This is a genomic window from Actinomadura barringtoniae, from assembly GCF_017573505.1.
Classification (GTDB): Bacteria; Actinomycetota; Actinomycetes; order Streptosporangiales; family Streptosporangiaceae; genus Spirillospora; species Spirillospora barringtoniae.
Genome location: NZ_JAGEOJ010000006.1, coordinates 345,711 through 401,728, shown reverse-complemented (window position 1 = coordinate 401,728; position 56,018 = coordinate 345,711). Strand labels below are relative to the sequence as shown.

53 protein-coding genes and 1 pseudogene (2 of these 54 cut by a window edge) are annotated in these 56,018 nt (G+C 69.7%); 23 read left to right on the top strand and 31 right to left on the bottom strand.

The annotated features are described in order from the left end of the window. A protein-coding gene (locus J4573_RS17170) for a glycoside hydrolase family 3 N-terminal domain-containing protein (RefSeq protein WP_208256493.1) crosses the window boundary here: on the bottom strand, window positions 1-25 show its 5' end (the start). The gene continues 2,294 nt to the left of window position 1, outside the view; 25 of the gene's 2,319 nt are visible here — the first part of the coding sequence; it begins with the start codon at window positions 23-25; its stop codon lies off the left edge, out of view. Continuing rightward, window positions 22-1,053: a LacI family DNA-binding transcriptional regulator gene (locus J4573_RS17165; protein ID WP_208256492.1), complete on the bottom strand. Its 1,032-nt coding sequence runs from the start codon at window positions 1,051-1,053 to the stop codon at window positions 22-24. Before J4573_RS17165 ends, J4573_RS17170 begins: the two co-directional genes overlap by 4 nt. A 180-nt stretch (window positions 1,054-1,233) precedes the next feature. On the opposite strand from J4573_RS17165, the gene J4573_RS17160 reads away from it, so the two are divergent. The 5 genes from J4573_RS17160 to J4573_RS17140 all read left to right on the top strand — a co-directional run bounded on the left by J4573_RS17160 (window position 1,234) and on the right by J4573_RS17140 (window position 6,782). Continuing rightward, complete coding sequence (locus tag J4573_RS17160; protein WP_208256491.1) at window positions 1,234-2,556, top strand: extracellular solute-binding protein; 1,323 nt, start codon at window positions 1,234-1,236, stop codon at window positions 2,554-2,556. Between the two features lie 2 nt (window positions 2,557-2,558). Next, window positions 2,559-3,617, top strand: coding sequence for a carbohydrate ABC transporter permease (locus tag J4573_RS17155; protein ID WP_208256490.1), 1,059 nt, complete (start codon window positions 2,559-2,561; stop codon window positions 3,615-3,617). Continuing rightward, window positions 3,617-4,432, top strand: coding sequence for a carbohydrate ABC transporter permease (locus J4573_RS17150; RefSeq protein ID WP_208256489.1), 816 nt, complete (start codon window positions 3,617-3,619; stop codon window positions 4,430-4,432). The genes J4573_RS17155 and J4573_RS17150 overlap by 1 nt, the downstream gene beginning before the upstream one ends. A 3-nt stretch (window positions 4,433-4,435) precedes the next feature. Continuing rightward, entirely contained in the window at window positions 4,436-5,818 is a 1,383-nt protein-coding gene (locus J4573_RS17145; RefSeq protein WP_208256488.1) for a glycoside hydrolase family 10 protein, read from the top strand. 142 nt (window positions 5,819-5,960) lie between these two features. Further along, window positions 5,961-6,782: an SGNH/GDSL hydrolase family protein gene (locus tag J4573_RS17140; RefSeq protein ID WP_208256487.1), complete on the top strand. Its 822-nt coding sequence runs from the start codon at window positions 5,961-5,963 to the stop codon at window positions 6,780-6,782. 82 nt (window positions 6,783-6,864) lie between these two features. Here J4573_RS17140 and J4573_RS17135 read toward each other — a convergent pair whose 3' ends face one another. The 7 genes from J4573_RS17135 to J4573_RS17105 all read right to left on the bottom strand — a co-directional run bounded on the left by J4573_RS17135 (window position 6,865) and on the right by J4573_RS17105 (window position 14,759). Then, window positions 6,865-7,743, bottom strand: coding sequence for an SAM-dependent methyltransferase (locus J4573_RS17135; protein ID WP_208256486.1), 879 nt, complete (start codon window positions 7,741-7,743; stop codon window positions 6,865-6,867). An 80-nt stretch (window positions 7,744-7,823) separates the two neighbouring features. Beyond that, window positions 7,824-8,756, bottom strand: coding sequence for an anti-sigma factor RsbA family regulatory protein (locus J4573_RS17130; RefSeq protein ID WP_208256485.1), 933 nt, complete (start codon window positions 8,754-8,756; stop codon window positions 7,824-7,826). 202 nt (window positions 8,757-8,958) lie between these two features. Beyond that, window positions 8,959-9,966, bottom strand: coding sequence for a LacI family DNA-binding transcriptional regulator (locus tag J4573_RS17125; RefSeq protein ID WP_208256484.1), 1,008 nt, complete (start codon window positions 9,964-9,966; stop codon window positions 8,959-8,961). Next, window positions 9,963-11,390 (bottom strand): GH1 family beta-glucosidase, encoded by a 1,428-nt coding sequence (locus J4573_RS17120; protein ID WP_307796676.1) that lies wholly within the window; start codon window positions 11,388-11,390, stop codon window positions 9,963-9,965. Before J4573_RS17120 ends, J4573_RS17125 begins: the two co-directional genes overlap by 4 nt. An 80-nt stretch (window positions 11,391-11,470) precedes the next feature. Then, the gene (locus J4573_RS17115; protein ID WP_307796675.1) at window positions 11,471-12,358 is read right to left on the bottom strand and encodes a carbohydrate ABC transporter permease; all 888 of its coding nucleotides are present in this window, start codon (window positions 12,356-12,358) and stop codon (window positions 11,471-11,473) included. A gap of 5 nt (window positions 12,359-12,363) precedes the next feature. Then, window positions 12,364-13,338 (bottom strand): carbohydrate ABC transporter permease, encoded by a 975-nt coding sequence (locus tag J4573_RS17110; RefSeq protein ID WP_208256482.1) that lies wholly within the window; start codon window positions 13,336-13,338, stop codon window positions 12,364-12,366. A 137-nt stretch (window positions 13,339-13,475) separates the two neighbouring features. Further along, entirely contained in the window at window positions 13,476-14,759 is a 1,284-nt protein-coding gene (locus J4573_RS17105; protein WP_208256481.1) for an ABC transporter substrate-binding protein, read from the bottom strand. Window positions 14,760-14,883: 124 nt separating this feature from the next. Between J4573_RS17105 and J4573_RS56685 the strand changes: the two are divergent. Continuing rightward, window positions 14,884-15,204, top strand: a pseudogene (locus J4573_RS56685) (Uma2 family endonuclease); the annotation flags it as partial. Window positions 15,205-15,475: 271 nt separating this feature from the next. Then, window positions 15,476-16,336 (top strand): alpha/beta fold hydrolase, encoded by an 861-nt coding sequence (locus J4573_RS17100; protein WP_208256480.1) that lies wholly within the window; start codon window positions 15,476-15,478, stop codon window positions 16,334-16,336. Here the strand turns inward: J4573_RS17100 and J4573_RS17095 are convergent. The 7 genes from J4573_RS17095 to J4573_RS17065 all read right to left on the bottom strand — a co-directional run bounded on the left by J4573_RS17095 (window position 16,333) and on the right by J4573_RS17065 (window position 24,286). After that, complete coding sequence (locus tag J4573_RS17095; RefSeq protein ID WP_208256479.1) at window positions 16,333-17,151, bottom strand: phosphatase PAP2 family protein; 819 nt, start codon at window positions 17,149-17,151, stop codon at window positions 16,333-16,335. The genes J4573_RS17100 and J4573_RS17095 overlap by 4 nt on opposite strands. A 130-nt stretch (window positions 17,152-17,281) precedes the next feature. Then, window positions 17,282-18,292 carry an agmatinase gene (gene speB / locus J4573_RS17090; RefSeq protein WP_208256478.1) on the bottom strand — a complete coding sequence of 337 codons (1,011 nt, stop codon included), beginning with the start codon at window positions 18,290-18,292 and terminating at the stop codon, window positions 17,282-17,284. Between the two features lie 29 nt (window positions 18,293-18,321). Continuing rightward, window positions 18,322-19,332 (bottom strand): LacI family DNA-binding transcriptional regulator, encoded by a 1,011-nt coding sequence (locus J4573_RS17085; protein WP_307796662.1) that lies wholly within the window; start codon window positions 19,330-19,332, stop codon window positions 18,322-18,324. Between the two features lie 10 nt (window positions 19,333-19,342). After that, the gene (locus J4573_RS17080) at window positions 19,343-21,085 is read right to left on the bottom strand and encodes a glycoside hydrolase family 13 protein (protein ID WP_208256476.1); all 1,743 of its coding nucleotides are present in this window, start codon (window positions 21,083-21,085) and stop codon (window positions 19,343-19,345) included. A 19-nt stretch (window positions 21,086-21,104) separates the two neighbouring features. Then, a complete protein-coding gene (locus J4573_RS17075) occupies window positions 21,105-21,947 on the bottom strand; it encodes a carbohydrate ABC transporter permease (RefSeq protein WP_208256475.1) in 843 nt (280 codons plus the stop codon). Next, the gene (locus J4573_RS17070; protein WP_208256474.1) at window positions 21,944-22,972 is read right to left on the bottom strand and encodes a carbohydrate ABC transporter permease; all 1,029 of its coding nucleotides are present in this window, start codon (window positions 22,970-22,972) and stop codon (window positions 21,944-21,946) included. Before J4573_RS17070 ends, J4573_RS17075 begins: the two co-directional genes overlap by 4 nt. A 3-nt stretch (window positions 22,973-22,975) precedes the next feature. Further along, window positions 22,976-24,286, bottom strand: coding sequence for an ABC transporter substrate-binding protein (locus J4573_RS17065; RefSeq protein WP_208256473.1), 1,311 nt, complete (start codon window positions 24,284-24,286; stop codon window positions 22,976-22,978). Between the two features lie 397 nt (window positions 24,287-24,683). Between J4573_RS17065 and J4573_RS17060 the strand changes: the two genes are divergently transcribed. Next, window positions 24,684-26,465 (top strand): alpha-amylase family glycosyl hydrolase, encoded by a 1,782-nt coding sequence (locus J4573_RS17060; protein WP_208256472.1) that lies wholly within the window; start codon window positions 24,684-24,686, stop codon window positions 26,463-26,465. Window positions 26,466-26,511: 46 nt separating this feature from the next. On the opposite strand, the gene J4573_RS17055 is transcribed toward J4573_RS17060, so the two are convergent. Beyond that, on the bottom strand, window positions 26,512-26,901 hold the full coding sequence (locus J4573_RS17055; protein ID WP_208256471.1) for an ATP-binding protein: 390 nt from the start codon (window positions 26,899-26,901) through the stop codon (window positions 26,512-26,514). Between the two features lie 99 nt (window positions 26,902-27,000). Between J4573_RS17055 and J4573_RS17050 the strand changes: the two genes are divergently transcribed. The 3 genes from J4573_RS17050 to J4573_RS17040 are packed head-to-tail and all read left to right on the top strand — an operon-like array spanning window position 27,001 to window position 28,818. Next, on the top strand, window positions 27,001-27,813 hold the full coding sequence (locus J4573_RS17050) for a helix-turn-helix domain-containing protein (protein WP_208256470.1): 813 nt from the start codon (window positions 27,001-27,003) through the stop codon (window positions 27,811-27,813). Then, on the top strand, window positions 27,810-27,998 hold the full coding sequence (locus J4573_RS17045) for a DUF397 domain-containing protein (RefSeq protein WP_208256469.1): 189 nt from the start codon (window positions 27,810-27,812) through the stop codon (window positions 27,996-27,998). The genes J4573_RS17050 and J4573_RS17045 overlap by 4 nt, the downstream gene beginning before the upstream one ends. Window positions 27,999-28,038: 40 nt before the next feature. Continuing rightward, complete coding sequence (locus tag J4573_RS17040; protein ID WP_243773109.1) at window positions 28,039-28,818, top strand: nucleotidyltransferase domain-containing protein; 780 nt, start codon at window positions 28,039-28,041, stop codon at window positions 28,816-28,818. Between the two features lie 84 nt (window positions 28,819-28,902). Here the strand turns inward: J4573_RS17040 and J4573_RS17035 are convergent, their stop codons facing one another. Then, window positions 28,903-29,481, bottom strand: a complete 579-nt coding sequence (locus J4573_RS17035) for a Uma2 family endonuclease (RefSeq protein WP_208256468.1) — start codon at window positions 29,479-29,481, stop codon at window positions 28,903-28,905. Between the two features lie 193 nt (window positions 29,482-29,674). Here J4573_RS17035 and J4573_RS17030 point away from each other — a divergent pair, with 193 nt between their 5' ends. Beyond that, window positions 29,675-30,184, top strand: coding sequence for a pyridoxamine 5'-phosphate oxidase family protein (locus J4573_RS17030; protein ID WP_208256467.1), 510 nt, complete (start codon window positions 29,675-29,677; stop codon window positions 30,182-30,184). Window positions 30,185-30,309: 125 nt separating this feature from the next. Here the strand turns inward: J4573_RS17030 and J4573_RS17025 are convergent, their stop codons facing one another. Beyond that, window positions 30,310-30,546 carry a hypothetical protein gene (locus J4573_RS17025; RefSeq protein WP_208256466.1) on the bottom strand — a complete coding sequence of 79 codons (237 nt, stop codon included), beginning with the start codon at window positions 30,544-30,546 and terminating at the stop codon, window positions 30,310-30,312. Window positions 30,547-30,615: 69 nt separating this feature from the next. On the opposite strand from J4573_RS17025, the gene J4573_RS17020 reads away from it, so the two are divergent. Further along, complete coding sequence (locus J4573_RS17020; RefSeq protein ID WP_208256465.1) at window positions 30,616-30,816, top strand: hypothetical protein; 201 nt, start codon at window positions 30,616-30,618, stop codon at window positions 30,814-30,816. A gap of 8 nt (window positions 30,817-30,824) precedes the next feature. Here J4573_RS17020 and J4573_RS17015 read toward each other — a convergent pair whose 3' ends face one another. Continuing rightward, window positions 30,825-31,931 carry an ROK family transcriptional regulator gene (locus tag J4573_RS17015; RefSeq protein WP_208256464.1) on the bottom strand — a complete coding sequence of 369 codons (1,107 nt, stop codon included), beginning with the start codon at window positions 31,929-31,931 and terminating at the stop codon, window positions 30,825-30,827. 120 nt (window positions 31,932-32,051) lie between these two features. On the opposite strand from J4573_RS17015, the gene J4573_RS17010 reads away from it, so the two are divergent. The 4 genes from J4573_RS17010 (at window position 32,052) to J4573_RS16995 (ending at window position 36,210) form a co-directional block, all read left to right on the top strand. After that, window positions 32,052-34,058 (top strand): dihydroxy-acid dehydratase domain-containing protein, encoded by a 2,007-nt coding sequence (locus tag J4573_RS17010; RefSeq protein WP_208256463.1) that lies wholly within the window; start codon window positions 32,052-32,054, stop codon window positions 34,056-34,058. Next, entirely contained in the window at window positions 34,055-35,044 is a 990-nt protein-coding gene (glk, locus tag J4573_RS17005) for a glucokinase (RefSeq protein ID WP_208256462.1), read from the top strand. Before J4573_RS17010 ends, glk begins: the two co-directional genes overlap by 4 nt. Then, window positions 35,041-35,664, top strand: coding sequence for a bifunctional 4-hydroxy-2-oxoglutarate aldolase/2-dehydro-3-deoxy-phosphogluconate aldolase (eda, locus tag J4573_RS17000; RefSeq protein WP_208256461.1), 624 nt, complete (start codon window positions 35,041-35,043; stop codon window positions 35,662-35,664). The genes glk and eda overlap by 4 nt, the downstream gene beginning before the upstream one ends. A 141-nt stretch (window positions 35,665-35,805) precedes the next feature. Further along, entirely contained in the window at window positions 35,806-36,210 is a 405-nt protein-coding gene (locus J4573_RS16995) for a PPOX class F420-dependent oxidoreductase (protein WP_208256460.1), read from the top strand. Here J4573_RS16995 and J4573_RS16990 read toward each other — a convergent pair. Further along, entirely contained in the window at window positions 36,183-36,344 is a 162-nt protein-coding gene (locus tag J4573_RS16990; RefSeq protein WP_208256459.1) for a hypothetical protein, read from the bottom strand. The two genes, J4573_RS16995 and J4573_RS16990, sit on opposite strands and share 28 nt — an antisense overlap. A gap of 73 nt (window positions 36,345-36,417) precedes the next feature. On the opposite strand from J4573_RS16990, the gene J4573_RS16985 reads away from it, so the two are divergent. Together J4573_RS16985 and J4573_RS16980 are read left to right on the top strand one after the other, a co-directional pair. After that, window positions 36,418-37,341, top strand: a complete 924-nt coding sequence (locus J4573_RS16985; RefSeq protein WP_243773108.1) for a LysR family transcriptional regulator — start codon at window positions 36,418-36,420, stop codon at window positions 37,339-37,341. Between the two features lie 53 nt (window positions 37,342-37,394). Beyond that, window positions 37,395-38,618 (top strand): amidohydrolase family protein, encoded by a 1,224-nt coding sequence (locus J4573_RS16980; protein ID WP_208256458.1) that lies wholly within the window; start codon window positions 37,395-37,397, stop codon window positions 38,616-38,618. A gap of 47 nt (window positions 38,619-38,665) precedes the next feature. On the opposite strand, the gene J4573_RS16975 is transcribed toward J4573_RS16980, so the two are convergent. Beyond that, complete coding sequence (locus tag J4573_RS16975) at window positions 38,666-40,273, bottom strand: amidase family protein (RefSeq protein WP_208256457.1); 1,608 nt, start codon at window positions 40,271-40,273, stop codon at window positions 38,666-38,668. Window positions 40,274-40,478: 205 nt separating this feature from the next. Then, entirely contained in the window at window positions 40,479-43,004 is a 2,526-nt protein-coding gene (locus J4573_RS16970) for an ABC transporter permease (protein ID WP_208256456.1), read from the bottom strand. Window positions 43,005-43,133: 129 nt separating this feature from the next. Between J4573_RS16970 and J4573_RS54055 the strand changes: the two genes are divergently transcribed. Then, on the top strand, window positions 43,134-44,498 hold the full coding sequence (locus tag J4573_RS54055) for a sensor histidine kinase (protein WP_208256455.1): 1,365 nt from the start codon (window positions 43,134-43,136) through the stop codon (window positions 44,496-44,498). Further along, window positions 44,495-45,142: a response regulator gene (locus tag J4573_RS16960; protein WP_208256454.1), complete on the top strand. Its 648-nt coding sequence runs from the start codon at window positions 44,495-44,497 to the stop codon at window positions 45,140-45,142. Before J4573_RS54055 ends, J4573_RS16960 begins: the two co-directional genes overlap by 4 nt. 316 nt (window positions 45,143-45,458) lie before the next feature. Here the strand turns inward: J4573_RS16960 and J4573_RS16955 are convergent, their stop codons facing one another. Together J4573_RS16955 and J4573_RS16950 are read right to left on the bottom strand one after the other, a co-directional pair. Next, on the bottom strand, window positions 45,459-45,959 hold the full coding sequence (locus J4573_RS16955; RefSeq protein WP_208256453.1) for a DUF1707 SHOCT-like domain-containing protein: 501 nt from the start codon (window positions 45,957-45,959) through the stop codon (window positions 45,459-45,461). Between the two features lie 2 nt (window positions 45,960-45,961). Beyond that, a complete protein-coding gene (locus tag J4573_RS16950) occupies window positions 45,962-46,696 on the bottom strand; it encodes a PadR family transcriptional regulator (protein WP_208256452.1) in 735 nt (244 codons plus the stop codon). A 254-nt stretch (window positions 46,697-46,950) separates the two neighbouring features. Here J4573_RS16950 and acnA point away from each other — a divergent pair, with 254 nt between their 5' ends. Further along, a complete protein-coding gene (acnA, locus tag J4573_RS16945; RefSeq protein ID WP_208256451.1) occupies window positions 46,951-49,668 on the top strand; it encodes an aconitate hydratase AcnA in 2,718 nt (905 codons plus the stop codon). A 75-nt stretch (window positions 49,669-49,743) separates the two neighbouring features. Here acnA and J4573_RS16940 read toward each other — a convergent pair whose 3' ends face one another. The 6 genes from J4573_RS16940 to J4573_RS16915 form a co-directional block, all read right to left on the bottom strand. After that, window positions 49,744-51,411, bottom strand: a complete 1,668-nt coding sequence (locus J4573_RS16940; RefSeq protein ID WP_208256450.1) for an MFS transporter — start codon at window positions 51,409-51,411, stop codon at window positions 49,744-49,746. Continuing rightward, entirely contained in the window at window positions 51,411-51,842 is a 432-nt protein-coding gene (locus J4573_RS16935) for a MarR family winged helix-turn-helix transcriptional regulator (RefSeq protein WP_243773107.1), read from the bottom strand. The genes J4573_RS16940 and J4573_RS16935 overlap by 1 nt, the downstream gene beginning before the upstream one ends. A 70-nt stretch (window positions 51,843-51,912) precedes the next feature. Then, a complete protein-coding gene (locus J4573_RS16930; RefSeq protein WP_208256449.1) occupies window positions 51,913-53,025 on the bottom strand; it encodes a WD40/YVTN/BNR-like repeat-containing protein in 1,113 nt (370 codons plus the stop codon). 252 nt (window positions 53,026-53,277) lie between these two features. Beyond that, window positions 53,278-53,937, bottom strand: coding sequence for a TMEM175 family protein (locus J4573_RS16925; protein ID WP_208256448.1), 660 nt, complete (start codon window positions 53,935-53,937; stop codon window positions 53,278-53,280). Window positions 53,938-53,996: 59 nt separating this feature from the next. Continuing rightward, on the bottom strand, window positions 53,997-54,611 hold the full coding sequence (locus J4573_RS16920) for a LysE family translocator (protein ID WP_208256447.1): 615 nt from the start codon (window positions 54,609-54,611) through the stop codon (window positions 53,997-53,999). Window positions 54,612-54,736: 125 nt separating this feature from the next. After that, window positions 54,737-55,792, bottom strand: a complete 1,056-nt coding sequence (locus J4573_RS16915; RefSeq protein ID WP_208256446.1) for a hypothetical protein — start codon at window positions 55,790-55,792, stop codon at window positions 54,737-54,739. Between the two features lie 199 nt (window positions 55,793-55,991). Between J4573_RS16915 and J4573_RS16910 the strand changes: the two genes are divergently transcribed. Further along, on the top strand, window positions 55,992-56,018 hold the beginning of the coding sequence (locus tag J4573_RS16910; protein WP_208256445.1) for an ester cyclase. 402 nt of this gene lie beyond the right edge of the window; 27 of the gene's 429 nt are visible here — the first part of the coding sequence; it begins with the start codon at window positions 55,992-55,994; the stop codon falls past the right edge of the window.

Sequence of the window (56,018 nt, the reverse complement as noted above, 5' to 3'; positions counted from 1 at the left end):
GGGGGTGGCGCCAGGCTTCGGTCATGGTCCCTCCGGTGGGGGCGGGGCGGTGGAATGGCGCACGCGCAACTGGGTGGAGAGCTCGATCCGGGGCGTGAGGAGGGGCTGGCCGTCCAGGAGCTGGAGAAGCGTGCGCGCGGCGATCCGGCCCATCTCCTCCAGCGGCTGGCGGACGGTGGTCAGCGGCGGTGACAGCCACTCGCACAGCGGCAGGTCGTCGAAGCCGACCACGCTGAGGTCCTCGGGCACGCGCAGGCCGGCCTGGCGGGCGGCCTCGTAGGCGCCCATGGCCTGCTGGTCGCTGCCCGCGAAGATCGCCGTCGGGCGGCGCCCGGCGGGCAGCGCCAGCAGCTCGCGTGCGCGGGCGAAGCCGCCCTCGTGGTGGAAGTCGCCGTAGCGGATCAGCTCCCGGTCGGCCTCGACGCCGGCGCGGTCCAGGGCGGTGCGGTAGCCGTCCACGCGCGCCTGGGTGCACAGGATGTCGGCGGGCCCGCCGATCATCGCGATCCGGCGGTGGCCGAGGGACAGCAGATGCTCGGTGGCCGCCATGCCGCCCGCCCAGTTGGTCGCGCCGACGCTGGCGATGCCCGAGTCGGGGAGGTTGACCGGGTCGATGAGCACCAGGGCCACGCCCGCGCGTTCGAGCTGCTCGCGCTGCCGCTCGGTCATCCGGGAGGTCACCAGGATCACGCCGTCGCTGTGGTGCAGGGCCGGGAGGTTCTGCCAGCTCGGCGGGCGGGCGTCGTCCTCGCGGACCTGGGAGACGACCGCGCCGATCCCGTGCAGCGTGCACTCGGCCTCCACGCCGCGCAGGATCTCCATCGCCCACGGGCTGTCGAGACCGGCCAGCACCAGGTCGACCAGGCCGGAGCGGCGGGCGCGCCGGCCGTGCCCGGGCCTGGGGTAGTTGTGCTCGTGGAGCAGCCCCTCGACCCGCTCGCGGGTCGACGGCGCGACGTCGGTCCGCCCGTTCAGCACCTTGGACACCGTGGCGGGGGAGACCCCCGCCTCCTCGGCGATCACCGCGAGGGTCGGGCGCGCCCGTTCGCTCATCGTCTCCCCCTGACCGATCTGGCTGATGAGAGCGAACAGTATCGCAACTTTTCGACGGCGCATATCAGGCCATGGCTGGACAGTATTGGAGTCTTGACCGATGGAGAGCGCTTTTCTAGAGTCCGGGCCACAACAAAGTTTCCGACAAGTTTCGAAATATTTTCGACGATCGGAGGCCCGATGGGCACCGAACCGCTCTCCCGCCGCTCGTTCCTCGCCGCCGCCGGGCTGACCGGCCTGTCCGTCCCCCTGCTCGGCGCCTGCGGCGGCGGCTCGGACGACTCGGACCCGGGTGGCTCAGGAGGCTCGGCCGGCTCATCGAAGAAGGTCACCCTCGAGTGGTGGAACATCGCCACCACCGAGCCGGGCAAGTCGCTCTTCCCGCAGATCGCCAGCGCGTTCATGGCCGCCAACCCGAACGTGACGATCAAGACCACCGTGCTGGAGAACGAGGCCTTCAAGGCCAAGATGACCGCGCAGACCTCCTCGGGGAAGCTGCCCGACATCTTCCACACCTGGGGCGGCGGCGTTCTCAAGCAGCAGATCGACGCGGGCCTGGTCCAGGACCTCACCGCGAAGGCGTCGTCGTGGGCCACCAGCACGCTGTCGGCCACCTCGCTCAACCCCTACCAGTTCGACGGCAAGCTCTACGCGATCCCGTTCGACATCGGGATGGTCGGCTTCTGGTACAACAAAAAGCTCTTCGCTAAGGCGGGCATCACCGCGCCTCCGGCCACCTGGTCGGCGTACATCGACGCCGTCAAGAAGCTCAAGGCCGCCGGTGTCACGCCGATCGCCCTGGCGGGCAAGGACAAGTGGCCCGGCATGTACTACTGGGCCTACCTGGCCCTGCGCGTCGGCGGCCTGCCCGCGCTCCAGCAGGCGCAGTCGAGCAACGACTTCACCGGGCCCGCGTTCGTCCAGGCGGGGCAGCACCTCAAGGAACTCTCCGACCTCGCCCCGTTCCAGCAGGGCTACCAGGGCGCCGCCTACGACGCGCCCGGGGGCCAAGCCGCCACCATGGGCAGCGGCAAGGCGGGCATGGAGCTCATGGGCCAATGGGGACCGGAGGTGGAGAAGGCCGCGGGTAAGGGCATCGGTTCCGACCTGGGCTTCTTCCCGTTCCCCGCGGTGGAGGGCGGCCAGGGCAAGGTGACCGAGGTGTTCGGCGGCGGAGGCGGCCACGCGCTCCGCAAGGGGGCGCCCGACGCGGCCATCGACTTCCTCAAGTTCTTCGTCAACGCCGAGAACGAGCACAAGCTCATCGCCTCCAACGGGTACCTGCCGGTCGTCAAGGGCACCGAGAGCCAGATCACCGACCCGAACCGCAAGATCGTGGCCAGTACGGTGGCGGGCGCGACCGGCTTCCAGCTCTTCCTCGACCAGGCCTTCCCTCCCGCCGTCGGGCAGGAGGTCAACGACAGCGTCATCGACCTCATCGCAGGCAAGAAGACACCCGAGCAGGTCACGCAGCAGATCACCAAGACGGCCAAGAGCCAGTGACGATGATCGCGTCCACCGCGTCCACCGCGTCCACCGCGTCCACCGCGTCCACCGCGTCCACCGCGTCCACCGCGTCCACCGCGTCCACCGCGTCCACGGGCAGGGCGGCCGCCGCTGCTCCGCCGGGGTACCGCCGCTCTCGGCCCGGCGTGCTCCGGCGGCTGCGCGGCTGGACGGCGATCACGTGGTTCCTGGTCCCGGCGCTGGTGCTGTTCGGCCTGTTCGTCCTGGTGCCGATCGTCGTCGCCGTCTACCTCAGCATGTTCCACTGGGGCGGGTTCGGCAGGCCCGAGGACTTCGTCGGCACCGACAACTTCCGGAAGGTGGCCGACGACCCGGTCTTCCGGGGCGACCTGTGGCGCGGCCTCGTCCTGATCGTGCTGTCCCTGGCGATCCAGCTGCCGTTCTCGCTCGGCACCGCCGTCGTGCTCAATCAGCGGCTCCGCGGCCGGGCCGTCTACAGGATGATCTTCTTCGCCCCGTTCATCCTGTCCGAGGTCGTCACCGGGGTGCTCTTCGGCATGATCTTCCTGCCGGAGGACGGGATGGCCGACCACCTGGTCGGGGACCTGCCGGTGCTGGGCGACCTCGCCGGGAAGTGGTTCTCCGATCCCGGCACGGTCCTGCCGACCATCTTCCTGGTCATGACCTGGAAGTACTTCGGCTTCCACATGATGCTCTACCTGGCCGGGCTGCAGGGCATCCCGAAGGAGTTGCTGGAGGCCGCGGCGATCGACGGCGCGGGCGCCTGGGAACGGTTCCGGCACGTCACGCTGCCGCTGCTCGGGCCGACGATCCGGATCAGCGTCTTCCTGTCGGTCATCGGCTCGCTCCAGCTGTTCGACCTGGTCTGGGTGATCAGCCGCGGCGGGCCCACGCACGCGTCGGAGACGATGGCGGTCTCGATGTTCCAGTTCGGCTTCAAACGGTTCCAGATGGGCTACGCCAGCGCGATCAGCGTCGTGATGTTCCTCATCAGCATCGTGTTCTCCCTGCTCTACCAGCGCTTCGCGCTGCGCCGCGATCTGCAGGGGGCCGTCACCGTCAGGGGAGGCGCGTGATGCTCCGGAGCCTGTCCAGGCACTCGGTCGTCTGGCTGATCGGGGCGTTCGTCGTCGTCCCGCTGCTGTACGCCGTGCTGTCCGGTTTCAAGAGCACCGACCAGCTGACCGACAACCCCCTGGGGCTGCCGTCGCCGTGGAAGCTGTCCAACTACAGCGGCGTCCTGTCGTCGGGCTCGTTCTGGAGGCAGGTCGCCAACAGCACCGGGGTCGCGGTGGCGACCACGCTCCTCACCGTCTCGGTGTCGGCGATGGCGGCGTTCGTGTTCGCCCGGTACGCCTTCCGCGGCCGGGAGCTGTTCTACACGCTGTTCACGATCGGGCTGATGTTCCCGTTCGCGGTGGCGGTGCTGCCGCTGTTCGTGCTGCTGCGGACCTTCGACCTGCTCGACAACCCGATCGGGCTGATCCTGCCGCAGGCGGGCTTCGGCCTGCCCATGACGATCATCATCCTGCGCAGCTTCTTCCGCACCATCCCCGCCGAACTGGAGGAGGCCGCCATCCTCGACGGCTGCAGCCGGTTCGGCTTCTTCTGGCGGATCCTGCTGCCCATGGCCCGGCCCGCGCTCGGCACCGTGTCGGTGCTGGCCATCGTGGCGAGCTGGAACAACTTCTTCCTGCCCTTGCTGGTCCTGACCAACCCCAAATGGCAGACCATCCCGGTCGGGGTCCAGCAGTTCCAGGGCCAGTACAACACCGACTACGCCCGGGTCCTCGCCTACATCGTGCTCGCGATGGTGCCCGCGCTGGCCTTCTACTCCGTCGCCGAACGCCAGCTCATCGGCGGCCTCACCGCCGGTGCCACGAAGGGCTGACCCATGACGCTCCTCCCACTCGCCCTCGGCTCGAGACTGTCGGCCGCCCTGATCGTCGCCGCCGTGTTCGTGCCGGTTCCCGCCCACGCCGCCGAGCCGACCCTGGGCGAGCTCGCCGCCGCCAAGGGGCGCTACTTCGGCTCGGCCACCGACAACCCGGAACTGTCCGACGCCCCGTACGTCGCGACGCTGGGTCGGGAGTTCAACGCGATCACGCCCGGCAACGCGATGAAGTGGGACGCCACCGAGCCGCAGCGAGGGCAGTTCAGCTTCGCCAAGGGCGACGAGATCGTCGCGCTCGCCCAGAAGAACGGGCAGAAGGTCCGCGGGCACACGCTCGTCTGGCACAGCCAGCTGCCGAGCTGGGTGTCGAACGGCGGCTTCCCCGCGGCCGAGCTCCGGTCGATCCTGCAGAACCACGTCACCACGGTCGCGTCGCACTACAAGGGCCAGGTGATGCACTGGGACGTGGTCAACGAGCCGTTCAACGACGACGGGACGTTCCGCGACTCGGTCTTCTACAGCACGCTGGGCCAGAGCTACATCGCCGACGCCCTGCGCGCCGCGCGCGCCGCCGACCCCGGGGCCAAGCTCTACATCAACGACTACAACACCGACGGGATCGGTGCGAAGAGCGACGCGATGTACAACCTGGTCAAGTCGCTGAAGTCCCAGGGCGTGCCCATCGACGGCGTCGGCTTCCAGGGACATCTGGCGCTGCAGTACGGCCTTCCCTCCCAGGTGCAGCAGAACCTGCAGCGGTTCGCCGATCTCGGTGTGGACGTGGCCATCACCGAGCTGGACATCCGCATGGTCCTGCCCGCGGACTCCGCCAAGCTCAGCACCCAGGCCGCCTGGTATTCCGACGTCACCAAGGCGTGCCTGGCGGTGTCCCGGTGCGTCGGGATCACGGTCTGGGACTACACCGACAAGTACTCCTGGATCCCGGGTGTCTTCCCCGGCCAGGGCGCCGCTCTCCCGTACGACGAGAACCTCGCGCCCAAGCCCGCCTACGCGGCGCTCCGCACGGCTCTCGGCGGCGGCACCACGCCACCGGACCCCGGCCTCTCCTGCAAGGTGAGCTACAAGGTGGTCAGCCAGTGGAACACCGGTTTCACTGGATCGGTCACCGTCACCAACACCGGAAGTGCCGCGATCAACGGCTGGAGTCTCGCGTTCTCCTTCCCCGGCGACCAGAAGGTCACCCAGGGCTGGAGCGCCGAATGGTCACAGACCGGCGCGGCGGTGGCGGCCAAGAACGCCTCGTGGAACGGAACCCTCGCCGCAGGCGCCTCAACCACCATCGGCTTCAACGCCACCCACTCCGGTATCAATGCCGTACCCACCGCCTTCAGTCTGAACGGCGGGAACTGCTCCCTGGGCTAGGTGTTCAGGTATTCCATGTGAAAACCGTTCCGTCAAGAGTCAAGGGTGACCAGGGGATCCACCTTTCTTGGGAAGTCATGAAAAGGGATCAGGAGTATAAGGGAAGTGATCAACGAGCGCCCTTTTCCCCTCAGGAGGGTCCATGCGCTTTCCCCGCTCCCTTGCGCTTTCCGCCGGCGCATTCGCATTTCTCGCAGGCTCGCTCGCCGCCACCGGAACGGCCTCGGCCGCCGGTGCCCGTTACGTCGCCCTGGGCGACTCGTACTCCTCCGGTGTCGGTGCTGGCAGCTACGACTCGGGGAGCGGCGACTGCAAGCGCAGCACCAAGGCCTACCCGCAGTTGTGGGCCGCCGCGCACGCCCCCGCCTCGTTCAGCTTCGTCGCCTGCTCCGGGGCGACGACCAGCAGCGTGAACAGCGGGCAGCTCGGCTCCCTCAGCTCCTCGACCACGCTTGTGAGCATCAGCGTCGGCGGCAACGACATCGGCTTCTCCAACGTGATGTCGACCTGCGTCACCGGCTCGGACTCCACCTGCGTCTCCGCCGTGAACAACGCCGAGGCCAGCGCCCAGAACACGCTGCCAGGAAGCCTGGACTCGCTCTTCTCCACGATCAAGTCCAAGGCGCCGTCCGCGCATGTGGTCGTGCTCGGCTACCCGCACCTCTACAAGATCACGAGCTTCTGCGTGGGGCTGAGCAACACCAAGCGGAACAAGCTGAACGAGGGCTCCGACGTCCTCGACACCAGCGTCTCGCAGGGTGCGTCCCGCGCGGGCTTCACCTTCTCCGACGTCCGTGACGAGTTCTCCGGCCACGAGCTCTGCTCGGGCGACGACTGGCTCAACTCGGTCACGCTGCCGATCGGCAACTCCTACCACCCGACCGCGCTCGGGCATGCCAGCGGCTACCTGCCCGCGTTCACCTCGACCGCCGGCGCCCTCGCGCGCGCCTCCCGCGACAGCTAGCCCCACAGGACGAAACCGGGGTCGCACCGCGAGAAGCCGGGCCGGAACGCCACACCGGCCCGGCTTCTCGCCGTTCGGGAGCTCAGCGTTTGATGGCGACGCCGGCGTACATGTGGTTCTCGCCGGTCTCCGGTACGCCCTCGGGATGCCAGTGCGTGGAACGGGTGACGCCCGGGTCGATCAGTTCGAGGCCGTCGAAGAACCGTTCCGCCTCGGCCTTGCTGCGCGTGCGCATCGGCAGGCCGCGGGCGCGGTAGATCGCCGACCCGGCCTCGACCTCCGGGTCGTCGGGCACGATCGTCATCGACAGCGTGCTGCCCGGCGCCAACGGCTCCACGAGGCGGCGCACCAGGCCGTGGGCCTCCTCGTCGTCCTCGAACATCTGCATGATGGCGATGAGCGTGAGCGCGATCGGCCGCTTCAGGTCCAGCGTCTCGTGGAACTGGTCGGAGTCCAGGATCCCGGCGGGGTCGCGCAGGTCGGCGTCGAGGTAGGAGGTCCGGCCCGCGGGGTTGCTGCGCAGCAGCGCGCGGGCGTGCACGAGGACGATCGGATCGTTGTCGACGTACAGGATCCGGCAGGTGGGGTCGACCTGCTGCGCGGCCTCGTGCAGGTTGGGCGAGGTGGGCAGGCCGGTGCCGACGTCCAGGAACTGCGTGATGCCGAACTCGGTGACCAGGTGGCGGGTCATCCGGGCCATGAACGCCCGGTTGCCGCGCATGGACCGCGGGATCGTCGGCTGGTACTTCACGATCTCGGCCGCGGCGGCACGGTCGGCCTCGAAGTTGTCCTTGCCGCCGAGGATGTAATCGTAAATGCGGGCGGAATGCGGGACGTCGACCCGCAGGCGGGCCAGATCCAGCTCGGGAGTGTTGTCGCCCTCGCCGCCGCCCTGAGCGCCGCCGTCGCGGACGTTCTCGCCGTCGCCCGGGTCGTTCGAGCCACTCGTCTGGTCCGACATGGCCCGTCCTCTCCGTCGCGGGGGCCGCCGGCTGATCATTTTAGTGCGGGCGGTTCCCGGGAGGGATCGGATGATCGGTTTTAGCTGAGATGCATGCGCATTCGTACGATGACGCCGCCCGGCTCGTCGCGGATCTCGACCAGATCGCACAGCTGCCGGATCAGCCACAGCCCGTGCCCGCTGGTCGCGCGCGGGGGAGGCGGCAGGTGCCCGGCGAGCGGGTCGTCCAGCCGTCCGCCCTCGTCCACGACGTCGCAGACCAGGTCGCCGTGGTCGGTCCAGATCCGCACCCGGCCGCGCCGCCCGCCGTGCTCGACCACGTTGGTCGCCGCCTCGTTCGCCGCGATCACCAGGTCCTCCATGCGGTCGCCGCCGAGCCCGCGCAGGGTGGACTCGGCGGCCAGGAATCCGCGGACGCGGGTCAGCCCTCCGGGGATGATCGGCAGCGCCGCCACGTCCGCGCCGGGCGGCGCCAGCGGCGTCCGGTCGCAGGACCGCGCGAACTCGGCGGGGTCCTGGTAGGCGGCGCTGCGGTGGCTGACGCCGCCGACCACCACGTCGGGATGGGTGCACGACGCCGCCGCGACGATGTCGTCGGGCAGGGCACCGGTGTCGTACGGGCACAGGATCCAGGCAGGGCAGGAGGCGAACGTCAGGTTGGCGACCGCCTCGTACCGTTTCCATTCGCGGACCTGCAGGGGACTGCGGCCGGTCCAGATCGGTTCGCCGACCAGCCGCAGCCGCCCCGGGCCGCGGTGTTGCTGGACACGCCGGTAATAGGCGCCGAGCGTGGCACCGGGGGAGGTGTACCAGCCTTCGGCGTCGATGTACTCCACAGTGGCCGTCGTCGCTGCTCGCAGCATCTCGATTTTGCGCCGGGAGACCACGGCCATGGTCGGTTCGCCCAGCGCTTCGCCGTCCTGGATGAAGTTCACCGCGGCCGCGACGAACTCGGGCTCGGACTCGTACATCAGTGCCTTGTGGATCAGGCCGGTCATCGCGGGGGCGCGCATGGCGCCTCCCTGCTGACCACCTGGGGAGCCTCCACGGCGGCCATGGTGAATCACCGTGATTCGCTAATCGCCGTCGGATCTACGAACAGCGTAAATCAGTGCGACGATCTGGTCCAATGCCGAAAATAAGCACCGCCCGGCCGCAAACGAAACCGTGCGCGACGAGATATGCGACAACGTGCGGCGGAGGCTTAAGGCGGCGTCAGGCGGAGTCCCGCAGGACCAGATGCGGACGCAGTATGACCACCGGGTCGGTCAGGTCCTCGCCGCGGATCCGGGAGATGAGCAGGCGGGCCATCTCGCTGCCCATCTCCTCGGCCGACTGGTGAACGGTGGTGAGCGGCGGCTCGGCCAGCGGCGCGGCGGCCGAGTCGTCGAAGCCGATCACCGAGACGTCGCCCGGGACGGCGCGGCCCTTGGCTCGCAGGACGCGCAGCGCGCCCAGGGCCATCGGGTCGTCGGCGGCGAAGACGGCGTCCAGATCGGGATCGCGTTGGAGCAGCTCCTTGGTCGCGGCGATCCCGCTGGCCTCACTGAAGTCCCCGTACGCGACCAGCTCGGGCAGGCCCTCGGCGGCGAGCGCGTCGCGGTAACCGGTGAGGCGGTCTATGCCCACGCCCATGTCCTGGGGACCGGCGATGGTGGCGATCCGCCGCCGGCCCCGGGCGATGAGATGGTCGACCGCCTCGCGTGCGCCGAGGCGGTTGTCGACGTCCACGTAGCTGACGGCCGAGACGCCGGGAGGACGCCCGCCCAGCACGGTCGGGACGCCGCCGGCCTCCAGCTTGCCGGGGAGCGGGTCCTCGGCGTGCAGGGAGGTCAGCAGGACGCCGTCGACGTGCTGGGGGGTGAGGTAGTGCTCCAGGCGCGCGTACTCCTCCGGGTTGCGCGCCAGGGCGAGCAGCAGCTGGAGACCGGTGTCGCCCAGGGCGGCCGAGATGCCCCGGATGATGCCCGCGAAGTAGGGCTCCGCGAACAGGCGCTGGTCGGACTCGGACACCACCAGCGCCACGGTGTCGGTCCGGTGGGTGACCAGTGTCCGCGCCGCACGGTTCGGTACGTAGCCGAGCTCGTCGATCGCCTTGAGGACCGAGTCGCGCGCCTGCGGGCTCACCCGCGGCGAGCCGTTGATCACGCGCGATACCGTGCCGCGGCCCACTCCCGCTCTGGCCGCGACCTCCTCCAGGGTCGGCCGCCCGGTGCTCTTCATCGCGCCCCTTCCGCTAGCCCGCCTCGGTCCCCCAGTCCGCCGTGGCGGATCACGTTCGAGTACCAGCGGGCGCTGTCCTTGGGCGTACGGCGCTGCGTCGCGTAGTCGACGTGGACCAGGCCGAAGCGCTTGGAATAGCCCCAGGCCCATTCGAAATTATCCAGCAGAGACCACGTGAAGTAGCCCCGCAACGGCACTCCGTCGGAGATCGCCTTGTGGCAGGCGCGCAAATGGAGGTCCAGATAGGAGATCCGGCCCGTGTCGTGGACCGTGGAACCGTTGGCGGCCGGCCCGTCGGCTGGAGACGGGTCGGTCAGCGTCTCGTCGTAGCCCGCGCCGTTCTCGGTGATGTAGAGGGGGACCGGGGCGTAGTCGCGATGGACGCGGGTGAGCACCTCGTACAGGCCCATCTCGTCGATCTCCCAGCCCATGCCGGTGACCGGCCGTCCAGCCGGAACGAACCGCACGAAGTCGCTGCCCACCCACGGCGAGTGCGAGGAGAACGGGGAGGAGACGGCCTGGGTGGCCTCGCCGGGGACGCCGGACACGGTGTGGCGGGTGTAGTAATTGATGCCCACGTGGTCGAGCGGCTGGTTGATGGCCGCCAGGTCGCCGTCCTTGATGCACGAGTCGAACCCGAGGCCCTCAAGGTCGGCCAGCACGTCCGCCGGGTAGCTGCCGCGCAGGAGCGGGTCGAGGAAGAGGCGGTTCTGCAGGCCGTCGATGCGCCGGGCGGCGTCGACGTCGGCCGGATTGGCCGGGTCGGCGGGGGAGACCGCGTACAGGTTGACGGCCGCGCCGTAGTGGTCGTCGGGACGGCGCGCGCACATCGCCTCGGTCGCCAGGCCGTGCCCCAGCATCAGGTGGTGCGCGGCGCGCAGCGAGGCGGCCGGTTCGAGGCGGCCGGGCGCGTGCTCGCCCGAGGCGTACCCGAGGAACGCCGCGCACCAGGGCTCGTTGATGGTCGTCCAGCGCCGTACGTCCAGCGCGGCGTGCACCTGCGAGGCGTAGTCGGCGAAGCGGTAGGCGACGTCGCGTTCCGGCCAGCCGCCCGCGTCCTCCAGCGGCTGCGGCAGGTCCCAGTGGTAGAGCGTCGGCCACGGCTCGATGCCCGCCTCCTGCAGCGCGTCCACCAGCCGGCGGTAGAAGTCGAGCCCGGCCTGGTTGACCGGGCCCGCGCCGGACGGCTGAACGCGCGGCCAGGAGATGGAGAACCGGTACGCCGTCAGCCCGAGGTCCACCATCAGCGCGACGTCCTCGCGGAAGCGGTGGTAGTGGTCGATCGCGACGTCGCCGTTCTCGCCGTTCAGCACCTTGCCCGGCGTGCGGCAGAAGGTGTCCCAGATCGACGGCCCGCGCCCGTCCTCGGCCGCCGCCCCCTCGATCTGGTACGCGGCGGTGGCCGCGCCCCAGGTGAAGCCCACGGGGAAGGCGGCGGCCGGCGCCCGGTCGCTGTCGGCGCTGCTGCTCTTGCCCTCGGCGCCGTTGCTCTGCTGTACGGAGGTCACGCCTTGATCGCACCTTCCATGATTCCGCCGATGATCTGGCGGCCGAACACGATGAACACGATGAGGAGCGGCAGGACGGCGATGGTGGTCCCGGCGAACATCAGCGTGTAGTCCTTGAAATAGGCGTTCGCCAGGTTGTTGATCGACAGCTGCACGGTCGGGTTGTCGGGGGTCAGCACCGCCAGCGGCCACATGAACTCGTTCCAGGTCTGCATGAACGTGAACAGCCCGAGGACCCCGGCGGCGGGGCGCAGCGCGGGCAGCACGACCCGCCAGTAGATGCCGAACGTGGTGCAGCCGTCGACGCGGGCGGCCTCGATGAGCTCGTCCGGGATCGCCTGGTCGGCGTACTGGCGCATCATGAACACGCCGAAGCCGGTGACCAGGAACGGCACGATGACCGCCTGCAGATGGTTCTGCCACCCCAGCTTCACCATGATCATGTAGAGCGGGACGATGCCCATCTGCACCGGGATCATCATCGTGGCGATGATGGTGAGGAGCAGCGCGTTCTTGCCGCGGAAGCGCAGCTTGGCGAACGCGAACCCGGCCAGCGAGGCGAAGAACACCGTCGAGATCGTCACCGCGCCGGAGGCGATGAAGGAGTTCACCAGGCCCTTGGCGAAGTAGACGTCCTGGGTGGAGAACAACCGGTGGACGTTCGTTCCGAAGCGCCCGCCCGGCAGCACCGGCGGCGGCACGTCGGCGACGACGTCGTTGGTCCGGGTCGCCACGACGATCATCCAGTAGATGGGGAAGACCGACAGCGCCAGCGCGACGACGAGCGTCAGGTAGGTGAGCGGGCTGGCGTCCCACAGGCTGCGCAGCCTGCCCGCCTTGTCCGGTCGGCGGCCGTGGCTTCGCCGGCGCCGGATGCCCGGGATGGTGGTCACTTGGTGCCTCCCGTGCGCCGCACGAACACGAAGTTGATCAGCGAGAAGATGATGATGATCACGAACAGTGCCCACGCGACGGTGGCGCCGTAGCCGTACCGGTCATGGCCGAAGGCGTTGTCGAACATGTACATCGTCACGGTCTGGAACTGGTGCACCGGGCCGCCGTCCATCCGGTTCGGCGTGCCGACGCTGAACAGCACCGGCTCGGTGAACAGCTGCAGCCCGCCGATGGTGGAGATGATGACCGTGAACAGGATCGTCGGCCGCAGCAGCGGCACGGTGATCTGCCAGAACTGCCGGAACCTGGACGCCCCGTCGATCGCCGCCGCCTCGTACAGGTCCTTCGGGATGGCCTGCATCGCGGCCAGGTAGATCAGCGCGTTGTAGCCGATCCACCGCCAGTTGACCATCATCGCGATCGCCGCCCACGACCAGCCGCGGCTCGCCTGCCAGTCGATCGGGCTCACCCCGACCAGATGCAGGCCCCAGTTCACGAAGCCGTAGTCGCGGTCGAACAGCTGCGTGAACACGATCGCCACCGCCGCCGTCGAGGTGACCAGCGGCGCGACCATCCCGATGCGGAACACCGTCGGCATCCGCATCCGCCGGTTCAGCGCGTTCGCGATGAGCAGCGCGATCAGCAGCTGCGGAACGGTGGACAGCACGAAGATCCCGATCGTGTTGACGACCGCGTGCCAGAAGTCCTCGTCGCCCAGCAGGTAGCTGTAGTTGTCCAGGCCGACCCACTTGCGCGTGCCCGAGGCCAGGCCCCAGTCGTGCAGCGAGACCCAGAGCGTGTAGACCAGCGGGAACGCGCCGAACACCAGGAACACCAGGTAGAACGGCGAGATGAACAGGTAGGGCGAGGCCTTCATGTCGAGCTTGGCGAGCCGCGCCCGCAGGCCGCGCCGTGGCACGGTCGCGACGGGGCCGGACCCGTTCCGTACGGGACGCACATCGAGGCTCATGCGTCCTCCTTTCCGATCGGCGGGGCGGCGACCGCGTCGGGCCGGCCGCGATGGGCGGCCCCCGCGTTCTGCCGCGGGCGGGCGGTCTGCCGCGGGCGGGCGGCGGCGCGGCGCGGTCACGCCGCCGCCCCGGTGGACTACCTGGCGGCCTTCTTGGCCGCGTCCACCGCCTTGGACCAGGCCTCCTCGGGCTTGACCTTGCCCTGGCCGACCGCGATCAGGACGTTCTCGACCGCCTGCCGCACGTCCTCGTTCTTCGGGCCGAGGTACACGGGCTTCACCTGGGCGGCCATGTCGCCGAAGATCTTGCCGACCGGGGCCTCGCCGAAGTAGGCGCTGGTGGCACTGGCGACCGCCGGGTCCTGCGCCGCCTGCGGCGAGGACGGGAAGACGTTCTTGTCCTTGTAGGCGGCCGTCTGGCCCTGCGGGTTGGTCAGGAACTCCGCCAGCGCGGCGGCCTCCTTCGGGTGCTTGGTCTGCTTGGGCACCGCGAGCCACGACCCGCCCCAGTAGCCCGAGCCGCCCGGCACCGCCGCGACGTCCCACTTGCCCTTGCCGAACCCGCCGGAGAACTCCTCGATGCCGCCGAGCATCCACGACGGGCACGGGATCGTGGCGAACGTGTCGCGCTTCAGCGCGGTCTGCCACGGCGGAGTGAAGATCGACATGTCCGAGGACATCTTCGCGGCCTCGAACTTCAGCGAGGTGTCGAAGGCGGTCTTGACGGCCGGGTTGGTGTCGAAGACCAGGTTGTTGCTCTTGTCGAAGAAGCTGTAGCCCGGGCCGGCCCCCGCGTTCTGCAGCACGGTCGCCCGGAAGATCGCCGTCGGCCCGTCCAGCCACTTCGTCCCGCTGACCTTGCCCTGGAACTTCTGCCCGGTCTGCATGTAGGAGTCCCAGTTCGGCCAGAGCTTGGACACCGCGTCCCGCTCGGTCGGCAGGCCCGCCTTCTTGAAGAGGTCCTTGCGGTAACACATGCCGAGCGGCCCGATGTCGGTGCCGAGCCCGACGAGCTGCGACCCGTCAGAGCTGACGCCCATCTGCCACTTCCACGGCAGGAAGTTGCCCTGCAGGCTCTTGCCCCCGTAGTCGAACAGGTTGAGGAACTTGCTCCGCTGCTGCATGTACAGCGGCAGGATCCCCTCCTCCAGGGCGACCACGTCTCCGGCGCCGCTCCCCGTGGCGATCCACTGCTGGATCCGCGGCTTGTAGTTGTCGAGCGTGTCGACCTTCCGCTGCTTGATCTTGATGCCCGGGTGGGACGCCTCGTAGCTCTTGTAGAGCTGGTCGTAGCCGAACTCGCCGAACACGTCGACGGTCAGCGTGACCGGCCCCGACGACTTCTTGTCATCCCCTCCGCCGCAGCCCGCCAGGGCCGCGACCAGCACGGCCGTCAGCCCGATTCCAAGCCCGCGTCTCATGGCGGACCCCTCTCACTCGATCCAGGTGTGGGAGCGCTCCCACGAAGCTAAGACCGTGACCTGCTTCACTGTCAACCCGCCGCAACGCAACCGTTATCCGACGATGGATCGATAGGCTGACGACATGACGATCCGTCGGCCAGAAGACTGGTACCGCCGGATTCCGGCGCAGATCACGGCCCAGGAGTACGAGTCGCTGCCCGAGGATTTCTGCCAGACGATCGAGGTGATCGACGGGCACATCGTCAAATGCGAGAGCGCCTCCCGGCCGCACAACCGTGTGGTGCGGAGGCTGGCGGCGGCCCTTGAGGCGGGACGCAAGCCCGAACCGTGCCTCATGGTCGAGACCGACGTCGATGTGAGATTCAGCGACGTGCCGCTCAATTTCCGCCGCCCCGACGTGACCGTGTACCGCTGCCTGCCGGATGACCGAAGGCTCCACGCGCCGGACGCGGTCATGGTCGTCGAGGACATGGCCAGCCTCGCGGCCGTTCACGGGATCGACGTTCCGACGAAACTCGTGACCTCCCTCGGCTTCGGCTCGATGCCCTGGCCCGCCACAACCTGTACCTGGACCGACTCGAGGCGACCCGCCAGACCAGGCAGATCGAGTCGATCATCGAGAACTTCCGCGACGAGACCAAGACCCGCGTGCCTCGCCAGTTTCCGCACTGGCCCGTCCGCCGATGGGAGCCGGGGCGACGTACGGTCTGGGCATGGTGGCGGTCGTGGAGCGTCCTACCGAGGTCGTCGAGCTGTCTCGCGGGGTGGTCGAGTACCGGCTGGAGCGGCGCGGTCCGCGGGTTGTCCTGATGATGCACGGCGGGCATATGCGGGCTTCGCTTCCTTTGGGGGAGGAGGTGTTCGCGGAGGCGGGATTCACGGTGCTCGCGCCGTCGCGGCCTGGGTATGGCCGGACGCCTGTTGGCGTTGCCGGGTTTTCAGAGGTCGTCGCTGAGCTGTGTGAACGGCTTGGGATCGGGTCTGTGGCCGCGGCGGTGGGGCAGTCGGCAGGCGGGTTGAGCGCGGTCAGCATGGCTGCACGGTGTCCGGATTTGGTGGAGCGGCTCATTTTGCAGAGTGCGGTCGGCCCGTTGGCTTGGCCTGGCCGATGGACGCGGCTGGGGAGCGGGGTCGCGTTCGGTCCGCGTACCGAGCGTCTGACCTGGGGGTTGCTGCACTCGTTGGTGCGGCGATGGCCGGGAGCGGGGTTGCGGCTGCTGTTGCGTGATTTGAGTGTCGAGCCGGTCGGTGTGGTTCTGGACGAGGTGAATCGGGCCCTCGTCGCGGGGTTGTTCGAGCGGATGCGTTCGGGGAGTGGTTTTGCCGCTGATCTGCGTGACTTCAGGGATGTCGCGGGCTATCGGGAGATCGCGGCGGGGGTTGGTCAGGCCGCTTTGGTGATCGCCAGTCCTCAGGACGGAGCGGTGCCGTTCGCTCATGGTGAGGCACTCGCGGATGTATTGCCGAACGCCCGGCTGGTCATCAGCCGGGCGTCCAGTCATTTCGTTTGGTTCGGGGAGGACTATCCGGCCATCGCCGAAACCATTTGCGGATTTCTTGATTCTGCGGGTTAGGCGGCGCCGACCAGTTCGCGGGTGCGGTCTTCGGCGGGCTCGGTGGGGAGGGGGATCGCCTCGTGGGTGGTGGGGGCCGGCGGGATGGGGCGGGTCGGCTTGCGGTTGCGGCGGGTGGCCAGGTGAACGGTGAGCATGGCGATCGCCAGGAGGGCGGTGGCCACGGCGCAGTCGGCCCAGTAGTGGTTGGCGGTGACGACGATGACGAAGAGGGTGAGCGGGGCGTGGAGGGCCACCAGCCAGCGCCACTTGCTCGTGGAGACTCGGATGACCGCGATCGCCACCAGAAGGGCCCAGCCGAAGTGGAGTGAGGGCATCGCGGCGTACTGGTTGGCGATTCCGTTGGCTTGGGCGGGGTAGGCGGAGGGGCCGACGGTGAGCATGGTGTCGACCATTCCGAAACCGCTTAGGCGGGGCGGTGAGAGGGGGAAGAACATGTGCACGGCCAGGCCTGCGGCGGTCAGGATGACCAGTTGGGTGCGGACGCGCTTGTAATGGTCGCGGTGGCGCACGTACAGCCAGATGAGGAACGCCGCTGTGCCGGGGAAATGGACCCCTACGTAGTAGAGATTGGCCAGGAACGCGGTGTGGTCCCACTGGAGGAAGAAGTGCTGGACCGTTTTCTCGCTCGGAAAAGGGAGGGCGCGTTCCAGGTGCCAGATCCAGTGGGCGTTGGACGTCGCGTGGGCGACGCTTCCCTCGATGAGCGTCCGGCCCCACTTGTAGATGGCGAAGAGGACGACCAGGAGGCTCACTTCGGTCGCCAGGGGGCGCAGCCGTCCCAGGCGTGGTGTGTGGATTGCCTCGATTGCCATGACCCCGTCCTCTCGCCGTGTTCTGTGACGAGATCAACTCTCGCGCGGGGCTACGACAAAGACATTGGGCCCAACCCGTCAGTGGCAGGAGGCTGGACCCAGGGGGCATGGTGGAGTTAACCCCACCCTTTTACCTGTCGAGGAGGGGTCGCCTCGGGTCCCAGGGGGTGCCGTTGCGGCGGCGGGCGATGCCTGAGAGGGCCTCGAGGACTACGCGGTTGGCCAGGGCGGAGGTTATGTCCGCGTGGTCGTAGGGCGGGGAGACTTCGACTACGTCGATGCCGACCAGGGGGAGTTCGTAGGCGATGCGGCGGACGGAGTCCAGGAGCTGGCGGGCGGTCAGGCCGCCAGGTTCGGGTGTGCCCGTGCCGGGGGCGTGGCCGGGGTCGCACACGTCGATGTCGACGGAGAGGAAGACGCCGTCGCAGTCGTCGGTGGCGATGGAGAACGCCTCGGTGAGGCACTCCTCCAGGCCACGGGCGACGATCTCGGTCATCTCGTACGAGCGCATGCCCTGCCCGGCCATCCAGTCGAGGGTCTCGGGGCCCGGCCAGTAGCCGCGCAGGCCGATCTGCAGGAACCGGTCGCCGCGCAGCGCGCCAGACTCGATCAGGCGGCGCATCGGCTGGCCGTGCCCGATCAGGGAGCCGAACTCGATGTTCCCGGTGTCGGCGTGCGCGTCGAAGTGAATCATCGATACGCGGCCCTGGCCGAGGTGCTGCGCGACGCCTGCGGCGTCCGGCCAGGCGATGGTGTGGTCGCCGCCCAGGATCAGCGGGATGGCGTTGTTCGCGGTGACGGTGTAGACCGCTTCCTGGAGGTCGCGAACGGAACGTTCCGCGTCGCCGGAGTACATCTGTACGTCCCCGGCGTCGTAGACGGTCAGGTCGTCGCGCAGACCGTCCACGCGCAGTGCCAGGGACGGGCGTGAACCGTCGTGCGGCAGGTAGTCGGTCTGCCGGATGTACTGCGGGCCGAAGCGGGTGCCGGGCCGGTGTGACGTTCCGCCGTCGAACGGTGCGCCCATGATGACCACGTCCGCGTCGGCGTACGTGGACGGGTCCGACCAGGTGCAGCGCGGTACGCCGAGAAAGGTGATGTCGGGACCGAACTGCGTGCCGTACCGCTCCTGCGGGCTCATGCGTCTCTCCTGGTGGTGTGGTGGCTTCCTCAGGCCTTTCGGGGGGCGGTGGAACGGCGTACGACCAACTCGGGGCGGTAGAGCAGCTCGGTACGGGGGACCTTGGCTCCGCCCAACTCTTCCAGGAGGTTCTCTACGGCGGCCAGGCTCATCTCCCGTACGGGCTGGCGGACCGTGGTGAGCGGCGGGTCCAGGTAGGCGGTCATGGGGGAGTCGTCGAAGCCCACGACGGAGACGTCCTCGGGAACGCGAAGGCCGCGCTGGCGGACTCCTCGTATGGCGCCGATGGCGATGATGTCGCTGCCGCAGCAGATGGCGGTGGCGCCGCTGTCGAGGAGTTGCTGGGCAGCGGCTTGTCCGCCTTCGACGGTGAAGAGGGTGTTGACGATGAGGTCGTCCACGTCGGTGGCGTTCAGGTGCTCCTTCATGCCGCGGCGGAAGCCCTCGGTCTTGCGGATGGAGGGCACGAAGCGTTCCTGCCCGACGGCCAGGCCGATGCGCTGGTGGCCCAGCGCGGCCAGGTGCGCGACGGCCATCTCCAGGGAGGCGGTGTCGTCGTTGGAGATGAACGGCGCCGGGATGTCGGGGCGGAACCCGTTGATCAGGACGATCGGCAGGCCGCGGTCGGTGAGGCGGATGTAGCGCGCCGGGTCGGACTGGGAGTCGGCGTGCTCCCCGTTCACCAGGATGATGCCCGCCACGCCGCGCTCCAGCAGGAGCTCGGTGTAGTCGTCCTCGCGGATGCCGCCGGCGGTCATCGTGCACAGGACGGCGGCGTAGCCGGCCTGGGCGAGGGTGTTCTCGATGATCTGGGCGAACGCGGGGAAGATCGGGTTGCTCAGCTCGGGGACGATGAGGCCGATCAGGCCCGCGCGCTGCTGGCGGAGGCGAGGCGGGCGCTCGTAGCCGAGGACGTCCAGGGCCGTCAGGACGGCCTGACGGGTCGAGGTTGCCACGCCCGGCTTGCCGTTGAGCACTCGGCTCACGGTCGCCTCGCTGACGCCCGCATGGGCCGCGATGTCGGCCAAGCGCATTGTCACGGGGCTCAATTTACCTTTCCACCCCATGGTCGTTAGGGCCGGTGGTGGTCGCGCACCACACGGCGGTGTCGGGTGGGAGGACCAGGCATTCCCCGTCCGGGCGAATGGGAGCGCTCGCGAGCAAGGGGCGGCCGTAGGTGGGGATGCGAACGGTCTTGTCGCTGAGGTTCACCGCGCACGTGATGCGGGGGCCATCATCTTCAGGAGTCTCGTCTTCAGGGGTCGCGCTGCGGGCGAAGACCAGGGTGCCGGGAGGGCCTACCAGCCAGTGCAAAGTACCGTCGCCCAGGGCGGGGTGCTCGCGGCGCATGCGGAGTGCGGCGCGGTAGAGGGAGAGCATCGATTCGGGGTCGGACGACTGCTTTTCCACGGTGAGGCCCTGCCAGCGGTCCGGGATGGGGAGCCAGCTCTTGGACGCGCTGAAATTGAACGGGGGTTCTTCGCCCGACCAGGGGAGCGGTACGCGGCAGCCGTCACGGCCCGATTCGGGATCGCGGGCTCGCTGCGGGTCCTGGAGGTATTCGGCAGGCAGGTCGAGCACCTCGGCAAGGCCCAGCTCTTCCCCTTGATAGATGTAGGCCGAGCCGGGAAGAGCCAGCATGAGCAGGGCGGCCGCGCGTGCCCGGCGTACGCCCAACTCGCCGTCGCCATATCGGGTCACATGGCGCTTCACGTCGTGGTTGGACAGCACCCAGGTGGGAGCGGCGCCGACCAGCTCGTTCGTGCGCATCGACTCTTCGATGACCTCCCGCTTGGCGCGGGCGTCCCAGTCCGCTGCCACGTAGGGGAAGTTGAACGCCTGGTGCAGTTCGTCCGGGCGCACGTAGGCGGAAAGGCGTTCGTGAGAGGACGCCCACGCCTCGGCCACGGCGATCCGTTCCCCGCCATAGGAGTCGAGCAGGCGACGCCAGGCGCGGTGGATCTCGTGCACGCCGTCCTGGTCGAAGTAGGGCAGCACGTCCGTGCCGAGCATCCGGATCTGGTCGGTGCGGCCCGCGTCCGGGAGGCCCGGCGCCTTGACCATCCCGTGCGCGACGTCGACGCGGAAGCCGTCCACGCCGATGTCCAGCCAGAAGCGCAGGATGTCCTGGAACTCGGCGTGCACCTCGGGGTTGTCCCAGTCGAGGTCGGGCTGTTCGGGTGCGAAAAGGTGCAGGTACCACTGGCCGTCCGGTACACGGGTCCAGGCGGAGCCGCCGAAGACCGACTCCCAGTCGTTCGGCGGCTCGGCGCCGTCCGGCCCGCGGCCGTCGCGGAAGATGTAGCGGGCACGCGCGTGGGCGCGGGCGGCCGAGCCGGGCTCGGCGTCGAGCGCCTCCTGGAACCACAGGTGCCGGTCGGAGGTGTGGTTCGGCACCACGTCCACGATGACGCGCAGCCCGTGGTCGTGGGCCTCGCGCACGAGGGCGCGCGCGTCCTCCAGCGTTCCGAAGATCGGGTCGACGTCGCGGTAGTCGGCGACGTCGTACCCGAAGTCGGCCATCGGCGAGGTGTAGAACGGGGTGATCCAGAGCGCGTCCACGCCCAGGTCCGCCAGGTAGGGCAGCCGGCTGCGGATGCCCGGCAGGTCGCCGATGCCGTCGCCGTCGCTGTCGGCGAAGCTGCGGACGTACACCTGGTAGATGACCGCGTCCCGCCACCACCGCGTGCCGGCGGGCCGTTCAGCGTCCGGACCGCCTGAAGGTCCCGGACTGCCCGCAAGTCCCGGACGGCCAGAAGGCCCCGGAAGGGTCGGCGCGGCGTTGTGCGTCATGAGTCCCCCTGTTGTCGCTCTACTTGACGCCGCCGGCGGTGAGCCCGGCGACGATACGGCGCTGGAAGACCAGCACGACGATGATCAGCGGCACGGTGACGACGACCCCGGCCGCCATCTGGGTGCCGAACGGCTGGTCCTGGCCGCTCACCCCGGTGAACTTGGAGATCGCGACGGTGGCGGTCTGCATGTCCTTCTCGGTGGTCATGGACAGCGCGATGATGTACTCGTTCCAGGCCGTCATGAACGTGATGATCGCCGTGGTGAAGACCCCCGGCGCGGCCAGCGGCACGATCACCTTGCGGAACGCCTGGCCCCGCGTGCAGCCGTCCACCATCGCCGCCTGCTCCAGCTCGAACGGCAGCTGGCGGAAGAACGTGGTGAGCAGCCAGATGCTGAGCGGCAGCGCGAAGCCCAGGCTCGGCACGATCATCGCCTGGTAGGTGTTGATCCACTTGATGTCGGTGAACAGCTTCAGCAGCGGCACGATCTGCGAGATGCCCGGGAACATCGTGGTCGCGATGATCAGCCCGAGGAAAAGGTTCTTGCCGGGGAACGACAGCCGGGCGAGGGCGTAGGCGGTCGCCATGCCGATGACCAGTGTCAGGAGCGTGGTCGTTCCGGCGACGACGAGGCTGTTCAGCAGCGCGCGCTCGAAGCCGTTGTGCCCGCCGAACACCGCGGTGAAGTTCTCCACCGACCAGCGCGTCGGGATGATCGAGTTCTCGAACTGGTCCTGCGGGCGCCGGAACGCCGACGCGACCATCCAGTAGAACGGCGCGAGGCAGTAGACGACCACGAGCACGACGCCCGCGTACAGCAGGACGCGGCGAGCACGCCGCGCGACGGGTACGGCCGTCATGCCTTGCCCTTCTTCCTGACTTGTCGCGCCTGGCCGATGATGTCGGCGCCGAGCAGCTTGACGAACAGGTAGGAGATCAGCGCGATGTAAACGAACAGGATCGTCGCGTAGGCCGCCGCCGACCCGTACCGCAGGTTGTTCGACTCGAACCACGAGATCATCGTCAGCGTCTCCACCGACTTCTTGTTGACCCCGATGAGGACGGCGGGCAGGTCGAACATGCGCAGCACGTCCAGCATCCGGAACAGCACCGCGACCAGCAGCGACGGCTTGACCAGCGGCAGCGTGATCCGGAAGAACTGCTGCAGCGGCCCGGCGCCGTCGCAGCGCGCCGCCTCGTACACGTCGCGCGGGATCATCTGCAGCCCGGCCAGCACCAGCAGCCCGATGAACGGCGAGGTCTTCCACACCTCGGCGATGATCACCGCGAGCTTGGACGGGAAGCCGTCGGCGGTCCACAGCACCTGGTGCTGGATCACGGCGTTGAACGCGCCGTCCGCCTGGAAGATCCACCGCCACAGCAGACCGGAGATCGCGGTCGGGATCGCCCACGGCACCAGCACGCTGGCCCGCAGGAACCCGCGGCCGCGGAACGCCTGCTGCATCACCAGCGCCATCGCGACGCCGATGACCGTCTCCAGCACGACCGTGGTCAGCGTGAAGAACGTGGTGTTCCAGAAGGCGTTCCAGAACGCGTCCGCGCGGTCCCCGGAGAAGATCGCGGTGTAGTTGTCGAGGCCGACGAACCGTTCGCCCTCGACCACGAAGCCGTCGGCGTCCAGCGCCTGCCCGCGCGTGTAGAGCGACTCGCGGAACCCGGCGATCACCGGGTAGCCGACGACCAGCGCCAGCACGAGCAGCGTCGGCGACAGCATGATCGCGGCCATCCGGCGCGAGCCCTGCGGATCGCCCTTGGAGTCCTCGGGGCCCTTGGAACCCTTGGACCGGCGCGGCAGGAGTCCGCGCCGCGCGCCGGGCGGCGGCGCCTCGGTGGCGCCGCCGCTCTTGGAGTACGTGGTGGTCATCGGTTACGGCGTGGTCAGCTGGGTGAGCTTGGACTGCAGGTCGGTCAGCGCCTTGTCGGGCGCGGTCTTGCCGCCGAGCGCGTCGTACACCGACCCCTGGATCGCGGCGGTGACGTCGCCGTACTTCACCACGACCGGCCGCGACTTGGCGTTCTCGATCGCCTTCTGCAGCGTCGGCAGGAACGGGTACTTCTTGATCATGTCCGGGTCGGTGTAGAGCGAGGCCACGGTCGGCGCCTGCGAGGTGGCGAGCGCGTTGGCCTTCTGCTGCTTCACGTCGGCCATGAACTTGATGAAGTCGAGCGCGCTCGCCTTGTTCTTGGCGAACGCGGAGATGGCGTAGTTGTGGCCGCCGAGGTTGGCGGCGCCGGGACCGTTCGGCCCGGGGATCGGCGCGACCGCGAACTTGCCCGCCACCTTGGAGGAGCCGTCGTCGGCGTTGGCCAGGTCGTACTGGTAGGGCCACTGACGGTGGAAGAGCAGCTTGCCCGCCTGGAACTGGCGGCGCCCGCCCTCACCGTCCAGCGTCAGCGCGGCCTTGGGCATCCGGCCGTCCTTGATGGCGTTCACCAGGAAGTCCAGGCCCGCCTTGGCCTGCGGCGTGCCGACCGACGGCTTGCCCTCGGCGTCCACGATGGTGCCGCCCGCGCTGTTGATCGCCTCGGCCGCCGACACCGTGAGCCCCTCGGTCTTGCCGACCTCGGTGAGGAAGCAGTCGACGCCCTTGCCCTCGGGCAGCGCCTTGACCTTGTCGCAGTCCGACCACATCTCGGCCCACGTCGTCGGCGCCTGGTCGATGCCCGCCTTCTTCAGCAGGTCGGTGCGGTAGAAGAGCAGGCCGGAGTCGGAGGTCAGCGGCATCGCGAACAGGCGGCCGCGGTACTCGCCCGTGGTCACGGTCGCGGGCAGCAGCTTGCCGGTGTCCAGCTGGGCCTTCGGCAGCTCGGCGAGCCAGCGGTTGGCGGCGAACTCGGCGGTCCACACGACGTCGAGGTTGAGGACGGTGTAGGCGTCCGAACGGGTGGTCGCGTTCTGGATCATCTGCTGGCGCTGGTCGTTCGGCTCGTCCGGTAGCTCGACGATCTTGGCCTGCTCGCTCGGGTGGGCCGCGTTCCACGCGTCCACCATCTTCTGCATGTTGCCCGAACGGTCCTTGCCGCTCACCAGCGTGATGGGCCCGCGCCCGGTGAGCTGCCCGGCGCCCGCCGCGTTGCCGCTGCCGGACTTCTTGCCGTCATCGCCGCCGCCGCATCCGGCCGCCGCCAACGCGAGCGCGAGTCCGGCGGCAACGCCGGCCAGGGGTGTGCGCCGCATGAGTCCTCCTCGGTCGGGGCCCCGGCCGCGCGCCGGGGTCCCCATCTCCGCCCCGCATGTCCGGTTTCAGGGCTTCTTGGAGCGTGGACGCTAGCAACGCCTTGCAAGTCCGTACAGAGCTTGCAGAAAGTTTCAGCAGGATCGTGGCCCGACTGTTACCTGCGTCACGCGCGCGTCGGTGATACGTTCCCGCCCAGTCGTGGGCCCGGAGGCCCGTCCCGTCCAGCACCGGGACGCCTCCGGGCCCGCTTTCACTTTCCGTGCAGACTTGCAGCAACTTTTCTGAAATCTCTTGACGGCCGCCGATCGGCGGGTGATGCTCGGCTCTGCGCGACCCCCCGAGTGCTGGCGGGACGGTCGGGACCCACCCCGAACCCTGTCCTCTGGAGCCGCCGCCATGCGACGTCCACGCGCCCACACCCTGCTCCCCATCGCCGCCCTGGCCCTGGCAACCCTCGCCGCTGCCCCCACCCCCGCAACCGCCGCAGTTCGTACCGCCACGGCCGTAGCCACCCAGCCGAATGGGGACGCGGTCGCCAACCTCTGGGAATGGAACTGGCGTTCAGTCACCTCCGAGTGCACCGACCGTCTCGGCCCGGCGGGTTTCGGCGGCGTCCAGGTCGCCCCACCTGCCGAGTCCGTGTCCATCCCGGACAAGGGCCATCCGTGGTGGGAGGTCTACCAGCCCGTCTCGTACAAGCTGGAAAGCCGCTTCGGCACGCGCGCCGAGTTCGCCGCGATGGCCACCGCCTGCCACAACGCCGGTGTACGCGTCATCGCCGACACCGTCGTCAACCACATGGCGGGCTCCAACAACACCGTGACCAGCGGCTACGCGGGCTCCACCTTCGATCCCTCCGGCTACGCCTACCCGGCCGTCCCCTACACCCGTTCCGACTTCCACCACCCCGGCGACGGCTGCCCGACCTCCAGCGGCGGCATCAACGACTGGAACGACGCGACGCAGGTCCAGAACTGCGAGCTGGTCAGCCTGTCCGACCTCTACACCCAGAAGGACGAGGTCCGCGCCAAGATCGCCACGTACCTCAACGACCTGGTCTCCCTCGGCGTGGACGGCTTCCGCGTGGACGCCGCCAAGCACGTTCCGCAGGCCGACTTCGCCGCCATCCTTGCCAAGGTCGGCAGCACCACCTGGCAGCACACCCGCCCGTACGTCGCCCAGGAGGTCATGCCGGGCGGCTCCGGCGTCCTCGCCCCCTCCGCCTTCGAGGAGAACGGCAGCCTGCTCGACTTCGTCTACGCCTACAAGATGAAGGAGCAGTTCAACGGCGACATCGCGAACCTCAAGACGTTCGGCACGTCATGGGGCATCGAGCCGTCCGACAAGTCGTACGCGATGATCACCAACCACGACCTGGAGCGCAACGGCAGCACCCTCACCTACAAGGACGCCTCCTACAAGCCGGCGACCTACTTCATGCTCGCCTGGCCGCACGGCGTCCCGCAGGTCTACGACGGCTTCACCTTCTCCAACAACGACGCCTCCCCGCCCGCCGACTCCAGCGGCAAGGTCACCGACGCCAACTGCTCATCCTGGCAATGCGTGCACCGTGACCAAGGCGTCGTCGGCCTGGTCGGCTGGCGCAACACCGCCGGCACCGCGCCCGTCGCGAACTGGTCATCACCCGCCTCGAACGTGATCGCCTTCAGCCGCGGCGCCAAGGGCTGGCTGGCCATCAACAACTCAGCCTCTCCCTCAACGGCGACCTACACCACCGGCCTGCCCGACGGCGGATACTGCGACGTCGTCACCGGCACGGCGACGACCAGCGGCTGCACCGGCACCAAGGTCACGGTCTCCGGCGGCCAGGCCACCGTCACCGTCCCCGCCAAGAGCGCCGTCGCCCTGCACGTCAACGCCACCACCACCGGAGGCGGCACCACCCCGCCTCCGACCACCACGACCACGGTCTACGTTCACAAGGACGTCGGCTGGGGCAACCGCATCACCATCCGAGGCAGCGTCGCCCCGCTGTCCTGGAGCACGGGCAAGGACTGTGTCAACCAGTCCGCCGCCCTCTGGAAGTGCACCATCGACGGCATCCCGTCCGGCACCTCACTGGAATACAAGCCACTGATCAACGACACCACCTGGTCCACCGGCGCCAACTTCACGACCACCGCCGGCCAGACCACCGACATCTACCCGACCTTCTGACCGACCCCGACCGGCCGCGGCATCGCCCAGATGCCGCGGCCGTCAGTCAGATGGGCATAAGAGCCCACACCACTTTGCCCCGGTCGATGGCCGAAGGACGAACGCCGTATTCCTTGGCGTGACCGGCGATGATGAGGAGACCCCGACCGGACTCGGAGTCGACCAAAGCAGGACGGGGCCGAGGGAGCCCGGGGGAGGGGTCCCAGCACTCCAGTAGAGGCGCATCCTGCTGGACGGTGATGCGCGCGCGGATCTCCTGCCCGCGTGCGGCGTTGACGGCGTTGGTCACCATCTCGCTCATGACCAGCATCGAGTCCAGAACGAGCGGCCGAGCGAAGCCCCACGTGGTGAGGGCGTACCGGACCAGCTCGCGTGCGAGGACCGCCGAGGATGGCTCGGCGAGCAGAGTCATACGGATCTCGGGGTCTTCGTTCATCGCCGCCGTCCTGAGTTTTGTGAACTTAGGGTCAGGATTGATCGACGCAAGGTAACTTGCCTCGTATTCGGATAACTCCGATACACCTGTGGGTGAGCGATGAGCGTCAGAGAGTCGATAGATCCAAAAGCCTCGCACTGGGCCTGGCTGGCCTTTGACCTGTGGTTTCACAGGACCAAGCGAGACCTGTCCTTGGCTCAGATGGGGCAGATAGTCAAGGTCGCGCGCGGCACCGTATCGAACTGGGAGGCGGGGCGACTGCGGCCGAAGGAAGAACACATGATCCGCCTCGACGAGGCGTGGCACACCGGCGGTCATTTCGAGCGACTGCTCTGGTATGCGCGGACCGGCCACGATCCGGACTGGTTCAAGCAGTACATCCAGTACGAGGCTGCGGCCGACGTCATCAGGGTCCATGACGGAAAGTGGATCCCACTCCTCGTCCAGACCGAGGCCTACGCTCAGGCGATTCTGTGGGCGGCCGGTCGCGTTCGAGAGGTGGAGGTGGAGAGCAGGGCGCGGCTGAAGCGGCAGGAGAACCTCACCCGGGACGACCCGCCCTACCTATGGATCCTGCTCGACCAGGAAGTGCTGGAGTGCCCCGTGGGTGGCCCGGAGGTCATGCGTGCGCAGCTGGCGCGTCTCCTGGAGCTCGACGAACACCCGTGCATCTCGATCAGGGTGGTCGCCAGGTCGGTCGGCTGGCATCCAGGACACGACGGACACTTCCAGATCTTGAAGATCGGCTCCAGAGACTTGGCCTACGCTGGCGCCCAGATCGGTGGAAGGCTGATCGAGTCTGGTGACGAGGTCGCCAGGCTCGGGATACGGTTTGATCAGATTGGGGCGCTTGCCCTGTCTCGGGCCGCCTCAAGAGAAATGATCGGCCAGACGATGAGGGCGTACCAGTGATCGAGTGGCGCAAGAGTTCGTACAGCGGCAGTGGAAACGACGACGTGTGTGTCGAAGTGGCCCGGCTGTCCGGAGGAGTTGGCGTTCGGGACTCCAAGGACCCTGATGGCGGTCGGCTGGAGTTCGGGCGCGGAGGCTTCGCTGAACTCGTGACACGGGTCAAGCGCGGCGAGCTCGACGGATAATCGGCTACTCAAGCCGCCTCGCCGCGGGTAGCGTGCGGCCATGCGCGATCCCCGTGACCTGCACGAAGTTCCGCCCGGCATGGTCAAGAGCATGGAGGCGGGCCACCCCTACCCTCGCGCGTTCGTGACCGTGAGCGGCGCCCACCTGTACGGCTTCCCGTCACAGGATTCCGACGTGGATCTGCGCGGCGTCCACCTGCTCCCGCTGGACGAGATCGTCGGGCTCGACACGGGCGCGGAGACCATCACCTGGACCTGGGACCAGGCGGGCGTGGAAGCCGACCTGGTCACTCACGATCTCGCCAAGTTCTGCCGTCTGCTCCTGAATCGCAACGGCTATGTGCTGGAGCAGCTCGTCTCGCCGCTGGTCGTGGCGACGTCGCCGGTGCACGAGGAGCTGCTCGCGCAGGTTTCCGGCCTGCTCACCAGCAACCACGCCCACCACTACCTTGGCTTCGCCCGCAATCAGTGGCGCCTCTTCGAGAAGAGCGAGGAGCTGAAGCCGCTGCTCTACACATTCCGCGTCCTGATGACGGGCATCCACCTCATGCGCACCGGCGAGGTGGTGGCCGATCTAGGCAGCCTCACCCCTGACTACGGGCCTGTGTACGTTCCGGACCTCATCGAGGCCAAACGCGCCGCCGAGCACGGCGCCCTCCCGGCGGACGCCCCCGACCGGGATCGTCTCCTCGCCGACGTCACGGCCCTGACCGTCCGGCTCGAAGATGAGCGGGCCCGCTCCGTACTTCCCGAACGACCGAGCGCCCGCCCGGCCCTCCACGACCTGGTGGTACGAACCAGGCTGGCGCCGCGTGGGTAGCCCAGGACCCCTCACGCTGGAACATTCCGTGGTGCTGTCCCTCGGGTTCGACGAGCTTCTCTCCGGCCGATCAGCCCAGCGCGGTCAAGTCGGGTCGGCGTAGCGCGGCAGGTCGCCTGTGGCCAGTGCGAATCCGAACGGCGTGGGGAGTGGAATCTCCTCGCCGTACTTGCCGTGAAGCACGCCCTGGTAGCTGCCCTCGCGCGGGTAGGTGAGCAAGGACCAGGCGCCGACACGCGGATCCACTGCGAGCAGTGTGCGCACTCCGGCGGCCGCGTACCAATCGTTCTTGTCGGTGACTTCCTTGGCACGCTCGGACTTGGAGATCACCTCGAGGGCCAGCTCCACGTCGCCCGGATTGGCCAGCCAAGCATCGTCCTCGTCCCAGTCCTCGGGGAGCACCACGAGGTCGGGAGTGCAGTAGTCGTCGACATCGTCGGGAAGCGCGACGGAGGAGACCTCATATGTGGCCAGCCCTGCGGGCAGCCGAGGCTCGAGCTGCAGGCGGATGCGCCGGATCGTTCCCGCTTGCTTGCCACGTGACGTCGGAGACATCACGAGTTTTCCTCCCAGGACCTCAACGCGCAGCCCGGTGGCCTGCTCGATCTGTTCGGCGACGGCGCGCAGGTTTCCTGGATGCGGTCGTATCTCCGGAACGGACAATGCTGGGCTCCCTCCGTTCGGCTGCTCGGGAAACCATCCTCTGGTCCACGATGTCAGGCGACCCCATCGCACAGAGCGACTGGCCGTGCGCACCGGCCGATCAGAGGGCGGTGTCGATCGTCTTGGGGGACGCGGTCAAGGATCGTGACGGCCCGACCGATGAGTTCGGCGGGGGTCCCTGGTCTATATCCCCATGAGTACATCGGACGGACTGAAGGCCCAGCTCGACGAACGCTTCAGCGAACCCGGCGCGCAGGCTACGCCGTGGGAGACGACGCGCGAGGCGCTGGAGACGGCACAGCTGTTCTGGATCACGACCGTACGTTCCGACGGGCGCCCGCACGTCACGCCACTGGTGGCGGTGTGGGTCGATGGCCGCCTGCACTTCTGCACCGGCCCCGAGGAGCAGAAGGCGGTCAATCTCAGGGCGAACCCCCAGGTCGTGCTGACCACAGGTGCCAATGATTGGGATCGGGGCCTGGACGTGATGGTCGAGGGTGAGGCCGAGCGCGTCACCGATCGGGCCACGCTGGAACGCCTCGCCGCCTCCTGGGCCGGTAAGTGGAACGGCCAGTGGCAGTACGAGGTGACCGACGGGGGCTTCGTCCACGAGCAGGGCGCCGCCCTCGTCTACGCGGTCAAGACCACCAAGATCCTGGCGTTCACGAAGGGGACGTTCACCCACACCAGGTATCTCCCCTAAGAGGGTCCCCTCAGACTGAGCGCAAGGACATCGGGGTGAGTCCGGTGCGTGCGTCAGATCGACCATGCCCATCAGGCCGCGGAGCCGGTCCGCTGCCGCGAGTTCGTGGACTCGATCAGGGGGAGTCAGGCGGTCACTGCGTCGATGGCCGGTGTGCGTAGTGTGCGGCGGGCTGCTGTCAGGCTGGTGGCCAGGGCGAGTACGGCGGCGATGGTGACGACCGCGAGGTAGAGCAGAACGTTGCCGTGGGGGATGGGTGAGCCGGAGCGGGCGATGCTGAACGGGATGATGGTGACGAGGGAGGCGAGTGTGCCGGCCAGGACGCCGGTGGCCGCCAGTACCGGCGCCTCGCCGGCGACCATCTGCAGTACCTGCCGGGGGTCGCGCCGATGAGGCGGTTCTGGCGGCGGCCGGTGGTGGCTGCGACCAGTGTGTTGATCACCATGATGGTGGCGAACAGCCAGGCCCGTACTGTCGGCGCCGTCCAGCTGGCGCTGGTCACCGGGCTGATGGTGCAGTGGATGACCGACCCCGAGCACGCTCTGACCGCCGCCGAGGTGATCGAAGGCATCCAAGCTCTCAATCTCCCGCTGCGTCGAGAGGCCGTCTTCAACCGCTCCGACAGGCACTAACGAAGGCTCTAAGGGGCGTCGACGGCCTCGGGGGCGAGGATGTGGTCGAGGACCATGACGGCGCAGCCGACCAGGCCCGCGCGGTCGCCGAGGCGGCTGGGCTCGATGCGCAGGCGGCGGGTGGCGAGGGCGGTGGCGCGGCTGTAGACGACCTCGCGGACGCCGGCGATCAGCGTTTCGTACGCGCCGGTGAGGTCGCCGCCGAGGACGACGACGGCCGGGTTGAGGAGGTTGACCGCGGTCGCGATCACCTCGCCGATGCGGCGGCCCGCCTGGCGGACGAGGGCGACGGCCTCGGGGTCGCCCTCGCGGGCCAGCGCGGCGAACGTGGCGAGGTCGGGGGCGTTCGAACGGGCCAGGAGGGCGGTGCCGCCGGCGACGGCCTCGACGCAGTCGAGGTTGCCGCACCGGCACATCACGCCGCCGCCGTCCTGGACCGGGACGTGCCCGATCTCGCCGGCCGCGCCCAGGGCGCCGCGCTGGATCCGGCCGCCGGAGATCAGGCCCGCGCCGATGCCGGTGGAGACCTTCACGAACAGGAGGTCGTCCAGGTCGGAGTAGGCGGCGCGGTGCTCGCCCAGCGCGGCGATGTTGGCCTCATTGTCCAGGTACGCGGGGACGCCGAAACGGGCGGCGATCGCGGGCCTGATGGGGGTGCCGTCCCATTCGGCCGAGGCGAACTCGACCATGCCGGGGATGCCGATGCCCGCCCCCCGTACGGCGGAGGGGGCGAGTTCGGCCTGGCCGAGCAGCTTCTCCCAGGAATCCAGGAGGTAGTCGAGGGCGCGGGCGGGCGCGGCGGGCAGGTGCGTGTCAGCCTCGGCGAGAACGTTCCCCGCAAGATCACAGACCGCGACCTGGCCGCGGGACTTGCCGAGGTTGGCGACCAGGACGGCGCCGCCTTCGGCGTTGAACTCCAGGCGTTGGGGCGGACGGCCGCCCGTGGAGGTGCCGTCGGCGCGTTCGACCACCAGGCCGCGCGCGATCAGGTCGGTCACGCGCAACGTCACCGCGGGCCGGGACAGGCCGGTGATCCGGGCGAGCTCGGCGCGGGTGTCCACGCCCTCCTCGCGGATCAGGCGCAACACGTCGCCACTGGTGGACGGGCGTCGCATCCGCTCAGTGAAGCACGGGTGTCTTCGGTATGTCGACCCGACCAAGATGAGAGACTTTGGTAATAAACCGTTCATAAGTGGGTTGCCTCACATGCCGAAGTGTCGATAGTTTTCCGAATCATGAGCATTCATCCCGTCGTGGCCCAGGTCACGCGGCGTATCGCCGACCGCAGTGCCGGGCCGCGCGCCGCCTACCTCGACCGCATCGCCGCCGCACGGACGCAGGGACCCGCGCGCTCCGGGCTGGGATGCGCCAACCTCGCGCACGGGTTCGCCGCCTGCGGGCCGCTGGAGAAGCTGCAGCTGCGGGGCGAGGTGACGCCGAACGTCGCCATCGTGACCTCGTACAACGACATGCTCTCGGCGCACCAGCCGCTCAAGGACTACCCGGACGTGCTCAAGGCCGCGATCTCCGCGGCGGGCGGCACCGCGCAGGTGGCCGGGGGAGTGCCCGCCATGTGCGACGGGATCACCCAGGGCCGGGCCGGGATGGAGCTCTCGCTGTTCAGCCGAGACGTGGTGGCGATGGCCACGGCCGTGGCGCTCTCGCACGACATGTTCGACGGCGCGCTGCTCCTCGGGGTCTGCGACAAGATCGTTCCGGGGCTGGTGATCGGTGCCCTGTCGTTCGGCCACCTGCCCGCGATCCTGGTGCCCGCCGGGCCGATGTCCTCCGGGCTGCCGAACGCCGAGAAGGCCAAGATCCGCAAGCGCTACGCCGCCGGGGAGATCGGGCGTGAGGAGCTGCTGGAGGCCGAGTCCGCGTCCTACCACTCCGCGGGCACCTGCACGTTCTATGGAACGGCCAACTCCAACCAGCTGCTGATGGAGGTGATGGGCCTGCACCTGCCGGGGGCCAGCTTCGTTCCGCCGGGAACGGAGCTGCGTGCGGCCCTCACCGCTCAGGCGGGCCGCCGCGTCCTGGAGATCACCGACCTGGCCGGCGACGCGTACACGCCGGTCGGCGAGATGCTGGACGAGAAGGCGTTCGTGAACGGCGTCGTCGCGCTCCTGGCGACCGGCGGCTCCACCAACCACACCCTGCATCTGGTCGCCATGGCCGCCGCCGCGGGCCTCGAGCTGACATGGGACGACTTCGACGAGCTGTCCAAGATCACCCCGCTGCTCACCCGCCTCTACCCCAACGGCACCGCCGACGTGAACCACTTCCACGCCGCCGGCGGCACCGCCTACCTGATCGGCGAACTCCTGGACGCCGGCCTCCTCCACGAGGACGCCCGTACGGTCGGCGGCACCAACCTGTCCGCCTACCGCGAGACCCCCACCCTGCCCCCCGAGCCCGCCCCCAACGGCAGCGCCCCCTCGGCCCCCTCGGCCCCCTCGGCCGCCTCGGCCACGGCCGAGAACAGCGCCGCTGGCGCTGGCGAACGTCTCACCTGGCGGCCTGTTCCGGCCGAGTCCGGTGACCGTTCCGTGCTGCGGCCGGTGTCCGACCCGTTCGACGAGCATGGCGGCCTGCACACCGTCAGCGGCAACCTCGGCCGTGCGGTGGTCAAGGTCTCGGCCGTACGGGAGGAACACCGGCTGATCGAGGCGCCCGCCCGCGTCTTCGACTCGCAGGAGGAGCTGCAGGCAGCCTTCTCCGCGGGCGAGCTGGACCACGACATGGTCGCTGTCGTCCGCTACCAGGGCCCGCACGCCAACGGCATGCCCGAGCTGCACCGCCTCACCCCGCCGATGGCCGTTCTCCAGGACCGCGGCCACCGCGTCGCCCTGGTCACCGACGGCCGCATGTCCGGCGCGTCCGGCGCCGTTCCCGCCGCGATCCACGTGTCGCCCGAAGCGGCCGCCGGAGGCCCTCTCGCCCGGGTCCGCGACGGTGACATGATCAGGCTGGACGCCGACAAGGGACTGCTGGAGGTACTGGTGCCGGACGAGGAGTTCGCCGCCCGCGAAGCGACCGGGCGCGCGCCCGGTGACGAGTGGTCGGGCACCGGCCGCGAACTGTTCCACGCGTTCCGCCGAGCCGTGGGCCCCGCCGAGCAAGGCGCGGGCGTCTTCGGCACCGCCGGAACGTTCAGCACTCCCGCAGCCGCCTCCGCAGCCGCCCCTGTCGGTGCGACCACTACGGCCAATGGTTCTGCAGGAACGGGGGTGTTCGGATGAGCGCCAGTTATCCGTGGCTCGTCGCCGACATCGGCGGCACCAACGCGCGCTTCGCGCTGATCGAGGGGCCCGGCGCCGCGCCGACCCGCGTGTACACGTTGCCGACCCGCGACCACGCCGGGATGGCCGAGGCCGCTGCGGCCTACCTGGCCGAATACGCCTCCGACGTCACGCCCGGAGCCGCGTGCCTGGCGATCGCCGGCCCGGTCGTGAACGGCGCGTACCGCCTGACCAACGCGCACTGGGAGCCCGACACCGCCGAGAACGTGCGGGCGAGCCTCGGTCTCGCGCACGTCGACGTGATCAACGACTTCGAGGCCCTCGCGTACGCGCTGCCCAACCTGGCGCCGGCCGACCTGCACGCGGTCGGCGGCGACGCCCTGCCCGGCGGCGACGGAACGGCGCCGCTCGCGGTGCTCGGCCCGGGCACCGGCCTGGGCGTGGCGGCGCTGATCCCCACGCCGAGCGGCTGGATCCCCAACCCCGGCGAGGGCGGCCAGGTCGACATCCCCGCCGGGACCGACGCCGAGGTCGAGGTCATGCGGCTGCTGCGCGCCGAGCAGGGCGCGGCGAACGCCGAGTACCTGCTGTCGGGCGACGGCCTCACCAGGCTCCACCGCTTCCTCAGCATGATCCACGGCATCCAGGCCGAGGCCCGCACCGCCGCCGAGATCTGCGAACGCCGCGACCCGCTGAGCGCCGAGACCCTCGAGATGTTCTGCGCGCTGCTGGGCGCGTTCGCCGGCAACGCCGCGCTCACGCTCGGCGCCCGCGGCGGCGTCTTCCTCGGCGGCGGGATCCTGCCGCGGATCACCGACGTTCTCGAGAAGAGCGACTTCAGACGTAGGTTTGAGGCCAAGCCGCGGGTCGAGGAGTACATCCGCGCGATCCCGACCGCGATCATCATGCACTCCGGCCCCGCGCTGGTCGGCGCCGCCGCCCGGCTCGCCCAGACCTCGTCCCCGACCGCCATGGAGCTCGTGTGAACGCCGAAGAACTGCTCGACCTGGCCCCGGTGATCCCGGTCGTGGTGCTCGACGACCCGGGCGCCGCCGTGCCGCTGGCCCGCGCGCTCGTCGCGGGCGGCCTGCCGGTCATCGAGGTCACGCTCCGCACGGCCGCCGCGCTGGAGGCGATCGAACGCATCGCCGCCGACGTGCCGGACGCGGTGGTGGGCGCCGGAACGGTCGTACGGGCCGCCGACGCCGAGCGCTCCAAGGCCGCCGGATCGCGCTTCCTGGTCAGCCCCGGCTGCACGCCCGCGCTGCGCGAGGCGATGAACGCGACCGGACTGCCCTTCCTACCGGGCGTTTCCTCCGCCTCCGAAGCCATCGCGCTGCTGGAGCACGACGTCACGACGATGAAGTTCTTCCCTGCCGAGGCGGCGGGTGGCGTTCCCTACCTGAAGTCGCTGGGCGGGCCGCTGCCGCAGGTCCGGTTCTGCCCCACCGGCGGCATCACGCCGGAGAGCGCACCCACCTACCTGGCGCTGGGCAACGTCGGCTGCGTAGGCGGCTCCTGGCTGACCCCCGCCGATGCCGTACGAGCAGGGGACTGGGACCGCATCGAATCCCTGGCCAAGGAGGCCTCCGCCCTCCGCCCATAAGGACTTGCAGCGAGCCGGCCCGAAGGTGGCGCCCGGAGGACCGGCTCGCTGCAATATTTCTCTGTTTCTTTTCCAGGCATGTCACGTTTGCGGGAGCGCTCGCGTCTCCGGGGTTGCAAGACACCCAAGAGGAGGCCCGCAATGAACACGAGCACCCCGAACAGCGTCCCGACCCTGGAAAGCCTGGCCACGCAAAAGACCGTTCTCCTGACGACCTTCAAGAAGGACGGCACCCCGGTCGGTACTCCGGTGAACGTCGTCGTCCAGGACGGCCACGCGTTCTTCCGCACCTACGACAAGGCGTGGAAGGCCAGGCGGCTGCGCAACAACCCTGAGGTAGAGGTCGCCCACAGCACCTACAAGGGCAAGGTCACCAGCGCGGCCCGCAAGGGCACCACCCGGCTACTGAACGATGCCGAGGCCAAGCCCGTCCGGCGCCTGCTGGCCCGCAAGCACCCCGTCCAGCAGGGCGTCATGGTCCCGCTGGTCCACAAGCTCAAGGGCTACAAGACCCTGCACTACGAGCTGATCCTGGACGAGCAGTGAGCGTGGCCGCCCGCGGTGAGCGTCTTGCCGTCGTACGACGTCATGTTCATCTGCAGGCGGCCACAGACACAACGGCTCCAGGTGACGACGCCTTGGCTGGTGGTGTGCCGGGAGATGATCGTGTTCTGGCTCATGCCAGTAGTCTCACCCCGCCCAACCGTTGCGGTCTATTTCACGTTTTCCGCTGAATATGTGCACAATGGTTTCATGATCGACCTGCGCCGACTCCACATGCTCCGCGTCGTCCACCGGCAAGGGACGATCACCGCCGCGGCCGAGGTCCTGCACCTCACCCCGTCCGCGGTCTCCCACCACATGCGCGAACTCTCCCGCGAGCTCAAGATCCCGCTCCTCGAACCCCAGGGCCGCCGCGTCAGGCTCACCCAGGCGGCGCACGTCCTGCTCGGTCACGCGGACACCCTGCTCTCCCAATGGGAGCAGACCCTCGCAGACCTGGACTCGCACCGGGCCGGCGAGACCGGCCCGCTGCGCATGGCCGGTTTCACCACGGCGGCCGCCGGTCTCCTGGCCCCGGCGGCGGGACGCCTCAAGACAACCCACCCCGACCTGCGCGTCCTGGTCCGCGAATGCGACACCGACGTCAGCCTCGAACTCCTCCTGGCGGGCGAGGCCGACCTGGCGATCATCGAGCCCACCGAGGAGGCGCCGCCCCCAGGCGACCCCCGCTTCGACCAGCGCCCGCTGCTGCACGAGCCGCTGGACCTCGCCGTCCCCGCCGGCCACCCCTTGGCCGGCAGCGGCGCCGTGACCCTGGAGGACGTGGCGGACGAGGCCTGGATCGTGTCCGACCCCGACGGCTGCGACCACAAGCGCCAGCTCATGGTCCACTGCTCCGCCGCGGGCTTCACGCCCCGGATCGAGCACGAGGCGACCACCTGGACGGTGATCTGGTCGCTGGTCGCCAACGGCATGGGCGTCTCGCTCATCCCGAGGCTCATCGACGGCCTCCAGCTGCCGGGCGTGGTCCGCGTTCCGCTGACCGGCGAGTCCCGGCCGACCCGCAGGCTCCTCACCTGTGTGCGCCGCGGCAGCCGCGAGCACCCGGTGATCGCCATGGGTGTGCGCGCCCTCCAGGACGTGATCGACGGGAGCCCGGCCGTGGCCGCCTGATCTGCCCCACGCCGACTGATCTCCCGCATAATGTCGCCACGGAGGTGGGGTGCATGGCCGAGGTGCTGCTGCGCGGCGGGCGGGTCTGGCGGACGCCGGGTGAGGCGGTCCAGACCGCGGACGTCCTGATCCGGAACGGTGTGATCGCCGAGATCGGCGCCGTCACGGCCACGTCCGCCGGCGCCGTCACGGCCACGTCCGCCGAGGTCATCGACGTGCCAGGGCGGCTGCTGTTGCCGGGCCTGGTCGAGGCGCACTGTCATCTCGACAAGACGCTGTACGGCGGGCCGTGGGTCCCGCACTCGGCGGGTGAGCCGCTCGCCGAACGCATCTCCAACGACCGTAACCGGCGCGGCGAGCTAGGCATCCCGGACGTCGACCGGATCACCGCCCTCCTGGAGCGGATGGTCGTGGCGGGCACCACCTACGTCCGTTCGCACACCGACGTCGACCCCGAGGTCGGGCTGCGCGGCGTCGAGGCGGTGCGGGCGGCAGCGGAACGTCTTAACGGCAGGATCGCCATCGAGCAGGTCGCGTTCCCGCAGCACGGCGTCCTGGTCAACCCGGGCACGGCCGAACTCCTGGAAGAAGCACTGAAGAACGGTGTCGAGACGATCGGCGGCATCGACCCCGCCGGGTTCGACCGCGACCCCGTTCGCCAGCTCGACCTGATCTTCGGCCTGGCCGAGCGCTACGGCGCGGGCGTCGACATCCATCTGCACGACGGCGGCACGCTCGGCGCGTTCGAGTTCGAGCTGATCATCGAACGCACGCTCGCCGCCGGCCTCGGCGGCAAGGTCGCGATCAGCCACGGGTACGCCCTGCCGCAGATCGCCGAGGGACAGCGGGCCGCGCTGGTCGACAGGCTGGCCGAGGCGGGCGTGACGATGGTGACGTGCGCCGTCTACGACTTCCCCGTGGCGCCGGTCAAGCAGCTGCGCGCAGCCGGGGCCAACGTAGCCTGCGGGCACGACGGCATCCGCGACCTGTGGGGCCCGTTCGGCACCGGCGACATGCTGGAGCGCGCCATGCACCTGGCCTACCGCAACACCTTCCGCCGGGACGAGGACATCGAGCTCGCCCTGGAGGCCGCCACCCACGGCGGAGCCCGCGCCCTCGGCCTGGCCTCCTACGGCCTGAACCCCGGTGCCCCCGCCGACATCGTGGTCGTGTCGGCGGAGACACCGGCCGAGGCCGTCGTCGCGCGCCCGCCTCGCGAACTGGTCATCAAGGCCGGTCGAGTCGTCGCACGCGACGGCACCCTCGGAGCCATCTGAGGCGCCTGGACCTGGCGCGCCGGCCGGCCGGCTCACGTGGGCGACGGCTACTCCAGGGGCGGCGCCGAGGCCGGCGGGCGGCGGTGCCGCGTCGCCTGCTCGAAGTCGTAGCCCATGCCCAGGAGCTTCGGCTCGCTGAACGGGGTGCCGAGGAGCTCCATGCCGACCGGCATTCCTTGTGGTGTGAAGCCGGCCGGGAGGCTCAGCGCCGGGAAGCCCGTGTGCGCGGACAGTTGGCAGTTGCGGTTGGGGTCCTTGGCCGGGTCCTGCCCGATCGGCTGTGCCTGCTGGGTGATCGTGGGGTAGACGATGGCGTCCAGGTGCTTGGCGCGATAGAGGTCGGTCAGGCCCGCGCGGAGCTTGGCGCGGTTGGCCAGGGCCGTACGGTAGGCCGCCTGCCGCTTGGTGCCGGGCTTGGGAGTGGTGCCCACCAGCGGCTTGATGAGCTTGAGTACGGAGGGGGTGACCTTGCCGGTGGCGACGATGTCGGCCAGGGTCACCTTGTCGTACGGGGCGGTCTGGCTAGCCAGGCCTTTGGGGAAACGCAGGCCGGGCGAGGCCAGGTAGGCGTTCAGGTCCCGCTCGAACTCGGAGGCGACAACGCTCGCCGCGTCCATCGTCGTCAGCAGCTCGGTCTGGGCCCCGAGGTTCACCAGGGTGGCGCCCTGAGCCTTGAGGTCCCCGGCTGCCGCACGGACGAGCCGGCTGGTCTCCTTCTGGTCGCCCTTGGCCAGGAACAGCCCGTTCATCACGCCGATCCTGCGGCCCTGGAGAGCGTGGGAGGACAGGCCGCTCAGGTAGCTGCGCGGGGTCTTGCCGATGCTCGCCTTGGTGATCGGGTCCTTCCGGTCGTACCCGGCCGTGGCGTCCAGGACGAGCGCGACGTCGCGGACCGAGGTGCCCAGCGGGCCTCCGGTGTCCTGGGTCTGGGACATCGGGATGATTCCGTCGCGGCTCGACAGGCCCAGCGTGGGCCGCAGCCCGACCAGGGCGTTGTGCGAGGACGGGATGCGGATGGAGCCGCAGGTGTCGGTGCCCATCCCGATCGGCGCGAAGCTCGCCGCGATTCCCGCGCCGGTACCGCCACTGGACCCGCCCGGATCGCGGTTCAGCCCGTACGGGTTGAGGGTCTGACCGCCCAGGGAGCTGATCGTGGTGATCCCGTAGGCGTACTCGTGCAGGTTGGTCTTCCCCAGCACGATGGCGCCTGCCTTCCGCAGCCGCGCGACCTGTGTGGCGTCGTCGGCCGGGCGCATGCCCTTCAGCGCCATCGAGGCGTTGGTGGTGGGCATCTCGGCGGTGTCGTAGTTGTCCTTGAGCAGGATCGGGATTCCGTGCAGTGGCCCACGCACTCTGCCGCTACGGCGCTCGGCGTCCAGCCGTGCGGCCTCCTTCAACGCACCCGCGTTGACACTGATCACCGCGTTGATCCGGGGTCCCCGGTCGTCGTAGGCCCTGATCCGCGCCTCGTACGCCCGCACGAGCTGAGCCGAGGTGACCTTGCCTCCTGCCAGCCACCGGCTGAGCTGCGCCACGCCGACATTGGTGACATCGGGAAGCGCGTCCGCGTGCGCCGCAGGGACCGACGGCACGGTCGCCATCAGCGCCCCGAAGGAGAGAGCGGCTGCACCTCGCCTGTAATGAGTGTTGCGCATGTGACTCCTCTTCATTAGCCGAGCTAATGAGATCTGAGGAGTGTTGCGCCCGCGTTTCGACTGGATTCCCGCCCTGAGTCCGGTTCCTCACCAGCCCCATGGGATCTCGGACCTGCGCGGCGAACTAGGTGGCGCCGGGGCAGGGCGTCGCGGCGGTGCGTGCGGCGCTGGACGCCGACCCGGCGCACCGGCTGCCGTGATCGCACTAGGTGGCGGTGATCGCGTCGAGGACGTTCAGCCGGGCTGCGCGCCGGGCGGGCCAGACCGCGGCGAGCACGCCGACGCACGCCGCCGCCACGACGTAGAGACCAAGGCGCCCGTATGGAACGGCGAGCGTCGTCACCCCGTCCTCGGCCATCGCGTTCTGCACGGTGACGCCGAAGACCACGCCGATTCCCAGGCCCAGCACCGCGCCGAAGACCGAGATGATGACCGCCTCGTACCGGATCATCCGGCGCAGCCGGCGGCGGTCCAGCCCGACCGCGCGCAGCAGCCCGATCTCGCGGGTGCGTTCGACCACCGACAGCGCGAGCGTGTTGACGATGCCCAGCGCCGCGATGACGACCGACAGCACCAGCAGGGCCAGCACCAGGTTGAGGAACAGGTCGATGCCGCCCGCCGCCGCCTTCTTGATCTGCGACCGGTCCTGGAGCTTGACATTCGGCCAGGGCGCGAGCGCCGCCTCCAGCGCGCCCCAGCTCGCGCCGGTCACCTCGATGCGGTCGATCGCCCGGTCGGCCGCGTGCGGGCCGTACGCCGCATCGTCGATGATCATGCCGGGTGCGACGTCGGAGAGGGTCTTGGCCGTGTCGTAGATCCCGGCGACGCGGAACGTGGTCGCCGCGCCGTCCTGGAACGCGCCCGGCAGGACGGTGCCGACGCGCCAGTGCTCGGCGTCCGCCGTCGTGCCGCTGACCAGCACGTCCGTCCCGCGCACCGCGGCCTGCCCCGCCCTCATGCGCAGGCGGTAGTGCGCCACGAGGCGGGCGGGGGAGCCCGCCGTCGCCGCCTGGACCTTGCCGCCCATCCGGAAGCGCGCAGTGCGCATCGCGACCACGTCCCGCGCGCCCGGCACCTTCCGCACGGCGGCGAGGGTCTCCGGCCCGACCGGGGTGACCTGGCTGCGACCGGTGATCCGGTAGTCGGCGGTGAGGCCCGCGTCGAGCTGGCGGTTCACCGTGACCGACATGGACTGGGTGATCACCGACACCGTGCCGATCAGCGCCAGGCCGATCATCAGGGCGGACGCGGTCGCCGCGGTCTGCCGCGGGTCGCGCAGCGCGTTGCGGCGGCTGAGCGTGCCCACCGCGCCGCCGAACCGGGCGAACGGCCACCCGATCAGCCAGGTCAGCGGCTTGCTGATCAGCGGGCTCAGCGTCGTGACGCCGATGAAGAACGTCATCGCGCCGCCGCCCGCGAGAGTGAGCGCGGGCTTCCCGCTCCCGTTCAGGCCGGCGATCATCGCGGCGCAGCCGGCCGCCAGCGCGATGCCGCCCGTGACCGCGCGCAGGCGCAGCGAACGGGCCGCCAGCGTCGCGTCGTCGCGCAGCGCGGCGACCGGTGGGACGCGCGCGGCGCGGCGCGCCGGGACGTAGGCGGCGGCCGCCGTGACGAGCAGGCCCACCGCGTACGAACCGATCACCGCCGCCGGCGGCACCACCAGGCCTTCGAACGGCAGGTCCTCGCCCGCGACCGCCGACATCAGCCGGGCCAGGCCGATCGCCAGGCCGCCGCCCGCGACCAGGCCGAGCGTCGAGCCGAGGAGCCCGACGCCCACCGCTTCGCCGAGCACCGCCCGGGTGACCTGCGCGCGCGAGACGCCGACCGCGCGCAGCAGGGCCATCTCGCGGGTGCGCTGCGCGACCAGCATCGAGAACGTGTTGAAGATGATGAACGATCCGACGAACACCGCGATCACCGCGAACGCCAGCAGAATCGTTCGCAGGGCCTTGAGGACGTCCTTGAGCGGCGCGGCCACCTCGTCGATGGCCTGTTGCCCGGTGATCGCCTCGTACCCGCTCGGGAGCGCGGCGGCGACGGACGTGCGTACCTGCTCCTGGCTGTAGCCCTTCTCGGCGTGCACGGTGATCTGCGAGTAACCGGGCCGTTCCATCAGGAGGCGCTGAGCCGTCGCGGGCTCGAACGCCGTCACGGTGAGCTGCCCGGAGATCGTGCTGCCGTAGCGGAAGACGCCCACCAGACGGAACGTCCGGCGACCGGAGGCCAGCGCGATCGGGACCTGGTCGCCGAGCTCGTAGCCGGAGGCCTTGGCGGTGTTCTCGTCGATGGCGATCTCGTCCGGCGCGGCGGGCGGCGCCCCCGACCGGAGGCGCATCAGTGACAGGTCGGGATCGCCGTACCAGTCCGTGCCGACCTGCGGCTCGCCCCCGACGATCCTGCCCTTGCCGTCCACCACCGCGGCGAACCCGTTGACCACGCCGTGCGCCTTGGCGACCCCGTCCGCGCGCCGTACCGCGGCCAGGGCCGAGGCCGGCAGCGGCCGGTCGGTGTCGCGCGAGCCGAGCTCGTCGTCGAACGCCTTGTGCGAGCGCGCGACGGCGTCGGTGCCCTGGCCGAGCTCGTCGAAGGCGCGGTCGAACGTGTGGTCCAGGGTGGCCGAGAAGATCAGGGTGCCCGCGACGAAGGCGACCCCGGCGACCACCGCGATCGCCGTGAGGAGCAGCCTGGTCCGGTGCGCGATCAGGCTGCGGAGAGTGAGCCGTAGCATCATGGCTCGATTCGAGCCGACGGCGTCGGCGTGGCGGCAGCGCGCAACGGATGGACCTGCACCGACGCACGTCGGGTCGGGTCCCTACTTTCGTAGGGTCCCGGCGAGCGCCCGGATGCGTACCGTGTCCTTGTGTGCAATCTCAGCCGCCTTCGCCGCCTCCCGGGCATTCGCGACCGCCCCGGTCTCGACGTCTTCTCCGACGTCGTCGTGGTGGTCCTCGGCGTGCTGCTGAGCGTGCAGACCGCGACCCAGCATCGCGCGATGTTCCGGCCGCTCGACGGGGTCACGGTCACGGTCCTGGCGCTGGTCGGGGCGTCCTTGGTGTTCCGCCGGCGGGCGCCGATGACGGTCGCGTGGCTCACCACGGGCCTGACGGTCGTGCTGCTGGTCGTCGAGTACGTCGCACCCGGGACGCTGCTGCACACGAGCGGCGACATCAGCGTGGAGCCGCTGATCTGGTGGCCGCCGACCGCGCCGTTCGCCGCCTACGCGGTGATGTCGTTCGACAAGGGCGGTCGTCCGCCGTGGGTGCGCGGCATCCCGGTGGTCGTGCTGGTCGTCGCGGTCATCCTCACCACGCGGGTGATGCCCGACGCGGTGGTCCAGCCGATTCGCGGCCAGGAGACCGACGCGTCCGCCGCACTGATCTACCGGTCGGTGCTGTTCCCGGTCGTGGGAGCGTTGATCGGGCTGTACGTCTCGGCACGGCGCGGTGTCGTCCGGGGCCTGCGCGACCGGGCCGAGCGGGCCGAGCGCGAGCAGCACCTGCTGGCCGAGCAGGCGCGGGCCGAGGAGCGGGCCCGGCTCGCGGCGGAGATGCACGACGTCGTGGCACATCGCGTGACGCTGATGGTGCTTCAGGCGGGCGCGCTGCGCGTACAGGCGCCCGACGACGGCACCCGCGCGGCCGCCGAGGAACTGCGCAGCACCGGCTGCCAGGCCCTGGACGAGCTGCGCGACGTGATCGGGCTGCTGCGCCGTACGACCGAGGGGCCGGACGAGGAGGCCGGCGCGCACGGCCCGCTGCCCGACCTGTCCGCGCTGATCGCCGAGTCCGACTCGGTGGGAGTGCCGGTCGAGTTGGTCGAGGAGGGCGACCCGCCGCTCGCCTCGCCCGTCGTCGGCCGGACGGCGTTCCGGATCGTGCAGGAGGCGCTGACCAACGTGCGCAAGCACGCGCCCGGCGCGCGGGTGCGCGTGGACGTGAGCTACCGGACCGACGGCGTGCGGCTCGCTGTCCGCAACACCCCACCGGCCTTGCCTGCCGACGCCGACCTGGCCGCCAGCGGCTCGGGCACGGGCCTGGTGGGATTGCAGCAGCGCGTCGAACTGATCGGCGGGACGTTCCACTCGGGTCCCGCGCCCGACGGCGGCTTCAGCGTCGAGGCCTCGCTCCCCGCCTACGTCCCCACGTCCGCACCAGAGAAGGTGCCCGTGAACGCCGTGGGGCCACGGTCAGGTCAGTCCGAGCCGTCAGGCGAGGAGGTGGCGTGATCAGGGTGGTGCTGGTCGACGACGAGCGGATGGTCTGCGCGCACCTGCGGACGATCCTCGGATCCGCGGGCGACATCGAGGTCGTCGACGAGGCGTACGACGGAGCCGCGGCGGTGGAAGCGGTGCTGCGCCACCGGCCGGACCTCGTACTGATGGACCTGCGGATGCCGGGCGTGGACGGCCTGACCGCCATCGAACGCATCGCCGCGCTTCAGGCCCCGCCCGTGATCGTCGCGCTGACGACCTTCGACGCCGACCACTACGTCATCCGGGCGCTGCGGCTCGGCGCGGGCGGGTTCCTGCTCAAGTCGACGCCCCCGGAGGACCTGGTCGAACTCGTGCGGGTGGCAGCCGACGGCCACACCGTGATGTCGGCCGCCGCGACCCGCCGCCTGGTCTCCTCGGCTGCCGAACGTACCTCCGAACGCGACCAGAACCGCGCGCTGATCGAGGAGCTGACCGAACGCGAAACCGAGGTGCTCGCCTGCCTGGGCGAGGGCCTGTCGAACGCCCAGATCGCAGGCCGCCTGTACCTGAGCGAAGCGACCGTCAAGGGCTACGTCTCACGCCTGCTCGAGAAACTCGGCTGCGCCAACCGCACCCAAGCGGGCCTCGTCGCCTACGAAGCAGGCCTCGGAACCTGACACCCCCGCCACCTCACCTGCCGATGCACTCGTCAGCAGGGTGACGGTCACAGAGCAGGACTGGCCGGGCGCGTGCGAGCTGGGCATGTGCGCGGCGGGTTGGGCACGTGCTGGGCGGCGCTCGGGAGCTGTTGCGGCCTGCTGGTGTCCGTGCCGGGAGCGGGCCCGGGGACGGACAGGGTCCGGCCTGGCCTGGGCGTTGGGCGTGGTGAGGTGGGCGGCTGCGGGGCCGCGTTCGGGGGACGCGGTCCCGCAGCCGGGCCTAGCGGTGGTGCGAGCGCAGCTGGGCCTAGCGGTGGTGTGAGCGCAGCCGGGCCTAGCGGTGGTGCGAGCGGCGTAGACGGGCGGACAGGACTATGGCCTTGACGATCCAGATCAGGAGGGCTACCTGGAAGACGGTGAACAGGGCTGTTGGGAAGCCTGCCGTGAAGCCGACGATGAGGAAGACCGCCAGGACGATGGGGAAGCCGGGGAAGCCCCGGCGATGGCCCCGGGCGAGGTGGTGGTGGCCCCAGGGGCCTACCGGGTGGCCTCGCCTTTCCATGTGGTGGCGCGGGCCCTGCCAGGCAGCGTAGGGGTGCTGGCCCCAGAGAGGGTGGTCGCCTCGTTCGGGCTGGTGGGCGGGCTTGAGGCCGCTGTCGCCTGGGAGGTCGCGCACGATCGTGCGCAGGTCGCCCGTGGTTTTGGCGGTGAGGGTGGCCTCCAGCCGTTCGTCCAGCTCGGAGCTGGTCAGGCGGCCCTCGGCGAAGTGGTCGTGGAGGGCGGCGGTCACCGCGTCACGCTCGGTGTCGCCGATGCGGATCTCGTCGGGGGACACCTTTACTCCTCGGCGGCGTCGGGGGTGTCGTCGGTCTCGGCCAGGATCAGGTAGAGCTTGCGGCGGGCCTCGGCGAGGACATCCTTGGCCTGGGCGACCTGCTCGGGCGAACCGGAGTGGACGACCTGCATCACGGCGGCGCCGGTCTGGGCGACCTGCTTGAAGAGGTCGGGGACGCCCTCGCCGAAGTCGGGCGTCATCTCGGCCCAGGGCTCGGAGAGCTCGTCGGCGTGCTCCTCGACGTAGGCGCGGCCCTCGTCGGTGAGGTGGAAGGTCTTGCGGCCTTCACCTTCCTCGCCGCGGATGAGGCCCTCGTCGGCGAGCTGCTGGAGGGCGGGGTAGACGGCGCCGGGGCTGGGCTTCCAGCCGCCGCCGCTGCGCTCGTTGATCTCCTGGATGATCTGGTAGCCGTTCAGCGGGTTCTCGGCGAGGAGGGCCAGGATCGCGGCGCGGACGTTGCCCTTGCGCGCCTTCGGCCCGCGTCCCCAGGGGCCTCCGCCGCGTGCCCACGGGCCCCGGCCCCAGGGACCGGGAGGCGGACCCCAAGGACCGGGTCCACCGCCCGGCCCGCCCCCGAACATCCAGCCGAAGCCGGGTCCCTCGAACCTGGCGCCGCCCCCGGGGCCGCATCCGTGCCCACCGTGGTGGCGGGACGCGGCGTGTGCCGCCTTGGCGCCCAGCGCGGCCGCCGCCAAGGCCCAGCGGAGATCGGGGCCGCCGTGGTGGTGTGAGCCCATGTTCTTCCCCCTGCTTCCGAGATCGTTCTTAGATCTCTCGCGATACGACAACGATATATCGGAAACGGTCGAGCGGGCCAGGCGGTTCCCGGGATTTTGAGTTACCCGCCGGTAGCTTGATATCGAGATAAATCGGAGATAGCTTGACGTCAAGAGAAATACTGACGAAGTTAGGCGGCCCTGATTCCCGAGCAGGGACGGGACTAGGGCAGGATTCATAGGGATCAGGATCGACAGTCTGTGGAGGAAGTACCGTGTCCGCGAACAGCTTCGGTAGCCGCAATACGCTGCAGGTAGGCGAGAAGTCATATGAGATCTACCGGCTGGACGCCGTCGAGGGCGCGGCGCGACTCCCGTACAGCCTGAAGGTGCTGCTGGAGAACCTCCTGCGCACCGAGGACGGCGCGAACGTCACCGCCGACCACATCCGTACGCTCGCCGGCTGGGACCAGAACGCCCAGCCCAGCCACGAGATCCAGTTCACCCCGGCCCGCGTGATCATGCAGGACTTCACCGGCGTGCCGTGCGTGGTGGACCTGGCGACCATGCGCGAGGCCGTCCGCGACCTCGGCGGCGACCCGACCCGGATCAACCCGCTGGCGCCCGCCGAGATGGTCATCGACCACTCGGTGATCGTCGACTACTTCGGCTCGCCCGACGCGTTCGAGCGCAACGTGCAGGTCGAGTACGAGCGCAACAAGGAGCGCTACCAGTTCCTGCGCTGGGGCCAGACCGCGTTCGACCAGTTCAAGGTCGTGCCGCCCGGCACCGGCATCGTCCACCAGGTCAACATCGAGCACCTGGCGCGGGTCGTCTTCGACCGCGACGGCGTCGCCTACCCCGACTCGTGCGTCGGCACCGACTCCCACACCACGATGGAGAACGGCATCGGCGTCCTCGGCTGGGGCGTCGGCGGCATCGAGGCCGAGGCGGCCATGCTCGGCCAGCCGATCTCGATGCTCATCCCGCGGGTCGTCGGCTTCAAGCTGACCGGCGAACTGCCCGCAGGCACCACCGCCACCGACCTGGTGCTGACGATCACCGAGATGCTGCGCAAGCACGGCGTCGTCGGCAAGTTCGTCGAGTTCTACGGCGAGGGCGTGCACGCGCTGCCGCTCGCCAACCGCGCCACCATCGGCAACATGAGCCCCGAGTTCGGCTCCACCTGCGCCATCTTCCCGATCGACGACGAGACCCTCTCGTACCTGCGCCTCACCGGCCGCAGCGAGGAGCAGATCGCGCTGGTCGAGGCGTATGCCAAGGAACAGGGCATGTGGCTCGACCCGAGCGTCGAGCCCGACTTCTCCGAGTACCTCGAACTGGACCTGTCGACGGTCGTCCCGTCGCTCGCCGGCCCGAAGCGCCCGCAGGACCGCATCTCCCTCTCCGACGCCAAGACCACCTGGCGCCGCGACGTCCAGAACTACGTCAAGGACGGCGACGAGCCGGGCAAGGAGAGCTTTCCCGCCTCCGACTCCCCGGCGCAGACCCCGACCAACGGCGACCGCCCGCACCGCGTCTCGCACGTGGTCATGGAGGACGGCAGCCAGTTCGACATCGACCACGGTCACGTCGCGGTCGCCGCCATCACCTCCTGCACCAACACCTCCAACCCGTACGTCATGGTCGGCGCGGGCCTGCTCGCCAAGAACGCGGTGGAGAAGGGCCTCACCCGCAAGCCCTGGGTGAAGACCTCGCTGGCGCCCGGCTCCCAGGCCGTCACCGACTACCTCGAGCGCGCGGGCCTCACCCCGTACCTCGACAAGATCGGCTACAACCTGGTCGGCTACGGCTGCACGACCTGCATCGGCAACACCGGCCCGCTGCAGCCCGAGATCTCCAAGGCGGTGAACGACAACGACCTGGCCGTCACCGCCGTCCTGTCGGGCAACCGCAACTTCGAGGGCCGCATCAGCCCCGACGTGAAGATGAACTACCTGGCCTCGCCGCCGCTGGTCATCGCGTACGCGCTCGCCGGCACGATGGACATCGACATCCTGAACGACCCGATCGCCGAGGGCACCGACGGCCCGGTCTACCTCAAGGACATCTGGCCCTCGCCGGACGAGGTCGCCTCGATCGTGCAGTCCTCCATCGGCCAGGAGATGTTCACCAAGAACTACGCCGACGTCTTCAAGGGCGACGAGCGCTGGCGCGGCCTGGACATCCCGACCGGCGGCACGTTCGAGTGGGACCCGTCCTCCACCTACGTGCGCAAGGCGCCGTACTTCGACGGCATGGAGATGGAGCCCGCCCCGGTCACCGACGTGCACGGCGCCCGGGTGCTGGCCAAGCTGGGCGACTCGGTCACCACCGACCACATCTCCCCGGCCGGCTCCATCAAGCGCGGCACGCCCGCCGCGCAGTACCTGGAGGAGCACGGCGTCGCGATCAAGGACTTCAACAGCTACGGCTCGCGCCGCGGCAACCACGAGGTCATGATCCGCGGCACGTTCGCCAACATCCGCCTGCGCAACCAGCTCCTGGACGACGTCGAGGGCGGCTACACCCGCGACTTCACCAAGGACAGCTCGCCGCAGTCGTTCATCTACGACGCCGCGCAGAACTACGCCGCGCAGGGCACCCCGCTCGTGGTCATCGCGGGCAAGGAGTACGGCTCGGGTTCCTCGCGCGACTGGGCCGCCAAGGGCACCGCCCTCCTCGGCGTCCGCGCCGTCATCGCCGAGTCCTACGAGCGCATCCACCGCTCCAACCTGATCGGCATGGGCGTCCTGCCCCTGCAGTTCAAGGACGGCGAGTCGGCCGACTCCCTCGGCCTCACCGGCACCGAGACGTTCGACATCACCGGTGTGGAGAAGCTCAACGAGGGCGGCATCCCCTCCGAGGTCACCGTGAAGGCCGACGGCAAGGAGTTCCAGGCCGTCGTCCGCATCGACACCCCGGGTGAGGCGGACTACTACCGCAACGGCGGCATCATGCAGTACGTCCTGCGCAACCTGCTCCGCAAGTAAGCAGCACGCCAGCCAACGGGCCGTCTCCCTCAGGGGGGCGGCCCGTTCGCATGCACGGGAGGCTTTTGCGGCTGGTTAGCGGCGTTCTCGGAGGAGGGAGGCTAGGGCGGCGAGGACGCCTAGGGCGGCGGAGACTGCGAAGACGACTACCAGGCCGTCGTGGAACGGGGCTGAGATGAGGTGGGGGAAGAACTCGCGGCCGGTGAGGGTTTGGCGGTCGGCTTCGGAGAGGGTGGGGAGGACGCCGCTGGGGGCGAGGATCGTTCCAATGGGGTTGACGCCGAGGATCGCGGCGAACAGGGACGAGACCGGGGGCAGGCCGGCGGCCTGGGCGGCGGCGTCGGCTGGGACGCCGTGGGCTTGCAGACCGGAGGAGAGGGAGGCGGGGAGCGAGCTCGCCAGGCCGCTGATCATCAGGGAGAAGAACACGCCGATGGAGAGGGCCGTTCCGGAGTTCTGGAACGTCGCGCGCATGCCGGAGGCCACGCCGCGGTGCTCGGGTGGGACGCTGCTCATGATCGAGGACGAGTTGGGCGAGCTGAACATGCCCATGCCTACGCCGTTCGCCGCGATCATGACCGCGAACGCCCAGTACGGGAAGTCGATCGGGAGGGCGAGCAGGCCGATGAAGCTCGCCGCGTACAGGAGCATGCCGCTGGTCGCGAGCCCGCGCGCGCCGAAGCGGTCGGACAGATGGCCCGACACCGGCCCCGCGACCAGGAACCCGGCGGTCAGCGGCAGCATGAAAATGCCCGCCCAGAGTGGTGTGTCGGCGTAGTCGTAGCCGTGCAGGGGCAGCCAGATCCCCTGCAGCCAGATGATGAGGACGAACTGCAGTCCGCCCTGCCCGAGCCGCGCCGCGAACCCGGCGAGGTTGCCCGCGGTGAACGCTCTGATTCGCAGGAGTTCGAGCGAGAACATCGGCTCGGTGGCTTGGCGTTCGATGAAGGCGAAGGCGATGAGCAGGGCGATGCCGAGGCCGAGCTGAACGACCACCGACGGGTTCGTCCAGCCCATCGCGTGGTCGCGGTAGGGATGGATGCCGTTCGTGATGCCGATCAGCAGCAGGCTCAGCCCGGCGGCGAACGTGAGGTTGCCCCACCAGTCGAAACGGGCGCGGCGGCGGCGCCGTCCGGACTCGCGCAGGTTGCGGTACGCCCAGATGGTGCCGAAGATGCCGACCGGCACGTTCACCCAGAAGACCGCGCGCCAGTCCCAGATCGCCAGGATGCCGCCCGCGACCAGCCCGATGAACTGGCCGCCGAGGCCCGCGACCTGGTTGATGCCGAGCGCGAAGCCGCGCTGGTCGTCGGGGAACGCGTCGGTGAGGATCGCGGCGGAGTTGGCCATCAGCATCGACCCGCCGACCGCCTGGAGCATCCGCCAGCCGATCAGCCAGATCGCCCCGCCGCCGCCGTGGAACGGGTCGAAGGACAGCAGGATCGAGGCGAGCGTGAAGACGGCGAACCCGGCGTTGTAGATCCGCACCCGCCCGAACATGTCGCCGAGCCTGCCGAGCGGCACCACGAACACCGCCTGGACGAGCCGGTAGCCCATGATCATCCAGAGCAGGTAGCCGATGTTGCCTGGGGCGAGCGGGTTGAGTCCGATGCCGCGGAAGATGGCGGGCAGCGCGATGAGCACGATGGAGCCGTCGAGCGCGGCCATGAAGACCGCCGCCGTTGTGTTGGCGAGCGCGACCCATTTGTAGTGGAGGTTCTTGGGGACCAGGACCTCTGTCATCAGATCTTCTGCGCCAGGCGTTCGATCAGCGGTGCCGCCGCGAGGAGGCTTTCCAGTTCCTCGGGTGAGAAGCCCTCGGACAGTGCCTCCGTCAGCAGTTGGGTGCGGGCGTTCCGGCGGTTGTTGAGCGCCTCCGCGCCGGCGGGGCTGACCGACAGCACGACGCGCCGGCCGTCGGACGGGTCGGTCCGCCGTTCGACGAGCCCGCGGCCCTCGAGCCTGCCGAGCGTCGCGCTGATCGACTGCGGGCTGATCTGCTCCCGCCTGGCCAGCTCGGCCGCGGTGGACGGGCCACCGCGGTCGAGCCGCGCGAGCGCCGAGCTCTCGGGCAGGGTCAGGTCGTCCTCGGTCTGCGTCTGCCTGATCCGGCGCACCAGCAGCCGGATCCCCACCATCAAGGCGGACGCCACCCGCTCCGCTTCCGTGTCCATAATGCTCAGGCTAGACTGATAAGTCCGGACTGAGCAATATGGGCGGGGTGCCGGGGCGACAGGTGTCGGGTCAGTTGAAGCGTTCGATGACGGCCTGGTCGGGTCCGTTGGCGCCGGAGTAGTCACGGCCGCGCCCCACGGACCAGATCAGGCGGCTGCCGGGGACGCGGGCGATGTTGAGGGTGTCCACGTAGACGTCGGTACGGTCGGGACCTTGCGCGTCAGTGAACTGGCCGGACTGGTAGTGCAGGTAGCGGGAGTGGCCCAGGCCGCCGTAGTACGACAGCCAGAAACCGCCCTCGCCGTCCTCGGCCAGCTGTGACGAGGAGCCGAGCTGCACTCCGGGCTTGGCCGCGGTCCAGGTCGTGCCGTCCCAGTGCAGCAACGTCGCGGACACGTTCATGTAGGTGTCGTCCGAGTACGCCCACACGTTGTCAGGGCCGAGGGGGAGGATCTGCGCGATGACCTGGTAGTAGCCGCCGGGCACTGCCACGTTCTGCCACTGCGTACCGTCCCAGTGCAGGGCGAACGGAAGGTCCGAGGCGCTGCCGGTGATCCAGACGTCGCGGGCGTTGCGGACCGCGATCGCCCACGGATACGCATGCGCGGGAAGAGGAACGTCCGCGCGTACCCATTGATGCTTCTCATAGCGCAGCACCGACGTGCTCATCGAGTCCGAGGCCAACGCCCAGGCGGCCCCACCACGCGAGGCCGCGATCTTCGTAATCCGCAGACCGTCAGGGACATCCACCCGGCGCCATGCCCTGCCGTTCCAATGGATGGCGTACCCCTTGCCATCGGGACTCTTCCCTCCGCCCGCCCAGGCACGATTGGGGCCGGCCACGGCAACGCTGGACAGACCCGCGCCAGGCGTATCGGGCAGCATCTGCTCCTTCCAGGCCCGGCCGTTCCAGCGCAGAAGAACCGAGGCCTTGCTGTCGTTCTGCGCACCGACGGCCCAGGCGAGCCTGCGGTTGGCCGGCGCCACCTGATAGAGCGCGGCGCCCGGCTGCAACGTGGGCGTGGGCACGCCGTGCCATCCAGGCGCCGCCCGTTGGCCAGTGGACGTCGCCTGCGCGGCGGAGGAGGCGGAGGCGGAGGAGGCGGAGGCGGAGGAGGAGGCGGTGATCGGCGTGGCGAGTCCGATCACAATGACGGCGGACGCGGCGATGCGGGTCAGCATGAAAGCTCCGTACGCGGGGAGGGCCGAACGCCAACATGTCCGCGCACGACCGCGAGGATCAAGGGCTCCGCAACGGCCGGATCCGGGCGCCCGCCGATCTCCAGGTACCGCCGGGTCAGGCTGTCCGATTACGGCCTGACGAGCCCGCAAGCCTCTCTTGAAGCGCCGCGTGCCGGAACTGGTGGACGGGCCCCACCTGACGCAGGCTCAGTGTTCGGTGGCGGTGCGGAAAGCGGGCGGCGCTGTACGGCGTCAGGGCTGGGGTAGGCGGGTGCGGGCGGCGGGAGAGCGGCGGCCGAGGATGAAGTAGATGACGATCGCGGCGCTCACCGCCAGGGAGCCCACGGGGCTCAGCGGGGCGATCGCCGCCGCCGCCAGGTAGCCGAGGGGGCCCAGCAGGGACTGGCGCCGCCTCAGGGTGGTCTGGCTCCTGGCGGAGGGGCGCACCAGGTGGGGTTTGGCGGACAGGTGGTGCCAGAAGAACGTGAACCACACCGACGAGACGGCCATCGAGACCGCGTAGAACACCGCGGCCGCGACGGCGTCGTGCCCGCTGAGGTGGTTGCCGAGGGTCGCGGTGGGCAGCGGCAGGAACGAGATCGTGCCCAGCAGGCCAAGGTTGAGGAAGAGCAGGCCGCGGTCGACCTTGAGGACCTGGTGGAAGAGGTTGTGATGGTGGACCCACGCGATGCCGATGACCAGGAAGGTGACGGCGTAGGCGTCCAGGGCGGCCCACTCGTGGCGCAGCGTGCTCCAGACGGGCTGACCGGTGACCGGGGCCTTCACCTCAAGGACGAGCAGGGTGGCCGCGATGGCGAAGACCCCGTCGCTGAACGCCTGGAGACGGGCGGGGCTGATGTGCTCGTCCGGGGCGTCCACGGCGGGGCCGGTCGCGGGGAGGTCATCGGGCATGGGCGAAGCTCCTGCGGGGGGAGGTGATCGTCGGTGGTGCGGGGAATGGCGCCGCGGTGTCAGTGCTCGGTGGCGACGCGCAGGCCGAAGCCGATGAACGCCAGGCCGGTGACCTGCTGGAGGCGGCGCTTGACGCCGGGGCGGGTGAGGAAGCGGCGGGCGCCACCGGCGGCGAACACGATGAACGCGAACCAGAGCAGGCCCTCGGCGTCGTGGATCACGGCGAAGAGCAGGCTCGTCCAGAACATCGAGGCCTCGTGCGGCACGAACTGGGGGAGCAGGCTCATGTAGAAGACGCCGATCTTCGGGTTGAGCAGGTTGGTGACCAGACCTGTGCGGAACGCGGCGCCCGAGGAGATCGCCTCGTCGAGGGCCTCGGGCGTGGTCGCGCGGCGGGAGTGCCACAGGGCCTGGGCGCCGAGCCACAGCAGGTAGCAGGCGCCGGCCACGCGTACGGCCTGGAAGGCCAGGTGGGAGGCGGCCAGCAGCGCGGTGAGGCCCGCCGCGCTGGCGACGGCCCAGGCCAGGCACCCGGCGGAGACGCCGACCGCGCTCAGGTAGCCGACCCGGCGGCCGGCGGAGACGGTCGTGCGCAGCACCAGCATGGTGTCCAGGCCGGGCGTGATCGTGACCAGCGCGGCGACGACGGCGAAGGTCAGGCAGGCGGTCAGCATGCCGGAATTGTAGTGTTATGCAAGGTCAGGTGAACGCGAACTCGGCCGCGTCGAACTCGGCGTCGAACTCGGCCGCGTCGAACTCGGCCCCGGTGAACTCGGCCCCGGTGAACGCGGTCCGTTCGTCAGCCGGTCGTGACCTGTGCGGAACGCGGGCCGCCGAAACCGCCGACGCCTACGTCGACCGTTCCGCCCTCGGGCGCCGCGAACAGTCCCCAGAGCGTGATTTTCGCGCCTGCGGGGACGGAGCCCAGCGGGCCGGGTGTGAAGCTCTGGCCGAGGTTGCCGACGAAGTCGTAATACACCGGGTCGGTGAAGCCGCACGCCTGACGCCGTGCGATGCCGGTGCCCAGTGTCAGCTGGCCGGCCGTGACCTGCTTCGGCGTGAAGTGGTTCTGGAAGTCCAGCGGGAGCGCGCCCGAGGTGGGGTTGTCGACGGTGACCTGGGCGAGCGCGTAGCGGCCGGTACGGCGGACGCCGGCCACGTTCCACTGGAGGCCCGATCCGGACAGCGAGGCCTCGGCCGAGCCACCGGTCGTCGTGCAGGTGAGCGGACTGACGGGACGCCGATCGTGGGAGCCGGTCAGCACCGGGTCGGGGCGGAGCGCCTTGGAGTCCTGCGGCTGGATCGGCACCTGAACGGGGAGCAGCCCGTTCACCACGACCAGCATGCTGTCCGCCTCCTGAGGCGGCGCCGCGAACATCGCCGTCACCGTGACGTTCTTGCCGGGGGCGATGGTGTCCTCGTCGCCGCTCCCGATCCTGCCGTTCGTGCCGGAGGCTCCGAGGAGGCCGTACGCGGTCCCGCGCGACAGGTCCACGAGCCCGACCAGTTGCTCGCGCGGATCCAGGCCGAGCCCGCTCACGTCGACCGGCGCGCTCGTCCCGTTGAACAGCTCGAACTGCAGCGCCAGCTCCTGATCCCCGGAACGCACGAGCCGCATGTCGTGCCCCTCGATGCGGTACGCCGTCGAAACTGGCCCGGCCGTGACCCCGCCGCCCGCCGGGCTGCCGGCGCCCTGCGGGGCGGTCGGATTCGACGCCGCGGGCGTTGAGCCCGCCGCGCTCGTTCCGCCGGACGACGTCTTCTTCCGGAAATCGCAGCCCGACTGCGTGCAGGCCAAGGCCACTGCCAGACCCGCCACCCAGACCGGGCGCGCCCATACTCGTCGGCTTGTCATCGTCGTTCCCCCTGATGTCCGCGGTCCCCGTACGTGCCCACCAGCCTGCGGGCCCGCCGTTTCAGCGTCGTCTCACGGGCGTCTCACGGACGGCATTGGTCCGCTCAGCGGAACTATCGGAACGGTGCGAAAAGAATCCATTGACATGAGAGACGTTTCTCATAATGATTCGAGCATCCAACAACAAAAGGGGGACCGCATGATGACGCGGGACGAGATGGACGCG

Coding starts and splice junctions, on each gene's coding strand:
- J4573_RS17125 (WP_208256484.1), bottom strand. CDS start 9,966: ATGAAGAGCACCGGGCGGCCGACCCTGGAGGAGGTCGCGGCCAGAGCG.
- J4573_RS16970 (WP_208256456.1), bottom strand. CDS start 43,004: ATGATGCTACGGCTCACTCTCCGCAGCCTGATCGCGCACCGGACCAGG.
- J4573_RS16940 (WP_208256450.1), bottom strand. CDS start 51,411: ATGACAGAGGTCCTGGTCCCCAAGAACCTCCACTACAAATGGGTCGCG.
- J4573_RS17140 (WP_208256487.1), top strand. CDS start 5,961: ATGCGCTTTCCCCGCTCCCTTGCGCTTTCCGCCGGCGCATTCGCATTT.
- J4573_RS16990 (WP_208256459.1), bottom strand. CDS start 36,344: ATGAGCCAGAACACGATCATCTCCCGGCACACCACCAGCCAAGGCGTC.
- J4573_RS17100 (WP_208256480.1), top strand. CDS start 15,476: ATGGTGGCGGTCGTGGAGCGTCCTACCGAGGTCGTCGAGCTGTCTCGC.
- J4573_RS16950 (WP_208256452.1), bottom strand. CDS start 46,696: ATGGGCTCACACCACCACGGCGGCCCCGATCTCCGCTGGGCCTTGGCG.
- J4573_RS17150 (WP_208256489.1), top strand. CDS start 3,617: ATGCTCCGGAGCCTGTCCAGGCACTCGGTCGTCTGGCTGATCGGGGCG.
- J4573_RS17010 (WP_208256463.1), top strand. CDS start 32,052: ATGAGCATTCATCCCGTCGTGGCCCAGGTCACGCGGCGTATCGCCGAC.
- J4573_RS17160 (WP_208256491.1), top strand. CDS start 1,234: ATGGGCACCGAACCGCTCTCCCGCCGCTCGTTCCTCGCCGCCGCCGGG.
- J4573_RS17155 (WP_208256490.1), top strand. CDS start 2,559: ATGATCGCGTCCACCGCGTCCACCGCGTCCACCGCGTCCACCGCGTCC.
- J4573_RS17055 (WP_208256471.1), bottom strand. CDS start 26,901: ATGAACGAAGACCCCGAGATCCGTATGACTCTGCTCGCCGAGCCATCC.
- J4573_RS17015 (WP_208256464.1), bottom strand. CDS start 31,931: ATGCGACGCCCGTCCACCAGTGGCGACGTGTTGCGCCTGATCCGCGAG.
- J4573_RS17075 (WP_208256475.1), bottom strand. CDS start 21,947: ATGACGGCCGTACCCGTCGCGCGGCGTGCTCGCCGCGTCCTGCTGTAC.
- J4573_RS17145 (WP_208256488.1), top strand. CDS start 4,436: ATGACGCTCCTCCCACTCGCCCTCGGCTCGAGACTGTCGGCCGCCCTG.
- J4573_RS17080 (WP_208256476.1), bottom strand. CDS start 21,085: ATGACGCACAACGCCGCGCCGACCCTTCCGGGGCCTTCTGGCCGTCCG.
- speB (WP_208256478.1), bottom strand. CDS start 18,292: ATGAGCCCGCAGGAGCGGTACGGCACGCAGTTCGGTCCCGACATCACC.
- J4573_RS16980 (WP_208256458.1), top strand. CDS start 37,395: ATGGCCGAGGTGCTGCTGCGCGGCGGGCGGGTCTGGCGGACGCCGGGT.
- glk (WP_208256462.1), top strand. CDS start 34,055: ATGAGCGCCAGTTATCCGTGGCTCGTCGCCGACATCGGCGGCACCAAC.
- J4573_RS17025 (WP_208256466.1), bottom strand. CDS start 30,546: ATGGTCGCCGGCGAGGCGCCGGTACTGGCGGCCACCGGCGTCCTGGCC.
- J4573_RS17130 (WP_208256485.1), bottom strand. CDS start 8,756: ATGCGCGCCCCCGCGATGACCGGCCTGATCCACAAGGCACTGATGTAC.
- J4573_RS17105 (WP_208256481.1), bottom strand. CDS start 14,759: ATGAGACGCGGGCTTGGAATCGGGCTGACGGCCGTGCTGGTCGCGGCC.
- J4573_RS16915 (WP_208256446.1), bottom strand. CDS start 55,792: ATGACAAGCCGACGAGTATGGGCGCGCCCGGTCTGGGTGGCGGGTCTG.
- J4573_RS17050 (WP_208256470.1), top strand. CDS start 27,001: ATGAGCGTCAGAGAGTCGATAGATCCAAAAGCCTCGCACTGGGCCTGG.
- J4573_RS17040 (WP_243773109.1), top strand. CDS start 28,039: ATGCGCGATCCCCGTGACCTGCACGAAGTTCCGCCCGGCATGGTCAAG.
- J4573_RS16920 (WP_208256447.1), bottom strand. CDS start 54,611: ATGCTGACCGCCTGCCTGACCTTCGCCGTCGTCGCCGCGCTGGTCACG.
- J4573_RS16985 (WP_243773108.1), top strand. CDS start 36,418: ATGATCGACCTGCGCCGACTCCACATGCTCCGCGTCGTCCACCGGCAA.
- J4573_RS17110 (WP_208256482.1), bottom strand. CDS start 13,338: ATGAGCCTCGATGTGCGTCCCGTACGGAACGGGTCCGGCCCCGTCGCG.
- J4573_RS16975 (WP_208256457.1), bottom strand. CDS start 40,273: ATGCGCAACACTCATTACAGGCGAGGTGCAGCCGCTCTCTCCTTCGGG.
- J4573_RS16925 (WP_208256448.1), bottom strand. CDS start 53,937: ATGCCCGATGACCTCCCCGCGACCGGCCCCGCCGTGGACGCCCCGGAC.
- J4573_RS16935 (WP_243773107.1), bottom strand. CDS start 51,842: ATGGACACGGAAGCGGAGCGGGTGGCGTCCGCCTTGATGGTGGGGATC.
- J4573_RS17060 (WP_208256472.1), top strand. CDS start 24,684: ATGCGACGTCCACGCGCCCACACCCTGCTCCCCATCGCCGCCCTGGCC.
- J4573_RS17065 (WP_208256473.1), bottom strand. CDS start 24,286: ATGCGGCGCACACCCCTGGCCGGCGTTGCCGCCGGACTCGCGCTCGCG.
- J4573_RS17070 (WP_208256474.1), bottom strand. CDS start 22,972: ATGACCACCACGTACTCCAAGAGCGGCGGCGCCACCGAGGCGCCGCCG.
- J4573_RS17095 (WP_208256479.1), bottom strand. CDS start 17,151: ATGGCAATCGAGGCAATCCACACACCACGCCTGGGACGGCTGCGCCCC.
- J4573_RS17165 (WP_208256492.1), bottom strand. CDS start 1,053: ATGAGCGAACGGGCGCGCCCGACCCTCGCGGTGATCGCCGAGGAGGCG.
- J4573_RS16995 (WP_208256460.1), top strand. CDS start 35,806: ATGAACACGAGCACCCCGAACAGCGTCCCGACCCTGGAAAGCCTGGCC.
- J4573_RS16930 (WP_208256449.1), bottom strand. CDS start 53,025: ATGCTGACCCGCATCGCCGCGTCCGCCGTCATTGTGATCGGACTCGCC.
- J4573_RS17030 (WP_208256467.1), top strand. CDS start 29,675: ATGAGTACATCGGACGGACTGAAGGCCCAGCTCGACGAACGCTTCAGC.
- J4573_RS17135 (WP_208256486.1), bottom strand. CDS start 7,743: ATGTCGGACCAGACGAGTGGCTCGAACGACCCGGGCGACGGCGAGAAC.